Annotated in this window: 49 protein-coding genes and 2 pseudogenes; 30 read left to right on the top strand and 21 right to left on the bottom strand. The window is 58.6% G+C overall.

Features of this window, described 5'->3' with window-relative positions:
• Positions 1 to 308 precede the first annotated feature (308 nt).
• The 4 genes from nagA to AC2FEE_RS20340 are packed head-to-tail and all read right to left on the bottom strand — an operon-like array spanning position 309 to position 4,174.
• Entirely contained in the window at positions 309 to 1,448 is a 1,140-nt protein-coding gene (nagA, locus tag AC2FEE_RS20355; protein ID WP_496867147.1) for an N-acetylglucosamine-6-phosphate deacetylase, read from the bottom strand.
• Complete coding sequence (locus AC2FEE_RS20350; RefSeq protein ID WP_496867146.1) at positions 1,445 to 2,473, bottom strand: SIS domain-containing protein; 1,029 nt, start codon at positions 2,471 to 2,473, stop codon at positions 1,445 to 1,447. Before AC2FEE_RS20350 ends, nagA begins: the two co-directional genes overlap by 4 nt.
• A gap of 32 nt (positions 2,474 to 2,505) precedes the next feature.
• Complete coding sequence (locus tag AC2FEE_RS20345; protein ID WP_496867155.1) at positions 2,506 to 3,255, bottom strand: GntR family transcriptional regulator; 750 nt, start codon at positions 3,253 to 3,255, stop codon at positions 2,506 to 2,508.
• A 1-nt stretch (position 3,256) separates the two neighbouring features.
• Entirely contained in the window at positions 3,257 to 4,174 is a 918-nt protein-coding gene (locus AC2FEE_RS20340; RefSeq protein ID WP_496867145.1) for a glucosamine kinase nucleotide-binding domain-containing protein, read from the bottom strand.
• 236 nt (positions 4,175 to 4,410) lie between these two features.
• On the opposite strand from AC2FEE_RS20340, the gene AC2FEE_RS20335 reads away from it, so the two are divergent.
• The 7 genes and pseudogenes from AC2FEE_RS20335 to AC2FEE_RS20305 all read left to right on the top strand — a co-directional run bounded on the left by AC2FEE_RS20335 (position 4,411) and on the right by AC2FEE_RS20305 (position 11,426).
• Positions 4,411 to 5,310 carry an N-acetylmuramic acid 6-phosphate etherase gene (locus tag AC2FEE_RS20335; RefSeq protein WP_496867144.1) on the top strand — a complete coding sequence of 300 codons (900 nt, stop codon included), beginning with the start codon at positions 4,411 to 4,413 and terminating at the stop codon, positions 5,308 to 5,310.
• Between the two features lie 38 nt (positions 5,311 to 5,348).
• Positions 5,349 to 6,602, top strand: a complete 1,254-nt coding sequence (locus tag AC2FEE_RS20330) for an ABC transporter substrate-binding protein (RefSeq protein ID WP_496867143.1) — start codon at positions 5,349 to 5,351, stop codon at positions 6,600 to 6,602.
• Between the two features lie 217 nt (positions 6,603 to 6,819).
• Positions 6,820 to 7,761, top strand: a complete 942-nt coding sequence (locus AC2FEE_RS20325) for a carbohydrate ABC transporter permease (protein ID WP_496867142.1) — start codon at positions 6,820 to 6,822, stop codon at positions 7,759 to 7,761.
• 10 nt (positions 7,762 to 7,771) lie between these two features.
• Entirely contained in the window at positions 7,772 to 8,611 is an 840-nt protein-coding gene (locus tag AC2FEE_RS20320; protein WP_496867141.1) for a carbohydrate ABC transporter permease, read from the top strand.
• Positions 8,608 to 9,642 (top strand): Gfo/Idh/MocA family protein, encoded by a 1,035-nt coding sequence (locus AC2FEE_RS20315; protein ID WP_496867140.1) that lies wholly within the window; start codon positions 8,608 to 8,610, stop codon positions 9,640 to 9,642. The genes AC2FEE_RS20320 and AC2FEE_RS20315 overlap by 4 nt, the downstream gene beginning before the upstream one ends.
• Positions 9,639 to 10,634: an ABC transporter ATP-binding protein gene (locus AC2FEE_RS20310; protein ID WP_496867139.1), complete on the top strand. Its 996-nt coding sequence runs from the start codon at positions 9,639 to 9,641 to the stop codon at positions 10,632 to 10,634. The genes AC2FEE_RS20315 and AC2FEE_RS20310 overlap by 4 nt, the downstream gene beginning before the upstream one ends.
• 312 nt (positions 10,635 to 10,946) lie before the next feature.
• Positions 10,947 to 11,426: pseudogene (locus AC2FEE_RS20305) on the top strand (transposase).
• A gap of 450 nt (positions 11,427 to 11,876) precedes the next feature.
• Here AC2FEE_RS20305 and AC2FEE_RS20300 read toward each other — a convergent pair.
• The gene (locus AC2FEE_RS20300) at positions 11,877 to 12,065 is read right to left on the bottom strand and encodes a hypothetical protein (protein ID WP_496867138.1); all 189 of its coding nucleotides are present in this window, start codon (positions 12,063 to 12,065) and stop codon (positions 11,877 to 11,879) included.
• Positions 12,066 to 12,810: 745 nt separating this feature from the next.
• Between AC2FEE_RS20300 and AC2FEE_RS20295 the strand changes: the two genes are divergently transcribed.
• From AC2FEE_RS20295 to AC2FEE_RS20280, 4 genes are all read left to right on the top strand, one after another.
• The gene (locus tag AC2FEE_RS20295) at positions 12,811 to 13,761 is read left to right on the top strand and encodes an ABC transporter substrate-binding protein (RefSeq protein WP_496867137.1); all 951 of its coding nucleotides are present in this window, start codon (positions 12,811 to 12,813) and stop codon (positions 13,759 to 13,761) included.
• 77 nt (positions 13,762 to 13,838) lie between these two features.
• A complete protein-coding gene (locus AC2FEE_RS20290; protein WP_496867136.1) occupies positions 13,839 to 14,876 on the top strand; it encodes a quaternary amine ABC transporter ATP-binding protein in 1,038 nt (345 codons plus the stop codon).
• Positions 14,869 to 16,458, top strand: a complete 1,590-nt coding sequence (locus AC2FEE_RS20285) for an ABC transporter permease (protein ID WP_496867135.1) — start codon at positions 14,869 to 14,871, stop codon at positions 16,456 to 16,458. Before AC2FEE_RS20290 ends, AC2FEE_RS20285 begins: the two co-directional genes overlap by 8 nt.
• Before the next feature lie 54 nt (positions 16,459 to 16,512).
• Positions 16,513 to 17,493: an arginase family protein gene (locus tag AC2FEE_RS20280; RefSeq protein ID WP_496867134.1), complete on the top strand. Its 981-nt coding sequence runs from the start codon at positions 16,513 to 16,515 to the stop codon at positions 17,491 to 17,493.
• Here AC2FEE_RS20280 and AC2FEE_RS20275 read toward each other — a convergent pair.
• Together AC2FEE_RS20275 and AC2FEE_RS20270 are read right to left on the bottom strand one after the other, a co-directional pair.
• Positions 17,490 to 18,461: an agmatinase gene (locus AC2FEE_RS20275; protein ID WP_496867133.1), complete on the bottom strand. Its 972-nt coding sequence runs from the start codon at positions 18,459 to 18,461 to the stop codon at positions 17,490 to 17,492. The genes AC2FEE_RS20280 and AC2FEE_RS20275 overlap by 4 nt on opposite strands.
• 69 nt (positions 18,462 to 18,530) lie before the next feature.
• Positions 18,531 to 20,051 (bottom strand): trimethylamine methyltransferase family protein, encoded by a 1,521-nt coding sequence (locus AC2FEE_RS20270; RefSeq protein ID WP_496867132.1) that lies wholly within the window; start codon positions 20,049 to 20,051, stop codon positions 18,531 to 18,533.
• Positions 20,052 to 20,234: 183 nt separating this feature from the next.
• On the opposite strand from AC2FEE_RS20270, the gene AC2FEE_RS20265 reads away from it, so the two are divergent.
• On the top strand, positions 20,235 to 22,670 hold the full coding sequence (locus tag AC2FEE_RS20265; protein ID WP_496867131.1) for a GcvT family protein: 2,436 nt from the start codon (positions 20,235 to 20,237) through the stop codon (positions 22,668 to 22,670).
• 81 nt (positions 22,671 to 22,751) lie between these two features.
• Complete coding sequence (locus AC2FEE_RS20260) at positions 22,752 to 23,723, top strand: LysR family transcriptional regulator (RefSeq protein ID WP_496867130.1); 972 nt, start codon at positions 22,752 to 22,754, stop codon at positions 23,721 to 23,723.
• On the opposite strand, the gene AC2FEE_RS20255 is transcribed toward AC2FEE_RS20260, so the two are convergent.
• Complete coding sequence (locus tag AC2FEE_RS20255) at positions 23,720 to 24,745, bottom strand: LacI family DNA-binding transcriptional regulator (protein ID WP_496867129.1); 1,026 nt, start codon at positions 24,743 to 24,745, stop codon at positions 23,720 to 23,722. The genes AC2FEE_RS20260 and AC2FEE_RS20255 overlap by 4 nt on opposite strands.
• Positions 24,746 to 24,898: 153 nt before the next feature.
• Here AC2FEE_RS20255 and hisD point away from each other — a divergent pair, with 153 nt between their 5' ends.
• The 4 genes from hisD to comE all read left to right on the top strand — a co-directional run bounded on the left by hisD (position 24,899) and on the right by comE (position 27,905).
• Entirely contained in the window at positions 24,899 to 26,206 is a 1,308-nt protein-coding gene (hisD, locus tag AC2FEE_RS20250; RefSeq protein WP_496867128.1) for a histidinol dehydrogenase, read from the top strand.
• Positions 26,207 to 26,388: 182 nt separating this feature from the next.
• Entirely contained in the window at positions 26,389 to 26,799 is a 411-nt protein-coding gene (locus AC2FEE_RS20245; protein ID WP_496867127.1) for a universal stress protein, read from the top strand.
• 48 nt (positions 26,800 to 26,847) lie between these two features.
• A complete protein-coding gene (gene comD / locus AC2FEE_RS20240) occupies positions 26,848 to 27,354 on the top strand; it encodes a sulfopyruvate decarboxylase subunit alpha (protein WP_496867126.1) in 507 nt (168 codons plus the stop codon).
• Positions 27,351 to 27,905 (top strand): sulfopyruvate decarboxylase subunit beta, encoded by a 555-nt coding sequence (gene comE / locus AC2FEE_RS20235; protein ID WP_496867125.1) that lies wholly within the window; start codon positions 27,351 to 27,353, stop codon positions 27,903 to 27,905. Before comD ends, comE begins: the two co-directional genes overlap by 4 nt.
• A gap of 52 nt (positions 27,906 to 27,957) precedes the next feature.
• Here comE and AC2FEE_RS20230 read toward each other — a convergent pair whose 3' ends face one another.
• Genes AC2FEE_RS20230 through AC2FEE_RS20215 form a run of 4 tightly spaced genes read right to left on the bottom strand, consistent with a single transcriptional unit; the run spans position 27,958 to position 33,495 of the window.
• Positions 27,958 to 28,698 (bottom strand): maleate cis-trans isomerase family protein, encoded by a 741-nt coding sequence (locus tag AC2FEE_RS20230; RefSeq protein ID WP_496867124.1) that lies wholly within the window; start codon positions 28,696 to 28,698, stop codon positions 27,958 to 27,960.
• Complete coding sequence (locus tag AC2FEE_RS20225; RefSeq protein ID WP_496867123.1) at positions 28,695 to 29,777, bottom strand: pyridoxal phosphate-dependent aminotransferase; 1,083 nt, start codon at positions 29,775 to 29,777, stop codon at positions 28,695 to 28,697. The genes AC2FEE_RS20230 and AC2FEE_RS20225 overlap by 4 nt, the downstream gene beginning before the upstream one ends.
• Positions 29,774 to 31,423 carry a hydantoinase B/oxoprolinase family protein gene (locus AC2FEE_RS20220; protein WP_496867122.1) on the bottom strand — a complete coding sequence of 550 codons (1,650 nt, stop codon included), beginning with the start codon at positions 31,421 to 31,423 and terminating at the stop codon, positions 29,774 to 29,776. Before AC2FEE_RS20220 ends, AC2FEE_RS20225 begins: the two co-directional genes overlap by 4 nt.
• Positions 31,420 to 33,495: a hydantoinase/oxoprolinase family protein gene (locus AC2FEE_RS20215; RefSeq protein WP_496867121.1), complete on the bottom strand. Its 2,076-nt coding sequence runs from the start codon at positions 33,493 to 33,495 to the stop codon at positions 31,420 to 31,422. The genes AC2FEE_RS20220 and AC2FEE_RS20215 overlap by 4 nt, the downstream gene beginning before the upstream one ends.
• Before the next feature lie 399 nt (positions 33,496 to 33,894).
• Between AC2FEE_RS20215 and AC2FEE_RS20210 the strand changes: the two genes are divergently transcribed.
• From AC2FEE_RS20210 to AC2FEE_RS20185, 6 genes are all read left to right on the top strand, one after another.
• Positions 33,895 to 34,158, top strand: a complete 264-nt coding sequence (locus AC2FEE_RS20210; RefSeq protein ID WP_496867120.1) for a hypothetical protein — start codon at positions 33,895 to 33,897, stop codon at positions 34,156 to 34,158.
• Positions 34,159 to 34,391: 233 nt separating this feature from the next.
• Positions 34,392 to 35,522 (top strand): ABC transporter substrate-binding protein, encoded by a 1,131-nt coding sequence (locus AC2FEE_RS20205; protein WP_496867119.1) that lies wholly within the window; start codon positions 34,392 to 34,394, stop codon positions 35,520 to 35,522.
• A 51-nt stretch (positions 35,523 to 35,573) separates the two neighbouring features.
• The gene (locus AC2FEE_RS20200) at positions 35,574 to 36,494 is read left to right on the top strand and encodes a branched-chain amino acid ABC transporter permease (protein ID WP_496867118.1); all 921 of its coding nucleotides are present in this window, start codon (positions 35,574 to 35,576) and stop codon (positions 36,492 to 36,494) included.
• Entirely contained in the window at positions 36,491 to 37,477 is a 987-nt protein-coding gene (locus tag AC2FEE_RS20195; RefSeq protein ID WP_496867117.1) for a branched-chain amino acid ABC transporter permease, read from the top strand. Before AC2FEE_RS20200 ends, AC2FEE_RS20195 begins: the two co-directional genes overlap by 4 nt.
• On the top strand, positions 37,470 to 38,219 hold the full coding sequence (locus tag AC2FEE_RS20190; protein WP_496867116.1) for an ABC transporter ATP-binding protein: 750 nt from the start codon (positions 37,470 to 37,472) through the stop codon (positions 38,217 to 38,219). The genes AC2FEE_RS20195 and AC2FEE_RS20190 overlap by 8 nt, the downstream gene beginning before the upstream one ends.
• On the top strand, positions 38,216 to 38,902 hold the full coding sequence (locus tag AC2FEE_RS20185; RefSeq protein WP_496867115.1) for an ABC transporter ATP-binding protein: 687 nt from the start codon (positions 38,216 to 38,218) through the stop codon (positions 38,900 to 38,902). Before AC2FEE_RS20190 ends, AC2FEE_RS20185 begins: the two co-directional genes overlap by 4 nt.
• Before the next feature lie 20 nt (positions 38,903 to 38,922).
• On the opposite strand, the gene AC2FEE_RS20180 is transcribed toward AC2FEE_RS20185, so the two are convergent.
• The 7 genes from AC2FEE_RS20180 to AC2FEE_RS20150 all read right to left on the bottom strand — a co-directional run bounded on the left by AC2FEE_RS20180 (position 38,923) and on the right by AC2FEE_RS20150 (position 45,699).
• The gene (locus AC2FEE_RS20180; protein WP_496867114.1) at positions 38,923 to 39,672 is read right to left on the bottom strand and encodes a porin family protein; all 750 of its coding nucleotides are present in this window, start codon (positions 39,670 to 39,672) and stop codon (positions 38,923 to 38,925) included.
• Between the two features lie 48 nt (positions 39,673 to 39,720).
• On the bottom strand, positions 39,721 to 40,965 hold the full coding sequence (locus tag AC2FEE_RS20175; protein ID WP_496867113.1) for a DUF3179 domain-containing (seleno)protein: 1,245 nt from the start codon (positions 40,963 to 40,965) through the stop codon (positions 39,721 to 39,723).
• A gap of 32 nt (positions 40,966 to 40,997) precedes the next feature.
• On the bottom strand, positions 40,998 to 42,665 hold the full coding sequence (locus AC2FEE_RS20170) for a sulfatase-like hydrolase/transferase (RefSeq protein WP_496867112.1): 1,668 nt from the start codon (positions 42,663 to 42,665) through the stop codon (positions 40,998 to 41,000).
• Positions 42,666 to 42,862: 197 nt separating this feature from the next.
• Complete coding sequence (gene sstT / locus AC2FEE_RS20165) at positions 42,863 to 44,092, bottom strand: serine/threonine transporter SstT (RefSeq protein WP_496867111.1); 1,230 nt, start codon at positions 44,090 to 44,092, stop codon at positions 42,863 to 42,865.
• 149 nt (positions 44,093 to 44,241) lie between these two features.
• Positions 44,242 to 44,760 carry a hypothetical protein gene (locus tag AC2FEE_RS20160; protein ID WP_496867110.1) on the bottom strand — a complete coding sequence of 173 codons (519 nt, stop codon included), beginning with the start codon at positions 44,758 to 44,760 and terminating at the stop codon, positions 44,242 to 44,244.
• 38 nt (positions 44,761 to 44,798) lie between these two features.
• A complete protein-coding gene (locus AC2FEE_RS20155; RefSeq protein WP_496867109.1) occupies positions 44,799 to 45,266 on the bottom strand; it encodes an isochorismatase family protein in 468 nt (155 codons plus the stop codon).
• A gap of 19 nt (positions 45,267 to 45,285) precedes the next feature.
• On the bottom strand, positions 45,286 to 45,699 hold the full coding sequence (locus tag AC2FEE_RS20150) for a VOC family protein (RefSeq protein WP_496867108.1): 414 nt from the start codon (positions 45,697 to 45,699) through the stop codon (positions 45,286 to 45,288).
• A gap of 181 nt (positions 45,700 to 45,880) precedes the next feature.
• On the opposite strand from AC2FEE_RS20150, the gene AC2FEE_RS20145 reads away from it, so the two are divergent.
• The 7 genes and pseudogenes from AC2FEE_RS20145 to AC2FEE_RS20115 all read left to right on the top strand — a co-directional run bounded on the left by AC2FEE_RS20145 (position 45,881) and on the right by AC2FEE_RS20115 (position 54,581).
• Complete coding sequence (locus tag AC2FEE_RS20145; protein WP_496867107.1) at positions 45,881 to 46,978, top strand: efflux RND transporter periplasmic adaptor subunit; 1,098 nt, start codon at positions 45,881 to 45,883, stop codon at positions 46,976 to 46,978.
• A 7-nt stretch (positions 46,979 to 46,985) separates the two neighbouring features.
• On the top strand, positions 46,986 to 50,114 hold the full coding sequence (locus AC2FEE_RS20140; RefSeq protein ID WP_496867106.1) for an efflux RND transporter permease subunit: 3,129 nt from the start codon (positions 46,986 to 46,988) through the stop codon (positions 50,112 to 50,114).
• 69 nt (positions 50,115 to 50,183) lie between these two features.
• Positions 50,184 to 51,989, top strand: coding sequence for a BCCT family transporter (locus AC2FEE_RS20135; protein WP_496867154.1), 1,806 nt, complete (start codon positions 50,184 to 50,186; stop codon positions 51,987 to 51,989).
• Between the two features lie 218 nt (positions 51,990 to 52,207).
• Positions 52,208 to 53,388 (top strand): annotated as a pseudogene (locus tag AC2FEE_RS20130) (oxidoreductase).
• A 14-nt stretch (positions 53,389 to 53,402) separates the two neighbouring features.
• Complete coding sequence (locus tag AC2FEE_RS20125; protein WP_496867105.1) at positions 53,403 to 53,573, top strand: hypothetical protein; 171 nt, start codon at positions 53,403 to 53,405, stop codon at positions 53,571 to 53,573.
• A complete protein-coding gene (locus AC2FEE_RS20120; protein ID WP_496867153.1) occupies positions 53,570 to 54,085 on the top strand; it encodes a hypothetical protein in 516 nt (171 codons plus the stop codon). The genes AC2FEE_RS20125 and AC2FEE_RS20120 overlap by 4 nt, the downstream gene beginning before the upstream one ends.
• Before the next feature lies 1 nt (position 54,086).
• Complete coding sequence (locus AC2FEE_RS20115; RefSeq protein WP_496867104.1) at positions 54,087 to 54,581, top strand: trimethylamine methyltransferase family protein; 495 nt, start codon at positions 54,087 to 54,089, stop codon at positions 54,579 to 54,581.
• A gap of 254 nt (positions 54,582 to 54,835) precedes the next feature.
• Here AC2FEE_RS20115 and AC2FEE_RS20110 read toward each other — a convergent pair whose 3' ends face one another.
• A complete protein-coding gene (locus AC2FEE_RS20110; protein WP_496867103.1) occupies positions 54,836 to 56,437 on the bottom strand; it encodes a DUF4153 domain-containing protein in 1,602 nt (533 codons plus the stop codon).
• Positions 56,438 to 56,542: 105 nt separating this feature from the next.
• Positions 56,543 to 57,541 (bottom strand): helix-turn-helix domain-containing protein, encoded by a 999-nt coding sequence (locus AC2FEE_RS20105; protein ID WP_496867102.1) that lies wholly within the window; start codon positions 57,539 to 57,541, stop codon positions 56,543 to 56,545.
• Positions 57,542 to 57,671: the final 130 nt, after the last annotated feature.

The following is a 57,671-nucleotide window of genomic DNA, read 5'->3' as shown; positions in this document are numbered from 1 at the left end:
TCTACCAAATAAAAGCAATGTGTTGGCGGTTGATCCGTTGCTGCACCTCATTGGTTGTTTGCCCGGGACAGCAAAAAGCGTATTCGAGGTTTGCGTTGTGGTAGAGACTGTAAGTTTCGCGGTCAAATGAGTAACTTAAAGACCAGTTTCAAAAATCCGCTTTGTAACCCCTTTTGATGAATCTGAGAAGCGAATGCGGCTGCAACCATTCTGGGTTGAAGGCAGAGGAAAATCTCAGCTTAAGAATGCCGGAATCTGCGCCAGGCACGCAGCGCTTTTTCAACCGGCGTTTGGTTTACACCGTTTTCTTAAGCCAGGATGGAAGCCGCGCTCAGATCCCGTGACAATCGTATTAGGTCTGATTGCATACCGCGCCCCGGCTCGAGGGTCGACAGAGGGATTCCGGCCAGAGCCGCCGGAACGCTGGTTGCTGCCCGCAGCGAGGTCTCGATCGGCACGCCCACCTTTTCGACGAGCGTTCGAATGGCTTGCGTAAGATCGAGGTCGGCACCGGCCAATGTCCCATCCGACAAGGTCAGGAGGCCGCCATCACGCCGGATTTGCCGTCCCTCCAATGTGAACTCTGTACAATCCGTTCCTGCAACGGCCATGGCGTCACTCACGAGAAAGATTTGCCCGGGACCGGTCTTTGCGTGCCAAGCCGCGCGTATCGTTTCAGGATGAACATGCACCGCATCAGCGATCAGCCCAGACGACACATTCCCATCGGCAAGCGTTGCTCCAACAAGCCCGGGTTCACGGTTTCCAAGCTGGCTCATGGCGTTAAAGAGATGTGTGACGCAGCGCGCGCCAGCGGCAAAAAACTTAAGACAAGTGTCGTATCCGGCATCTGTGTGACCCAGGGACACAAGCACCCCAGCTGCAGAAAGCACTCTGACTTGATCCTCTGAAACGTTTTCCGGAGCGATTGTGATCTTCAGTACAGGCAAAATCTCAGCAGCTGCCAATAGTGTATCAAGGTCGCTCGGCTCCATGGGGCGAATGAGGGAAGGGTCGTGTGCTCCCTTGCGCGCAATCGAAAGATGCGGACCCTCTAGGTGCAGGCCTGCGATTCCAGGCACACCTGCGCGGATGGCATCTGTTGCGGCGGCAATTGCGGCCCGGGTCTTCTCTGCTGTGTCAGTAATCAACGTCGGCAGGAGAGCTCGGACACCCAGACGCCAATGCGCCGAAGATATCCTGCGGAGCGTTTCGACCGAAGGATCGTCATTGAACATGACGCCGTCACCGCCATTGACCTGCAAATCGACATATCCGGGGCTGAGGATATCTCCGCCCAAATCGATTACCTCTCCGTCCTTCGGTACGTCTGTGTCCGGTCCAAACGCTGCCAGGCGACCATCCTCAAACCGCATAGCAAAACCGTCCCGCAGGGTCGAGCCATCAAAGATTCGGCCATTTCGGAAAACTTGCGCGCTCTGTGTCATACGGTCTCCGTTACCTTTCTCAGATGGCGCGGCGTGTCCGGATTGATCTTACGCGCGGCGGCCACGGTTTCGACCATGCCATAGAAAGATACGATGGAAGCAATGGGGTCGGTGATCCAATGATCTGTGCGCACATGAGGCAACGGGTCTGCCTCACGCACCTTGCCGGAGGTGGCAAAAACATGTGCGCCTTTAGCTGCCAGCGCATCGGCCACTTCGGCCACGGTGTCTTCGGCGGCGTCGCCCGCCGCAAAGGCAATGACCGGAAAGCCCTGCTCCACAATGGAGACCGGCCCATGCAGCACCTCGGCGCTGGAATAGCTTTCCGCGTGGATCTGGCAGGTTTCCTTGAATTTCAGTGCCGCTTCATTGGAGATCGCCCAGGACGGGCCGCGCCCGAGGGTAAACAGAGACTGTCCGGTGATTGCTTCGGCTGCTTCCGTCCAGTCACAGCGCGTGGCTTTGTCGAGCGCGTCGGGCAGAGTGTGGATGGCGTGGATCAGCTCGACATCGCCGCGCAGTTCGGCCAGCAGCCAGATCCCTGCGACCAGTGAGGTGACGAAAGTTTTGGTGGCGGCAACGCTCAATTCCGGGCCTGCATGGATTGGCAGAGTGGCGGCGGTGGCCTTGGCCAGCGGAGAAGCTGCGTCATTGGTGATTGCCACGGTAAAGGCGCCCGAGGCAGCAAAAGCTTCGGTCAGACGCACAATGTCCGGGCTTTGTCCAGATTGTGACACCGACAGGCAAAGTGCGCCCTTGGCTCGGATTTCAGCGCCATAGATCGAGTTCACGGACGGGCCGACCGAGGCCATCGGTAAGCCCAATAGTAATTCGGTGGCGTATTTCAGATAGGTTGCCGCATGGTCCGACGATCCGCGCGCCACTGACAAGAGATAGGGCAGATCGCGGCCTGCCAGCGCGGATTTGGTCTGGGCGATGGCGGCGGCCCCTTCGGTCAGCAATCGGTCCACGGCTTGCGGGATTTCGTTGATCTCGGCGCGCATGCGGGTTATGGTTTGGGTCATTTCGGCAGCCTTTTCATAGGGATGGGTCAGGTCTACAAGCGCAGCTCGGCCACGAAGTCATAGGTGTCGCTGCGATAGATTGACCGTGTCAGCTCTGCCACGCGCCCGCTCTCAAGATAGGAAACACGCTGGATCTTCAGACCGGCCGCGCCTTCGGTAACGCCAAGCAGCTCGGCCTCGGGCGCGTCAAGGTTGATCGCCGAGATTTTCTGGATCGCGCGCACCGGGCGGTGGCCGCTTTGTTCGAGGATTTCGTAAAGTGAGGTTGTCACTGCAAGTGGGTTGGGCAGGATGTCGAGGGGTAAGGCCGCGCGTTCCAGCGCCATCGGATGCCCATCCGCTTCGCGCAACCGGTGAATGCGCGCCACGCTGTCGCCCGCTGACAATCCCAGGGTCAGCACCTCTTCCGGTGAGGGCATGAACACGCCCCGTTCCAACCATGTCGACGAGGTGGTCAGCCCGCGCCGCTCCATGTCTTCGGTGAATGAGGTGAGATGCGACAGCAACTGTTCCACGCGCCCCACTGGTTCGCGCACAAAAGACCCGGATCCCTGGCGCTGTTCAATGGCGCCGGTCTTGACCAGTTCCTGAATGGCCTTGCGCACGGTCACACGAGACAGGTCGGTGATCTCGGCAATCTCACGTTCTGGCGGCAGCGAGCTGCCTGGTGGAAGTAACCCGCTGTTGATGCCTTTTTCCAGACGGCGATGCAATTGCACATAGCGCGGACCGGGGGAGTGGCCCAGCCAGCCTTCGGGCTGCAGAAAATCGGCGACGGACATTTCAGCAACGGACATGGGTCTCTCTCCTCGTGGTGTCTTTGGTGGCGCAGTCGGCGGCAAAATCTTTTGCCAAGGCAATTGCCCCATCCAGAGGTTGTCCTTCCGGGGCGTGCAGGGCGGCTTTCATCGCTATGGGCAAATAGGGTGCATAGGATGGGCCGATCCCACCGGTCAGGCAGATGTGCATTCCATCCTGCCAACCAAGAGTGGTCAGGGTGGCCGCGATGTGGTTTGCGGCCTGTTGCAGGATTGCGCGCGACATCGGACAGCCTTCGGCGGCCAAGCGCGTGACCTCTGGGGCAAAGCGACCAAACCGGGCCGGTGTGGCGCTTGCAGCAAAGCGCACTACTCCTGCAGGGCTGTCCAGGGTGGTCAGAATGTGGTTTGACAAAGTCGAGGCTTCAATCAGCCCGTCCACAACGTCAAGACTGCGTGCCAGGGCCTGACGGCCAACCCATTGCGCCGAGGCTTCATCGCCCAGCACCGGACCCCAGCCGCCGACAAAGCGCATCTGGCTTTCGATCTGCGTAGCGACGAAAGACCCGGTACCGCAATGGACAACCATCCCGTCCCGCACGCCCAGCACCCCACGTAATGCAGCAGGGCGGTCATCTTCGATGCGGATTCGAGAAAACGGCAAGGCCGCAGCCAGTTGCATGGCAATGCCCTCTCCGGTGATGCCGGCCAAGCCCAGATAGGCGGGTAGCGCGGCGATCTCATCCACTGTCAGTCCGGAGATCTGTGCCAGTGTATCAACCCCGTGCCGAATCTCCTGCGTGGCCGAAGAGAAATCGCTGGTCACATTGGCCGAGCCGGTCTCTGTCACGTGCATCTGTCCGGAAGGGTCGCGCAGGGCCAGTCGACAGCGCGTTCCGCCGCCGTCAACGGCCAGAAAGGGAAGATCTGTGCGTGTCGTCATGAGAATACCTATATAATACCTGTATGGAGATTGGAAGGAAAAAATAGTCCAATATGTACCCAAAAACCATTAATTGGCACGACTTTCGGGGCGAAATTGAGGCGACAAAATAAATGGTAGACAAATGGTATCTAAAAGGTATGATCGCTGGATAACTGAAACCGGATTCGTCTTCAGACTTGCCCAGGCGGTTTGACAAGAGTTGAGGGGAGGCGCCCAGGGCGCGCATTGCAATCATGACTGACCTAACTGCAAACACCACCGAAAAGCTGCATGGCAAGGCTGCGGGCCTGGACTGCCTGCCGCTGGATGTGGTGGCAGGTATTCTAGCGGATGGTCAGCAAAAAGCCGCTGCGGTGGTTCGCCATAGCGCTGCCGAAATGGCCGCCGCTGCCCGTGTGATGGCGGAAACCATCCGAAACAATGGCACCCTTTATTATATCGCCGCCGGCTCTTCGGGGCTGATGGCTGCCGCTGATGCGATGGAGCTGGGCGGCACTTTTTCCATCCCGCCCGCGCAGATCCGAATTCTGATGGCCGGGGGTATTCCCACTACGCCGGAAATGCCCGGCGACAGCGAAGATCAATCTGACGCGCTGAACCACGCCTTGTTCGGGCTTGCGGCAAAGGACACGGTGATCACCGTCTCTGCCAGTGGCAGCACCCTCTACACCCTGGCCGCCGCACGTATTGCCAAAAGCAGGGGCGCGGCAGTGATTGGCATTGCCAACAATGCAGGAAGCGCTCTTTTGGACCTGGCCGATTACGCAATTTGCCTGCCCACCCCGCCTGAGGTCCTGTCGGGCTCCACCCGAATGGGAGCCGGCACCGCGCAGAAAATCGTCCTCAATACGTTGTCGACCCTGATGGCGGTGGATCTGGGCCATGTGCATGACGGGATGATGGTCAACCTGCATGCCGACAATGCAAAGCTGCGCGCCCGTGCAACCGGGATTGTCGCGCGGATTTCAGGCCACGAGGAGGCCACCGCCGAAGACGCGCTGCGGCGTGCCGGAGGTGATGTGAAGCAGGCGATCCTGATCGCCACCGGGGCAACCCCTGACCAGGCTACAGACCTGATCACCCGAACCAACGGTCATTTGCGACCGGCCTTGTCGGTCCTGACCAAGGAGTAATCACACGATAACACTGCGGAATAAACTGGGAGGAAACAATGAAACGCAAATTGATGACGCTGGCACTGGCCAGCACGGCCATGGTGGCCACCTCTGCTATGGCAGATGACGTGACCATCACGATTGAAAGTTGGCGCAACGATGATCTGGCGCTGTGGCAGGACAAGATTATCCCGGCCTTTGAAGCTGCCCATCCCGGCATCAAGGTGAAGTTCACCCCGTCGGCCCCGGCGGAATACAATGCCGTTTTGAATTCGAAACTGGATGCCGGGTCTGCTGGCGACATCATCACTTGTCGTCCGTTTGACGCCTCGCTGGCGCTGTTCGAAGCCGGTCATCTGACCGACCTTGGCGACATGGAAGCGATGAGCAACTTCTCGGACGTGGCGAAATCTGCCTGGCAGACCGATGATGGTTCGGCAAGCTTCTGTGTGCCGATGGCATCGGTGATCCACGGTTTTATCTACAACAAAGAAGCGTTTGAGGAAGTGGGAGTTGAGGTTCCGACCACCGAGGCGGAATTCTTTGCCGCCCTGGAAGCTTTCAAGGCGGATGGGAACTATATCCCGATGGCAATGGGCACCAATGACCAGTGGGAAGCGGCCACGATGGGTTACAACAACATTGGCCCGAACTACTGGAAAGGTGAAGAAGGTCGCCTGGCACTGATCGCGGGCGAGCAGAAGCTGACCGATGAGGCCTGGACCGCACCCTATGCAACCCTAGCCAAATGGACCGCTTATCTGGGGGACGGCTTTGAAGCACAGACCTATCCCGACAGCCAGAACCTGTTCACGCTGGGGCGCGCCGCGATCTATCCGGCCGGCAGCTGGGAAATCTCGGGCTTTAATGCGCAGGCCGATTTTGAAATGGGAGCCTTCAAACCGCCGGTGCAGAACGCAGGCGACACCTGCTATATCTCGGATCATACGGACATTGGCATTGGTATGAACGCCAAAACTGCAAACCCGGAAGCCGCCAAAACATTCTTGGCTTGGGTGGCATCGCCGGAATTTGCCTCGATCTTTGGCAATGCATTGCCCGGTTTCTTCCCGCTGTCCAAAGAACCGGTTGAGCTGACTGATCCGCTGGCCAAGGAAATTGTTGCTTGGCGCGGTGAGTGCGAAAGCACCATCCGTTCCACCTATCAGATTCTGTCGCGCGGCACCCCGAACCTCGAGAACGAGACCTGGGGCGCGTCTGTGGCCGCCATTAAAGGCACGTCTACCCCGGAAGAACTGGGCGCAAAGCTGCAGGACGGGCTTGCCTCCTGGTACGAGCCGCAAAAGTAACGGCTGAAACGGACGGCCGGATACCATTTTCCGGCCGTCCTACCACCCAAAAGGTGGACAACCTCGAGCAAAGACGAACTAGAACCAAAGATTGGGCGGGTGCTGTGCGCCTGATCCCGGAGAGGCTTTGCCATGACGTGTGTATACTCTGCAATCTTTGGGGCCGCTCCCTCGCCAGAGGGAATACATGACACTCAACAGAACGGGAGAGCTCAGCATGTCTGACCCACTGCCCAAAAGGGCGCAGAACCGCAGCCCGATCCGCTGGCATATCCTTGTATTCCTTGCCCCTGCCGTGCTGGTCTACACCGCGATTATGATCTTCCCGCTCTTCAACACCCTACGTCTCGCGCTATACAGCGAGGTGGAACATACTCGGATTTTTGTGGGGCTGGAGAACTTCCGCACCCTGTTTTTCGACCCAATCTGGTCCAAGCAATTCTGGAATGCGCTTGGCAACAACTTCTGGTTTTTCATCGTGCATATGTTGGTGCAGAACCCGATCGGGATTGCGCTTGCCGCGATCCTCAGTCACCCTCGGCTACGATTTGCAGCCCTTTATCGTTCGGCCATTTTCCTTCCCACCATCCTCAGCTTTGTGATTGTCGGCTTTGCATGGAAACTGATCCTGTCGCCGATCTGGGGGATTGCGCCGTCGATGCTGGACGCAGTGGGGTTGAAATCGCTGTTTGCGCCGTGGCTGGGCAAAGAAGAATACGCACTGACCACACTGGCGTTGATCTCGGTCTGGCAGTTTGTGGGCATTCCGATGATGCTGATCTATGCTGCCCTTCTGACTATTCCAGAAGAAATTTTGGAAGCGGGTGAGATTGACGGGATCACCGGTGCTGCTGCCTTTTGGAAGATCAAGCTACCGCTGATACTGCCGTCGATCGGGATTATCTCGATCCTGACTTTTGTGGGCAATTTCAACGCGTTTGACCTGATCTATGCCTCGCAGGGCGCATTGGCGGGTCCGGATTTCTCGACCGATATTCTGGGCACCTTCATGTATCGCACCTTCTTTGGGTTCCAGTTGCAACTGGGGGATCCTCATATGGGATCGGCCATTGCCGGCGCTATGTTCGCGATCATTCTTCTCGGAGTCTGCGGCTACCTGTTCGGCATCCAGACCCGGATGCGCCGCTATCAGCTGTAAGGAGGTCGAGATGAACCAAGCCCGTCGTAACCCGCTGAATGTTGCCGCCATGCATGGCGCGCTGATCCTTTACACGCTGATTGCGCTGTTTCCGGTCTTCGTGATCCTGATCAACAGCTTCAAGACCCGCAAAAAGATCTTTCGCGAGCCCCTGGCCCTGCCGGATAGCGAGAGCTTTTCCATGGTTGGCTATGAGACCGTAATGAAACAAGGGGATTTTTTCCTCTACTTCCAGAACTCGATGATAGTGACCGTTGCGTCGCTGTTCTTTGTCCTGCTGTTCGGGGCGATGGCGGCCTATGCGCTGAGCGAGTATCGCTTCAGGGGCAACACGATGATGGGGCTTTACCTCGCATTGGGTATCATGATCCCGATCCGCATCGGCACAGTGGCCATTCTGGAACTGATGGTCTCGACTGGGCTCGTCAACACACTTTGGGCGTTGATCCTGGTCTATACGGCGCAGGGCCTGCCATTGGCGGTGTTTATCCTGTCGGAATTCATGCGACAGGTCAGTGATGACCTGAAGGATGCGGGGCGGATTGACGGCCTTTCGGAATACACGATCTTCTTCAAACTGGTGCTGCCGCTTGTGCGCCCCGCCATGGCAACGGTGGCCGTCTTTAACATGATCCCGATCTGGAATGACCTCTGGTTCCCGCTGATCCTTGCCCCCGCCGAAGAAACCAAAACGCTCACCTTGGGCAGCCAGGTCTTCATCGGCCAGTTCGTGACCGACTGGAACGCGGTCCTGTCCGCGCTGTCGATGGCAATCCTGCCGGTGCTGATCCTCTACGTGATCTTCTCGCGCCAGTTGATCCGCGGCATCACATCCGGTGCGGTAAAATGATCCGGGTTCTGATTGCAGGGCTGGGCAACATGGGGGCAAGTCACGCGCTTGCCCACCATACTCACGACGGCGCCGAGATTGTTGCTCTTGTGAACCGCTCGGGAAGGGTCGATCAGCCGGAACTGGCCAATTATCCTGTTTTTAACGATTTCCACGCAGCGCTGGCAGAAACCAAACCGGATCTTGTGGTCATCGCCACCTATTCCGACAGCCACGCCAATTTTGCCGTGGCGGCGATGGAAGCTGGCGCCCATGTGTTCGTGGAAAAACCACTGGCCACTACGGTGGCGGATGCAGAGCGTGTGGTCGCCACCGCCACCCGGCTGGGTCGAAAACTGGTGGTCGGGTATATCCTGCGCCATCACCCGAGCTGGGTGCGGCTTATCAAAGAGGCACGCACACTTGGCGGACCTTACGTGTTCCGCATGAACCTGAACCAACAATCCAAAGGCGCAGAGTGGGACACTCACAAGGCGCTGATGCAAACGACCGCTCCAATCGTCGATTGCGGCGTGCACTATGTTGATGTTTGGTGCCAGATCACCGACGCCGCCCCTGTGCAGGTGAATGGTATCGGGCTGCGACTGTCTGATGAGATTTCCCCCGATATGTATAATTACGGCCAGTTTCAGGTCACATTCGACGATGGATCCGTGGGCTGGTACGAGGCAGGCTGGGGGCCGATGATGTCGGAAACCGCATTTTTCGTGAAAGACGTGATTTCCTCCGCCGGATCCGTGTCGATCACCGAGGCGGACAAATCGGACAGTTCCAATGTTGACAGTCACACCGCCGTTGGGGGGCTGCTGGTCCACCGCCCCGAAGGCGATCGGATGATCGCCTTGCCGGATGAACCCGGCCATCAAGCGCTGTGTGATGCCGAACAGGCCCATATGCTTGAGGCCATTTCTGAAAATCTCGACCTCACGCGTCACATGCAGGATGCGGTGCGGTCCCTTGCCATTTGCCTGGCTGCCGACACAAGCGTGCGCACCGGACAACCCGTCAGCCTAAAAGAGGAGACATCATGACCGCTCTTTCCCTACGCAAAGTGAACAAATCCTTCGGTCCGGTCCACGTTCTGAAAGACATCGACATTGAAGTGGAGGAAGGTGAATTTGTCGTGTTCGTCGGCCCCTCGGGCTGTGGCAAGTCGACCCTCTTGCGGGTGATCGCGGGGCTTGAGGACGCCACGTCCGGCGAAATCTGTATTGGTGATGATCTGGTCAATACGACCCCTCCATCGAAACGCGGCATCGCCATGGTGTTCCAAAGCTATGCTTTGTATCCGCACTTGAATGTGCGCGGTAACATGACCTTGGCGTTGAAACAGGAAAAGCAACCGAAAGAAGTCATCGACCAGCGGGTGGAAGAAGCCAGCCGGATGCTGGATCTCGCTCCTTATCTTGATCGCTTCCCGTCCGAATTGTCCGGAGGTCAGCGTCAGCGGGTGGCGATTGGTCGGGCCATTGTACGTCAGCCGAAACTGTTTCTGTTTGACGAACCTTTATCGAATCTTGATGCAGCTTTGCGCATGAACACGCGGCTGGAAATCGCCCAGCTGCATGCGCAGCTTGGGGCCTCGATGATCTACGTAACCCATGACCAGACCGAGGCCATGACGCTTGCCGACAAGATCGTCGTGCTGCGTGACGGGCGGGTGGAACAGATCGGTAGCCCGATGGAGCTTTATAACAATCCCGCCAATCAATTTGTTGCCGGATTCCTGGGGTCACCGGCAATGAATTTTCTGCCCGCCGGGCTGCTGTCCGAGGGCGACGACCGCACAATGGGCGTGCGTCCTGAGGATCTGTTCCTGGACAATGACGGTCTGATTGCAGCTCGGGTCAATCATGTTGAGAAACTCGGCGGCGATACCAACGTCATTGCCAAGGTGAACGATCTTCAGATCACTGCGCGTCTGTTCGGACAGTTTGCGGTGGAACAGGGTCAGGAACTGCGCCTCGGCTATGATCCGCAAAGAGTTTACTATTTCAATCGCGAAGGGGCACGCTTGGATTAAGCAAGGGATGCGCAGAAGGGTGGCTTTGGAGTTTGGATGGCCCACAAACCTGAAAGCAGTGCACCAGATCCGGCCATTCGAAGACAGTACGCATATGACCGGTTTGCCAGCGTCACGATGATCCGTTCCTACCGTAGCGAAAGGGTAGGATTAAAAGTTGCTATCTGAATAACCTTGATTGACCGCCTTCGTAGGTCCGTTGCGTCGCGGTATTTTTCGCGACGCAAGCGCGGAGATTGGGTGCTGGACCCTTTTATTTGGTTGCCGTCATCTCGACCGTCGCTTCAAGCCCCTGAGTTTCAGGGTTGCATCATGAGCAGTCTATTCTGGCTCACTGACGGGCAGATGGCGCGTCTTCAGCCCTATTTTCTGAGGAAACCTAGGAAGCCGAGGATTGAAGACCGGCGTGCGCCAAACGGGATAGATTTCATTAACCGCAATGGGGTGCGATGGTCTGATGCACCTCGTGAATATGGACCGCCCAAAACGCTCTAAAAGGCCTTGGTTAACAACCTACCATCGGCAGATTGGCTGCTGCGTGATGGCGGCTATGACGCGGGCTGGTTCCGCGAAGCCCTGATAGACAAGGGAATAAGCCCCTGCACGCCAGTCCGAAAAACATGTGAAAACCCTGCCCAGCACGACAAACGCCGCTACAAACGACGCGACAGGATCGAGATCATGTTTGGACACCTGAAGGACCGGCGCCGTGTCGCCACACGCTGTGACAGATGCCCTAAGGTCTTCCTCTCGGCCATCGCGCTCGCAGCTACCATCTTGTTCTGGCCGTAAGTTAACGAGTCTGGAGCCCAGGTGAAACTGGGTGTCACCGCTCCAAAGGTATTTTTATTCAGTAGCAACCTGACAACGCTATCCTCGGGTTGCTCGACACAAATCTCTTGGCCTTGCGGTACATATCCGCAGCTTGTGCTCAGCCAATACGGACCCTCGAATGCCATGGCCGGTGGCATTATCAATCCAATCCAAACGGCGGCTTCCACTGCGTTTTGTGTGACAAGTCTTTGACGTACTTCCATTGCGGCGAAGACACCTTGTTCCAGAAGAAAGTCGGACACCTCAGCGTCATCGTATTGGCAAACGTCAAAGACTTCGCAGTTGTACACGACCTGCGTTTCGGAAAACTCAATTTCTGCTTCGCCATGTTTGTATAGAGGTTTTCAAACAGGTCACGTTTGCACTCGTATTGCTGCGAGGTCATGACGGTCGCCACCTCGTCGGATGTCATAGTCCAGCAGATACCTTCAATGTCATCAGCCCGTCTCTTTTGTCGGGCTGGCTTTGAGATGTTCCGGCAGCTTTGGAGGTTGGATTCGTTCGGGCTTTTTGATCCGCAGCGTCGGCCAGCTTGCGAATGTCGGCAAAACTGTCTGCAAATTCTTGGCTAAAGCTGCATGGCAGTGTGTCGAGCATTCGGCAGTCTTCCGCGAACGACCCAGTCGAAGTGTGAGAACGCGCTTTCAACCCAAGGCGAGAGCCAACCTCCAAGTAGTCGAGGCAACTGATCCACCGCATTTGGAACCGTTTTTGCCCATCTGCTGCCGTTTGTAATCTTATCCCGGTATTACTTGATTCAATCGATGTGGTCCGGTTTTTTGCTGTTTTGGTGGGCGCGGCTCGTACAATTTGCACCGTTGTTTTCCTGGCGTTTTTTGACTGTCATTTTATTCGGCAGAGTTACGGAATAACGAGATTTCGGAACACATTTCCAAGCGCGGAAAGCGCTTGCCGTTGCAGTGGCCTGCTCGGTTGTTTGGCAAAAAGTATCGGAGACAGTTGTGCAAGACCTGCGGTAATGCCGGAGATCGGTATTGAGGTTGAAATCTGTCGCCGCCACTTACCGAATAACATCAGGTATTCCGGAGCAATGTTGGACGGGGCCGACATATTTCTCGCACGGGCGCGGCACCTTGAATGTGCGTCTATTTGCAAAAAAGCGAAACTAAATTACGATAATGTCGTATAGTGCAGTTTGCCGCATGTAATTCTTGAAGGGCGGCGGGGTGACATGGTTCAATTTTATGGCCAACCTGGCGCAGCGAGCCGTTGGCCAAGAAACCGGGGAAGTTCCGCCTTCCCGCAATTGTTCGAAAGGTGCGTCGGTGTCCAATAGGGACACAAGAACAAGTACCACGGATGACCAACATGGAGATATCAGATGAAAAAACTTGCAACGCTTTTAGGAGGCGCATCGATGGCGGTCGCCGGACCAGCAATGGCTGCGGATATTGTGATCGGTGTGCCGAACTGGCCGTCGGTGAATGCCACGGCGCATATTCTGAAGGTGGCGATCGAACAGAACCTGGGTCTTGATGTTGAGCTGCAGAACGGAACCAACCCGATCGTGTTTGAGGCAATGGATTCCGGGGCTATGCATGTTCATCCCGAGGTCTGGATGCCGAACCAACAGAACCTGCACGATACATACGTCACTGATAAAGGCACTGTTGCATTCAACCCCAATGGAGTTGAAGCGTTCCAAGGAATGTGCGTCGACAAAGCAACTGCGGACGCCCACGATATTCGTTCGATCGACGATCTGACCAACCCTGACGTTGCCGCGCTGTTTGATAGTAATGGCGACGGGCAAGGCGAAGTTTGGATCGGTGCGCCTGGATGGGCTTCGACCAATGTCGAGAAAATCAGGGCCAAATCCTATGGCTATGACCAGGTCATGGAACTGACCGAGATCGACGAAACCGTGGCCTATGCCAACCTCGACAACGCGATCAAGGCAGGCGATCCGTGGGTCGGGTTCTGTTATACGCCGCACTACGTGTTTGCCCTGCATGACATGCAGATTCTGGAAGAACCGGCCTATGACGCGTCCAAGTGGAACGTGCTGCAGCCAACCGACGATCCGGACTGGCTTGAGAAATCCGATGCTGGAGTGGCCTGGGATCTGGCCTATCTGCACCTGCATTATGCAAAATCCCTCGAGGACGAGTTCCCCGAAGTTGCCCAGTTGCTGGCCAACATGAAACTGGACACCGACGCGGTCTCTGCAATGACCTATGCGCTGGTGATCGAGGGCAAAGAGCCCGCAGCCTATGCCGAAGAATGGGTGGCTGCCAACGAAGATGCCGTTCTGGGCTGGATGTCTCAGTGATCGATACCAACCGGAATTGAAAACCGGACAGGCCGTTGGACACGTCCGGCGGCCTGTTTTGCATCAAAGGGACAAGTATGACCGAAACAGTCGTAAAACTGACGGATGTGTGGAAGATCTTCGGGGCACGCGCCGAAGAAGCCATGGAAGCCGTGCGGAACGAAGGCATTGGAAAGCCCGAAGTTCTGGAAAGATACAATTGCGTCGTGGGTGTACAGGGGGCCACCTTCGACGTGCCGCGAGGCGAGATTTTCTGCATCATGGGCCTGTCGGGTTCGGGTAAGTCGACGCTGGTGCGGCATGTGAACCGCCTGATTGAGCCGACCTCGGGCAAGATCGAAATTTTGGGCCATGACGTGTCACAGATTTCCGAGGCCGAACTGCGCCGCATCCGGGCGCAGCAGATCGGGATGGTGTTTCAGCATATGGCATTGATGCCGCACCGGTCGGTGCGCGATAACGTGGCTTATCCGTTGGAAATTCGCAAAGTGTCGAAGTCCAAACGCTGGGCGGTTTCGGATCACGCGCTGGGTCTGGTCGACCTGACCGGATACGAGGATCGCCTGCCCAAGGAGTTGTCCGGCGGTATGCAGCAACGGGTGGGGATCGCCCGGGCGTTGGCGTCGGACCCGGAAATCCTGCTGATGGACGAGCCGTTCTCGGCCCTTGACCCGCTGATCCGTCTGCAGCTGCAGGATCAGTTCAAGGCGCTGGTGGCTCAGCTTCAGAAAACCACTCTATTCATCACCCACGATCTGGACGAGGCCATTCGGATTGGCCACCGGATCGCCATCATGAAAGACGGGGTGATCGTGCAGATTGGCACGCCAGAAGACATCGTCATGAACCCGGCCGACGACTACGTGCGCGAGTTCGTGCAGGGCATCTCGAAGCTGAAACTGGTCAAGGCGCATTCGATTATGGAGCCGATGGGAAGCTATTCAGGGTCTTTGGACGGCGCACCGCGCGCGGACGAGGGCGCAGACCTCGACCAATTGATTGATCTGGCGGTGAATACCGATATGCCGGTCGTCATCACCGATTCCGGCAGTGACGTCGGCGTCGTGACCAAGCCGCGTCTGCTGCGCGGAATTCAGGGGGGCAAAAATGACTGATGCAACCGCGGAACTCAAGGTAACAGCCGCCTCTGACATCGAGGTTGATCGCGAGGCGCTGGACCAGTCCATTCACGAATTTGCCGGTCCGAATGGTGACTACTACGTCACGGCCTTCCACAAGATCCACGATGCCACCAGCGCGGTGCCCAACACGTTCAACGTCTGGGCGGCGGTGTTGGGACCATTCTGGTCGGCGTCACGCGCCATCTGGGGCATGTTCTGGACATTCCTGATCCTCGAAATCATTGCCTGGGTGCAGATCGGGCGCGGTGCCTGGGGCAACCCCGGGGCCGATCTGGCTGAACGGGCCGAACGGCAGCAGACGCGCGCCAACGAACTGTTGGAGCGTGCGGCAGCAGCAACAGAACAAGCGGATATCGATCGGTTCAACCGCCTGGCTGAAAACATTCAGAAAGCGGCAGACTCCAGTTTCGCGCAGGCGCAGGCGGCCCAGGCCGAAGCGTCGGGGATCCTGATCACCGGGCTTCTGATGCTGCTGGTGTTTAAAGTGGTTCAGGGGTGCTACGCGGATCGGATCTATGAAAAGCAGTACTCGAAATGGCGGACGGACCCCGCCAGTACGGAAAGTGGCCGATCCACACGTAACACGGTATTGGGTGCTGTTCTGGTCGCCGCGATTGCGCCATTGATCGTCTACAAGTTCACGGTGAACGCGTCGCTGCCCTTGCTGGACGCCTTTCCCGAGGAACAGGTCTCCGAGATCATTCTGGGTCCGGGCGAGGGAACGCTGTTCTCAAATCTGGCCAGTTGGATGGAGGCGCAGATTGATGCCGCCGCCGCTGCGGGGGGCGATGTCTTTGACGGGATCGTCAGCGGGGTTCGCACCGTTCTGGATGCGCTGACCATTGCGTTGATCGGGTCTCCGTGGCCGGTTGTGATGCTGGTCATCTGCGTGACCGCATGGCGTGCGGCAGGACCGCGCGTGGCGATCTTCACCGCGTCCTCGCTGGCCTATATTGCCTTGCTGGGCTATTGGGATGTGGCCATGGAGACGGTGGCGCTGGTCGGTGCGGCTGTGCTGCTATGCGTGGTGTTCGGCATCCCACTGGGCATCTGGTTCGGCAAGTCCAAGCGGGCCTATCGGGCGGCGGAGCCGGTGCTGGACCTGATGCAGACGCTTCCAGCCTTCGTCTATCTGATCCCGATCATCGCCTTCTTTGGCACCGGCAACCCACCGGGCATCCTGGCCACGATCATCTTTGGCATGCCGCCGGTGATCCGCCTGACTGCGCTGGGGATGCGCGGGGTGCCGGAGAGCATCAAAGAGGCAGCGGTCGCCTTTGGCGCGTCCAAATGGCAATTGCTGAAGGATGTGGAAATACCATTGGCATTGCCGTCCATCATGACCGGGGTGAACCAGACCATCCTGATGTGCTTGTCGATGGTGGTAATCATCTCGCTGATCGGTGGCGGCGGTCTGGGCAAGGAAATCCTTGAGGCGCTGCAATACGCCGCCAAGGGTCCGGGCCTGCTGGGCGGCTTTGCAATCCTGTTCCTGGCCATGGTCATGGACCGGATTGTTCAAGGGGCCTTCCGGCGAGAAGACGAGAAACTCTGAACATACCCGCCCCCGGTTATCGCCGGGGGCGTTTTTCTTTCACCGGGGAATACAATGACCGATCGCTATGAACAGTCCATGATGGACAATCTCTATTGGTGGGGCGTGCCCACTTTGTTTCGTTGCCCCAACGAAGGCCCCGAAGGGAAGGACATCGCGTTAGTGGGCGTGCCGCATTCCACCGGCAACGGCACGACCGAGCGCGATCAGCATCTGGGTCCACGTGCCTTGCGTCATGTCTCGGCCGTGCAGCGCCGGGTGCATTCGCTGTTCGGGATCGACCCCTGGAACAGTGCGCGGATTGCCGATGTGGGCGATGTGCCGTTTCCACGTGCGAACGACAATGAAGATTGCATCGAGCGTATCACGGCCTTTTTTAAGGATATCGACGCGGCAGGCGCGCGGCCTGTTTCAGTCGGTGGCGATCATTCCATAACGGGTGGGATCGTGCAGGCGCTGGGCAACGGCAAGCTTGCGGGTGGTGAGCCGGTCAGTTTCCTGCATCTGGATGCCCACACTGATGTGTTCACCAAAGTTGATCACTTTCTCGGCGCCAAGAAATCAGCGGCCCATTGGGGAGCATATCTGGCAGATCAGGGGCAGGTCGATCCGACGCGGTCGATGCAGATTGGGCTGCGGGGCCATCCGCGCAGCCTGGACTGGCTGCAGCCCTCCTATGACTATGGCTACAATATTGTCACCATGCGCGAATTCCGTCAGCGCGGGCTGGAGGATGTGGTGGCGCAGACACGCGAGGTTTTGGGCGACCGTCCGGTCTATATCACGTTCGATCTGGACTGCCTCGACCCCACGGTTGCGCCCGCCGTGTCCAATCTGGAGCCTGGCGAGAAAGGGTTCGATATCGACGAGGCGGTCGGCATTCTGCGTGCCGCGCGGGGCCTGAATATCGTGGGCGGGGATGTCGTTTGCATGATGCCCACCAAGGACAGCCCCAACAACATCACTGCCCTGACAGCGGCGGCGGTGATGTTCGAGATGATCTCGATGATCGCCGAAAACGTCAGCGGGGCCTAAGATCGCCGCGCGTCCGTTGCCTGCGCAAGAACGCAGAGCAGTTCGAACATCAGCGAAATACCGAGCCAAGCCGTGCCGCCCTCGGGGTCGAAGGGCGGTGCGACCTCGACCAGATCGGCGCCGACCAGATTGACGCCTGCCATCTTGCGAATGACCTGTTGCGCCTGAAAGCTGTTCGGCCCGCCAATCTCGGGCGTGCCGGTGCCGGGCGCATAGGTCGGGTCGACGAAGTCGATATCATAGGTGCAGTAGGTCGGTGCCGTTCCGACAATGCTGTGCACCTCGGCCATGACGTTGTCGATGCCCCGGTCGAACAGTTCCTCGATGCGGATGATGCGGATGCCCTGCGCCTCGCCCCATTCAATATCTTCCGTGTTGTACGCGGTGCCGCGAATGCCAACCTGAACAAAACGTTTGGGGTCAACCAGCCCTTCCTCGACCGCGCGGCGGAAGGGGGTGCCGTGGGTGAATTTGTGACCCCCGAAATAGGTGTCGAACAGATCGGTATGGCTGTCGAACTGGATCAGCCCCAGCGGGCCGGGCTTGGCCAACGCACGCAGAACGGGCAGGGTGGTCAGGTGGTCGCCGCCGGCAGTCAGGGGGGTGATGCCGCGCGCCGTCACATCTTCGTAGAAACTGGTCACCCGGTCCAGCGTATCCTGGATATCGACCGGGTTCGGCGCGACATCCCCAAGATCCGCGCAATTGACCAGCGAGAAGGGCGCAACCCCGGTCACTGGATTCATCGCGCGGATCATTGTCGAATAGTCCCGCAACTGACGCGGCCCATGCCGGGCACCGGGGCGATTGGTGGTGCCGCCGTCCCAAGGTATTCCGACCAGGCCCAAATCAACCTCGGTAATGCGTTCGTGGTCCAGCGTCACGCTCGGTAGGCGCATGAAGGTGGGGATACCGGCGAAGCGGGCAAGCTCCATTGCCGAGACCGGCTGAAAAAATGGATTGGTCATGTGGTCCCCCTTGTTGGTTCTGGCGCGAGCCTAGCGGCAGATTCGTGACTTGGGAATGGGCTGAGTTGCTCAGAACAGGATGCGAAAGCGTTTGCGGATTTCCGCGTCCTGAACGTCGGTCAGGTATTTCGGGTGATGCGTGGCCAGAACCTCTTTGGCCTTTGCGCGTGCGGCAGACCATGCGTCGGTTGCGCCTTCTTCCTCCCACGTGCGCGGCTCGTTCCGGTCTGCGAGGGAAGGGTAGAAATAGTCCCGCTCCATCGCGGCATAAGTGTGGGTGCTGCCAAGGAAATGACCATCGCCCAAGACCGACTGACAAATTGCGTCAAAGCCCAGGTTTTCTTCGGTTACCTCGATCCCGCGCAGGGCCCGATAGGTGTGAGAGTGCATTTCGTCGTCCAGAACAAACGCTTCGAAACTGGCCCCCAGCAGCGATGCCGTCATGCCCGAGCTTTCATAGATCAGGTTGCCCCCGGCGAGCGCGGCCGCCAAAGAAGTCATTCCTTTCTCGGCTCCATACTGCGCGTCGATTGCCTTGGCGTCGGTCATCGAGGCGGCCACACCCGAGGGCAATCCAAGCCAGTTGGTGATCTGCGCCGAGGCGGCGTTCAGGATGGTGGTCTCACCGCTGCCGCCGGCGAAAGACCCGGTTCGCAGGTCAACAATCAGGGGCCAGTTGGAAAACACCATCGGAAAACCGGGCTGGATCGCATTGACCATTACAAGGCTGGCCAGTGTTTCGGCCAGCGACTGCGCCAGAAACCCGGCCAGGGTCGCCGGAGCTGTGGCACCTGCCTGTGCTGCGGTGATGCAGGACATGGGAATGTTGTGTGTTACGCATTCGTAGACCACGTCCACCGCATCCTCTCCATAACGCAGCGGAGAGATCACCGGGCTGATATGCGCCTTCAGAAAGGGGCGCTTGGCGAATTCGCCCGGTCCACCAGCTACAATATCCAGCATCTCGACAATTGGGGCGACGTTTTCGGCCAGCGTAAACGAGGTGGCAACAGGCTTGGTCGTATTGCGCACCAGCGCATAGGCCGTGTTGATATCCAGATCGCGCACATCGGGCGCATCCGTCGCCACGCAACAGCGGGTAAACCAGCTGACATTGGCCAAAGTGTCCTGCAACCGGGTGAAATCGTGTAGGTCAACCAGCGTGGACGGACGATAGAGGCCGCTGTCGAGGTCCAACGTCTGCACCGCCGCGCCTCCGGTGCCGAAAAACACGCGATCACCGCCAACTTCGATCGAACGGGTCTCATCCCTACCGTGGAAAGTGAACATCTTGGCGGCCGATTTGACCAACCGTTCCACCATCGTACGCGGGAAAACCAGCCGATCCTGTTCCCCATGCTGCGCGCCCGCCGCCTGCAGGTCAGCGGCCAGCCTGTCGGGCACGTTGCCCATGCCCAACGTCTCCAGCAGGCGCAGGGCAGTGTCGTAGATTTGCTCAAGCTCAGTTGGGGTCAGGGGTTTGAATGCTCCCCCTTTCTGACCGGGCGGGCAGGGGTCGATCACAGGTTTGGCTGCGCGCTGGGCGTGCCTGGCCTGCCGGCCGCTTCTTTTGGCACTTTCCGAGGGCATATTGCTCCTTTCCCGCTATCCCTTTGGGAACACTAAGCGGCAAATCTGCCCCATCGCAAAGGGGAACTGCGAATTTGAAAATCTTCAATCGCAGTTTCGATTTTTCAATACAGTCACTACCGCTATTGTAGGCTCGGCCAGTTCTTCCGCAAAACTTGTCCCGGACCAGAGGGAGCAGAGCCAATGAAGTCGCGCACCAAAGTTGTTGTCATCGGGGGCGGGATCGCCGGATGTTCGGCGCTGTATCACCTGACGCAAGAGGGGTGGACGGACGTGGTTCTGGTCGAACGCAACGAGCTGACCTCGGGCACGACTTGGCATTCGGCTGCGCAGGTGACGAATTTTGGCATGAACCAGACGATGGTTGGCCTGAAATCGCATTCGATTCAGTTGTACAAGGAACTGGCCGAAGACCCGGATTATCCGATCAACTACCACCATGGCGACGGCGGCATCCGTCTGGCCAATACCGAGGCGCAGATGCAGGGGTATCGCCATTTTGCCTCGATGGCGCGCGGGATGGATGTGCAGTTCGAGGTGATCGACGCCGAAGAATGCGCCCGTCGCCATCCGCTGATCTCGACCGAGAACCTGATCGGCGGGCTGTGGGACCCGATGGACGGAGACATCGACCCGGCGCAGCTATGTCAGGCGCTGGCGCGCCGGGCACGCAAGGCCGGGGCCGAGGTTTATCGTAATACTCCGGTCGTCGGTTTGACCCAGCACGCTGACGACACATGGACCGTCCACACCGAACATGGCGATATCGATTGTGACATCGTGGTCAACGCCTGCGGCTATCGTGTGAACGAGGTCGGCGCGATGATGGGGGTGCATCATCCGGTCGCCTCCATGGAGCACCAGTACTTTCTGACCGAAGAGATCCCTGCCATCCGGGATGCGGGGCACAGGATGCCTTTGCTGCGGTGCCCTATCAGTGACTACTATTGCAGGCAGGAAAAGAACGGGTTGTTGCTGGGGTTCTACGAACAGGACTGCAAGACATGGGGTATGGACGGGATCGATCCGAACTTCGTCAATGCCTTGTGCCCGGATGATCTGGATCGGGTGACCGATGTGCTGGAGGGCGCGTTTTCCCGTATGCCTGCACTGCTGGAAGTCGGGGTCCATACGGTTGTCAACGGCCCGATCACCTACACGATCGACGGCGCGCCTCTGGTCGGGCCGATCCCGGGCAAGCGCAATGCGTTCTGCATCATCGGATTGCGCGCCGGATTGGGCGAGGGCGGTGGGCACGGCTGGCTGCTGGCCCAGCAGATCGTGCATGGCGAGGCATGTTATGACACGTGGTGCCTGGACCCCCGGCGGTTCACAGGGCATGCGAATGTGGAATTGACGGCGCTGAAGGCCATCGAAGACTATCAGAACGAGTTTCGCTTTCACTTTCCGCACGAACACCGCCCCGCCGGCCGGCCGGCCAAGACGACGCCTCTGACTCCGGTGTTGGCGGCAGAAGGGGCGGAATTCACCGTGGTCAATGGTTGGGAGAGGGTAGAGTACATCAAGCCTGCCCCCGATTTCTCGCCGTCTCTCAGTTTCGATTTTGACGAAACATTCGATCTGGTCGCAGCTGAGGTGGCCAATGTGCAGAACGGCGTCGGGCTGGCCGAGGTGAACGGGTTCAACCGGATCGAGATCTCCGGCGCGGACCGGCACACTTTTCTCGATAGGATGTTCTGCGGCACCGTCACCCGACGCGATGGTCGGGTCGGGCTGGGCTATCTGTTAAACCATCAAGGCATGGTCAAGGCCGAGGCAACCATTGCCAATCTGTCCGCCAGTGACCGGGGGCCGGGCCGCCTATGGTACGGGTCCGCCGCCGCAAGTGAGTTTCATGATATGGATTGGTTGGTTCAGCACCTGCGCGCCGATGAAGACGTGCAATTGCGCAGCCTGACCAACGATCAGACCATTCTGGTGCTGGCTGGCCCCAAGGCGCGCGATGTCCTGTCCGCCAGCGCGCGCGGTGACTGGTCAGCAGCGGCTTTTCCGTGGCTCAGCTTGCGGGAGTGTTTCGTTGGGATTGCCCCGGTGACGGTGATCAGCGTCAGTTTCTCGGGTGAACTGGCTTACGAAATCCACGTCCCCAACGCGTCGCTCTATGCGGCTTATTTGGCGTTGCGGCAGGCCGGAGAGGCTCATGGGCTGAAACTCTTCGGTGCGCGGGCAGTGGAATCCATGCGAATGGAGAAGAGCTTCCTGCATTGGAAGGCCGATCTGATCACGGAATTCGACCCATTCGAAACCGGCCTCGACCGTTTTGTGAAGCCGGACAAGAGTGACTTCATAGGGCGGGGCGCCTTGTTGAAACGGCGGGCCGAGGGGCCACGTAAAAAGCTGGTCGTCTTGCAGATTCACGCTACGCAACAACCTGCTCATCCCGGCGCATCTTTGATGCTGGGCGAGCAAGTTGTCGGCACGATCACCTCGGGTGATTGGGGGCATCGTATGGGGCTGAATATAGCGCATGGCTTCGTGCAGCCCGATCTGACCGATATCGGAACTGAGATGGAGTTAGACTCCTGCGGTCGGCGCGTGCGTGCGACAGTTATCCCTCCATCGCCTTATGATCCGGGATTTGAGCGCATGAGAGCGTGACCGCTCGACCAACTTCATCATTGCCGTTTGTTTAAATCTTTGCTTGGTTTGTTTCGAAGAAATCGAAACAACGGGTGCGCAGTGTCCAAATCTCTGAGCCTTCGCTGGCTGGAAGTTTTCCGTCTGGTTGCCAAATCGGGGTCGATCCAGCAGGTCGCTTCGGAAACGGGGCTGTCGATCAGTACCGTCTCGAACCACTTGCGCAGCCTCGAAGGCGCGCTGGGCGTTGATCTGGTCGATCATGGGCGGCGTCCGATGGGGTTGACCCCGGCGGGCGAGGTGTTTGCGCGTTATGTCCGTGACGGGCTAACGGTGCTGAAACGGGGAGAGGCCGAAATCCGCTCAGGCAACTGGAAGCACGCAACGGATCTGCGGCTGGCCCTGATCGACGATTTCGACAACCAGATCGCCCCGGACCTGTTCCGCTTTTTGGCGCAGGCCTTGCCGCGTTGCAGCTTTCGCCACTACACGCGCCCCAGTCACGAGATCATCAACAATCTGCAAGAGCACAAGCTGGATGCCGGGGTCGCCACTCGGCCCTCGGAGCGGACCGAGGGGTTAGTCGAATACCCGCTGATGCGCGACCCATTTATCGTGATCCTGCCCAACACGTTCAACGGAGAACCCGAAGACCTGCTGAAACCGGATGCGGAATTACCCCTGCTGCGCTATTCGCGGGACTACATGATCGGCAAGCAGATCGAAATTCAGTTGACTCGCAGCAAATACAATCTACCCAACCGGTTTGAAATGGAGTGCAACCACTCGATCATCGGCCTGGTCGCCGAGGGCAGCGGCTGGGCGATAACGACGGCCGCCTGTTTCCACCGTGCACAAAGGTTCCATGACAGCGTCCGGGCGTTTCCGTTTCCAGGGCGCAACTTCGTGCGTACGGTGTCCCTGTTCACGACCGAGGTGTATCCCGAGACGACCTCGAAGCTGATCCAGAAGGTGATGGTAAAGCTGATCCGGCAGCATTTCACCGACCCGATGTGCGAAGCTCATTCCTGGTTAAAGGACGATTTCCGTACCATGGAGGCCGAGGCCGCCTAGGCACTGGCCGGTGGTCCAAGGGATTGACGCTCGACGATATGGGTTGCCAGCCGCGTGCCAGTGCCCGGGGCTTGGTTTTCCAGCATATCAACCAGAGCCAATGCGGCCCGTTGACCCATTTCGCGGTGTGGTACATGCACGGTCGTCAGTGCAGGGGTGACGACCCGGGCCAGTTCGATATCATCAAAGCCGGTGACAGAAACATCCTCGGGCACCTTTAATCCCATTTCACGCGCCCGGTGCAGTGCGCCGACGGCCAGAACGTCGTTGCCGCACAGGATTGCCGTGGGCGGGGCGTTCTGTGACATCAGTTCGGTAAAAGCGTCGGCGCCGTTTTCGATCTGGTAAGGGGTTTCAACGATCGCCAAACCTGACGGGGAAATCCCGTTCTGCCGGACCGCGTCCTTTATACCTTCAATGCGAAGACGCGCCCGATCATTGCCTGCGGTGATACCGGAAATCACTCCGATCCGTTGGTGGCCCAGCCCGATCACGCGGTTTGTCAGCTCGGCCATGGCAGCGCGATTGTCGAAACCGACCGCGCCAATCTGCGCATCCGCCAGAAAGGACCACGCGATCATTACCGGGATGTCGCGGTGCGCGAGATCCTTGTAAACCTGCGGATTGCGGTCATGCCCGATCAACAGCAACCCATCCGCACCACGCGCGACCAGCGTCCGGATTTGCTCTTCTTCAAGGTCGGGATCGTAGGCCGAACTTGATACCAGCAGCGTGTATCCGCGTGTGTGCAGTTCTTCCTGAAACGCCTGTAGGCCGCGCGCGAAAATAGCGTTCTCCATGGTGGGAATGATCGCACCGATCGTCCAGGTTCGCTTAGCTGCCATCACCCGTGCGGCAAAGTTCGGCGTGTATCCCAGCTTGTCCACCGCTGACAGAACGCGCTGACGCGTTGCCTCTACCACCCGGTCGGGATCATTCATGCAGCGCGACACGGTCGCTGTTGAAACGCCTGCCAGTTTGGCGACATCGTCTAATGTGGGCGCGGATCGAAGTTTCGACATTTTCAAACCTGAGATTTGCTTTTGCCAATAAGCTTAAACTCAAGCACCGCCTAAGAAAAGTAGATGTGCAAGCGCTTGCATTTTCGATGTAAGGGCTTACAAATCCGGTAAGCCGAATCCGGAAGATGGACCAGTGAATAGGACCTGCTGAGCATGCCTCGTGACTATTTGAAAAAAGCCACCTTGACGGCGCAATCCCATGCCTCCGAGGTGAATGATACGGTCAGGACCATCCTTGCTGATATTGAGGCTGGCGGTGATGCCAAGGCACTGGAATACGCAGCCAGATTCGACAAGTTCGACGGCAACGTCTTGATGACGCAGGCCGAGATTGACGCTGCCATCGCACGGGTTCCGGAAAAACTGAAGGCCGATATCCGCTTTGCCCACGACAATGTGCGCCGCTTTGCTGAAACGCAGAAGGCAACCGTGGCCGATGTGCAGACAGAGATCGTTCCGGGGTTCGTCGCCGGTCAAAAAGCGATCCCGGTGGATGCGGCGGGCTGCTATGTGCCCGGGGGGCGCTATAGCCATACCGCCAGCGCGATCATGACCGTTACCACGGCCAAGGTCGCCGGATGTCGCCATATCACCGCCTGTTCTCCGCCGCGCCCAGGCGAGGGCGTTGCGCCAGCGATCGTCTATGCCGCGCATATCTGTGGTGCAGACAGTATTCTGGCCATGGGCGGTGTGCAGGGCGTGGCGGCCATGACCTATGGCCTGTTCGGCCTACCGCGGGCCAATATCCTTGTGGGCCCGGGCAACCAGTTTGTGGCCGAGGCCAAGCGGATTCTCTATGGCAAGGTCGGCATCGACATGATCGCGGGTCCTACGGACAGCTTGATCCTTGCTGACAGCAGCGCCGACGCCCATGTGGTGGCCACCGATTTGGTCAGCCAGGCCGAGCATGGGTACAACTCGCCCGTCTGGCTGGTAACCGATGACCGGGATCTGGCGCAGGAGGTGATGGCTCTGGTGCCGACGCTTATCGACGATCTGCCGGCCCTGAACCGCGAAAACGCGGCCGCCGCGTGGCGCGACTATGCCGAGGTCATCGTCTGTTCGGATCGTGAGGAAATGGCCGCCTGTTCGGACGAATACGCCCCCGAACATCTGACCGTTCAGGCCGAGGAGCTGGATTGGTGGCTGGACCGGCTGACCTGTTATGGTTCGTTGTTTCTGGGTGAAGAGACCACTGTGTCTTATGGCGACAAGGCCACCGGCACCAACCACGTTTTGCCGACCTCGGGTGCGGCCAGCTATACTGGGGGTTTGAGCGTCCACAAGTACATGAAGATTGTCACCTGGCAACGTGCTACGCGGGAAGGATCGAAACCTGTCGCTGTCGCCACTGCCCGAATTTCCAGGCTTGAGGGGATGGAAGGTCATGCCCGTGCTGCGGATGTGCGTCTGGCCAAGTATTTCCCTGACGAACAATTTGATCTGCACGCGGATGAGTGAACACCGGATGCCCTTCAATCTGACTGCGCGGGTGCTTCAGGGTCGGATTCTTGCTGCAATACCTTGCAGAAAATTGCCTTTTTCGGCACCGTATACAAATACGGCCGAGGTTCTCCGGCAGACCGCGTGGGTCTTGTTGACGGCCGTCTGTGGGATCTGGCCCGACAGAAACGGAGGGTTTCATGTATAAGAAAATTCTTGTTCCAATGGCGCTGGATCACGGCATTTCGCAGCACACGCTGGAAGTGGCTCGGGCGCTTTCGGCAGAGCACAGCGAAATTGTTGCGTTGCATGTTTACGAGATGCCGCAGGGCTCGGTCAGTGCCTATCTGGACAAGGACGCAGTTGCCGATGGGTTCCGCGCGGCGGCCAGTTTGTTGCGCGAAAAGACTGAGGAACTGGAAGGTATCCGGCCCGAGATCGTCAAGGGCCATACTGCCCGGACCATCATCGACTATGCCAATAGCAATGACTTTGACTGCATCGTTATCGGCTCGCACAAGCCCGGGCTCAGCGACTATTTCCTGGGCTCGACCGCATCGCGCGTGGTTCGACATGCCGGATGCGCCGTGCATGTGCATCGCAGAATATGAACCCAAAATCGCGCCCCAGGTGCCCCAAGCAGGACGAACATACCGGAGATGAACATAGACAAAAAGATTACGGATGATCTGGTCGCAAACGATATCTCGTTTGTCACCACCGTCCCGTGTAAGCAGCTTGCTGGCGTGATCGAGGAGATCGACGCGCGGGACGAGATTTTTCACATCCCCTCGAACAAAGAAGACGAAGGGATGGGCCTGTGCGCGGGCGCATGGATGGGCGGCAAGCGTCCTGCCATAATCATGCAGAACACGGCGATTGGCGTGACGATCAACACGTTGGCGACGCTGATCCAGTTCTATCGCATGCCGCTGCCCATGCTGATCTCATATCGTGGAGAATTGCGTGAACCCGTCGCCTGTCAGGTCGAAATGGCGGTGCATACCAAGGCCCTGCTGGCGCAGCTCAACATCCCGACTTATCACTTCCATCATCAGTCGGATGTCGAGGAGCTGGACGCGATCCTGAAATACACCTTCATGTGCAACAAGCCGGTCGCCATCCTGACCGACGCCAATTTCTGGGGAGGCTATGGCGACCAATGATCCGTTCTGAAATTCTGAAGGAAATCGCCCCGACCCTGCGCGATCAACTGGTTGTCTGCAACATTGGCATCCCCAGCCAGGAGCTGCACGCCATCGATGACCAGCCCACAAATTTTTATATGCTGGGTACAATGGGTCTGGCTTCGTCCATTGGTCTTGGGTTGGCGCTGTCGCAGACGAAACCGGTGATCGTAATCGACGGGGACGGTTCGATCCTGACCAACCTTGGCACGCTGCCGACCATCGCGAACAATGTGGCCGACAACTACATCCTGTTGATCATCGACAATGGATCCTATGGTTCAACCGGGGATCAGCCGACCTATGCCGGGAAGAAAACCTCGTTGACGAAAATGGCCGAGGCTGCCGGGTGCGAGCGTGTGATCGAATGTCAGGCGGAAGAGACCGGTCGCGTGCTGCAAGAGGCGCTGGACGCCGAGCAGATGACCATCATCGTCAGTAAGTGCGAAAGCGGAAATGCCAAGATGCCACCGATCACGATGGACCCGGTGGTGATCCGCGACCGCTTCATGAAGGCGGTTCAGGCGTGATGAAGCCAAGGCGCGGGTATGGACCACGCAATCCGCGCCTTGTACGGAGGTCTTACCTCTCCCTCTCCATAAGCTGGCCGAACCCGATGACGGGTTCTTTGATGTCCAAAAGTTGCAGCGCCTGAAACAGCATCGCCTGATTTGAGCTGATTACCGGCTTACCGACTGCGTCCTCCAAGCGGTCCAGCGTTTCGACGCTGCGCATGTCGGTACAGGACAAAACCAGTGCGTCGGCCTGAGAGTGGTCCGCCGCGCGGCCCAGTTCAAAAACGGCCTCCGGGTCCAGCGCGCCCTGGCCTTCGTTGTCCAGCGCCTCGGTCACCTCGGAACGCTGGACGGTCTCAAACCCCAGCTTGGCAAGAAAGCCAATCGCCATATCATTGATCGCCGGAACGTAAGGCGAGGCAAACCCGATACGGTGGGCGCCGAGCGCGGTCAGAGCATGAACCAATGCCCCGGCCGCAGTAATCGTTTCGGCACCGCTACCGGCACTTATCCGGCTAGCCAGTTCGCGGTCAAACTCCGGTCCGTGGGTCAGGGTGGCCGAGGTGCACCCATAGAAGACTACATCCGGCTTTACCCCCATCAGCAGACGCAGCGGCTCGTCCAAGTCGGTGGCCCCCAGATCGTGCATTTGGGCTTCGTCGGGGATTTCATCCTCGTCGTACCCTCCCATCCGAGCTACGTGTAGTGAAATCCCCGTCGGCGCCATCAAGGCCAGATCGGGTTCGAGATTGGTGTTGGTGAAAGGGACAAGAACCCCGAACCGTGCGCGGCCTCTGGACGTGCTCATACCTGTCCCTCCTGTTTCCATTTCGTCAGGATGTCTATTGCTGTGTTCATTGCGTCCTGCGGGCCGACGGTCATGCGCAGCGTGTGCGGCAACCCAGCGCCACCTTGCGGACGCAGGAAGACGCCTTCGGATCGCAGCTTTTTGTCTGCGCATGCAGCGGCTTCGGAATTGCCCATGTCCACCAGCAGGAAATTGGTGAAACTGGGGTAGGGCGCGAAACCGGCGCCCTTCAGCGTGGTCGCCGCCTGATCGCGCAATACGGCCGTCATCGCGCAGGTCTCACGCATATAGGCGTCGTCCTGTGCCGCCGCTGCGGCGGCGATCTGAGCGCTGGCCGGGATGTTGTTCGGGTTCATCACCTTGCGCAATTCTTGAGCAGTGTCCGGTGGGAACAACCCCCAACCGACGCGAAACCCGGCCATACCGTACGCCTTCGAAAACGTGCGTAGAATGATCGTGTTGCCTGTGGTAACCATGTCGAAACACCGCTCGCCCAGATGGTCGGAAAACTCACCATAGGCTTCGTCGATCACCAACAATATGTCGGGCCGCAACCCTTGCCGCAGTCGGGTTAGTTCGGATTTTGGGATGCGCGTGCTGGTCGGGTTGCCCGGGTTGGCGACAAAGACGATCCCGGTATCCGGCTGGACCGCTGCCAGCAAGCTATCGACACTGACAGTGGCATCTATTTCCCGAGCGGCGTCGAACCGGGCATCGGCCATGCGTGCCGCCGTCTGAAAGAATGGATAGGCATGGGCCGGAGCCAGCACCGCACGCTCCGGCCCCGAGAACACTCGGGCAAGGCTACCGATCAGATCAAGTGATCCGTTGCCGCACAGAATCCCATCCGCATCAATCCCGTGGAGGTCCGACAAGGCGTTTCGCAGATCCGTCCAGTCCGGATCGGGATAGAGCATCGACGTCCCCATAGCATGCACTGCCGCTTCGATAGCCTTAGGGCTAGGCGGGCGCAGGCTTTCGTTCTGGGACAGCGGGATAAGAGGTTTGCCCTCAGGCGCTGTGAGGTCGGCCAGTGCATAAGGCGACATACGCGCAATGTGCGGGTGCGGTAGAGTCATGTCTGCCTCCGGTATTGGGTCCGGGCCATATTCTGGCTGATCAGGCCTGCGCGGAGGTCGTTCTGCACGGCTCCATCCAAGCGCTCTTCTGGCAGGCCAAACCCACCCCCGCCCGGCGTTTCGAACAGCAGCGTTTCACCGGCTTTGATCCGAACTTCTCCTTTGCCGGGCAGTTGGCGGTTGCCGGGCTGTACCGTTATCCGTCCCGGCGCGCCGTCCAACCCTCCGTCACGGCCTTTGGCGGGGTTCTTGATCCGCTCGACAGAAAGGAACAGCATCAGGTCCTGATCCCTGGATGCGCTGAGTTCAATTTGCTGCCCTAGACCGCCCCGCAAACGCCCCGCTCCTCCGGAATCCGTCCGCAGTTCGCGGCGATGAAACAGAACCGGCGCGACGGCCTCTGTGGTTTCGACCTGGCTGCCCCAGACACCGCTGGGAAAGGCGGTGGCCGACAGGCCATCCAGCCGGGGACGGGCGCCGGTGCCGCCGTTGAACACAAGCTCCAGCGCAAAGAGGTCATCGCCCCGGTCGACCGCCTCGGGCGCGTGGCGCAGTGGCAGGTCGTACATGCACGAGGAACCCTCGGCCGGGACCTTTTTGGGCAAGGCTTGGGACAGGCATCCGTAGACCAGATCAGGTGTCATCTGTCCCAGTGTGTGTCGCATCGCGACGGGGGCCGGGGGTTGCGCGTTCAGGATACAGCCCGCAGGCGCGGTCACGCGGAACGGATCGAGCGAGCCTGCATTGTTCGGGATATCCGCCCCGATAATGCAGCGCAGGGCAAAGACGGAATAGGCCGTTGCATAGTTCAGCGGCACGTTTATCCCTTTGCCGACACAGGGCGCGGTGCCGTCGAAATCCAGCAACATATGGTCGTCTGCAATGGTGAGGGCGGCGTGCAGATCGATCTCATCCTCATAGCCATCGACCCTCAGCACATGGTGCCAAGTGCCTTTAGGCAGGTCGGCGATGGCCTCGAGGGTGCCGCGCCGAGAGGTGTCGATTATGTAATCTGACAGCGCCTGCAGATCGGATATGCCGAATTCTTGCATCATCTGTACCAGCCGCGTGGACCCGGCCTCACAACAGGCAATCAGGGCATAGATGTCGCCTTCGTTGGCGATAGGTTCACGCGAGTTGGCTTTGACGATTTCCAGCAGCAGCGCGTTGACTTCGCCTTGACTGACCAGTTTGCAGGGCGGGATCAGCAGCCCTTCGTCATATATATCCGAGCCCTCGGGTCCCATGCCCAGCCCCCCCAGATCGACCAGATGAGAGGTACAGGCCGTGTAACCGATCACCGTGTCCTGAAAAAAAACCGGCATCATCAGCAGAAAGTCGTTCAGGTGCCCCGAGGCGATCCACGGGTCGTTGGTCAGGTAGATATCACCGGGCTTCATTTCGCTTTGTACAAAGCGCGCACGCAGGGTTTTGACCGCCTCGGCCATGGTGTTGATATGCCCGGGTGTACCGGTGACGGCTTGTGCCAGCATCCTGCCTTGAGCATCGAAGATCCCGGCCGAGATATCGCCGCATTCGCGCACGATCGGGCTGAAAGCGGCGCGGATCAGCGCCTGTCCCTGTTCCTCAACCACGGCCAAAAGCCTGTTCCACATCACCTGCAGGCGTGTATCTGACTGGATCATGGCTGGACCTCCTCATGCCGTGTCAGCCAGATATTGCCCTGGCTGTCGACGCTGGCGCTGAAATCGGCGCTGACGAATGTGGTTGTTTGGGCCTCGACGATCAGCGCCGGGCCGCTGAGGGACGCACCGGGCATCAGCTCAGAGCGGTTGTACACGCCCGCCGGGCGCCAGGCGCCGGTGACGTCGCACAGAATTTCGCGGTGTTCGGTTGCCTTGGCGGTGTGTTCCGCCGGATCGTCAGGATGAGGCACACGCGCAGGGGCAGAGGATGAGACGGACAGCCCCCAGTTAAGGATTTCGATAGCCATGCCAGGAACGATCCGGCTGAACTGTCGGCTGTATTCCGTTTCAAAGGCCTCTCGCAAAGCGATTAGGTCCGAGGCGGCCAAAGCACGGTCGGGCAGGCGGATTTCGATCTCGTGACCTTGCCCGTGATACCGCATATAGGCGACCCGGCGTTGCAGCAGCGCACCTTCGGGTGCTCCGGCACGGACGACCTGTTCCGCCTCGGTCCACATGGCGTCGAAGAACCGGTTCAGGCCCTCGATATCCAGATTGTCCAGCCGGGCATAGCGTGATCGGATGACCTCGTACGACACGGGCGCGAACAGGAAGCCGACTGCCGAGCCCACACCCGGATCACGCGGGATCAGTACGCGCCGCATTTGGGTGCGCCGGGCTACGCGGGTGGCGTGTAGCGGGCCGTTGCCACCGAACGCGATCATCAAACGGTTGCCAAGGTCCTTGCCGGATTCGACCGCGTGCATCCGGCCTGCGCTGGCCATGCTCTCGTCGACGATCTCACTGACTGCAAACGCGGCATTGTCCGGGTCAAGGTTGAGCGGATCGCCCACGTCCTGGGTCATTACTCGCGCGGCCGCGACCGGGTCGATTTCCAGCCGCCCTTCGGCAAATCGTCCGGGTTCGATCAGACCCAGCGTCAGATCGGCATCGGTGACCGTGGGTTTGTCGCCACCCTTGCCAAAGGCCGCCGGGCCGGGATCTGATCCCGCGCTGTGCGGACCGACCTGAATGCGACCCAAGCGATCCACGCTGGCAATTGAGCCGCCACCCGCCCCGATCTCGATCATCTCGATCACCGGGATGCGCACCGGCATCCCCGACCCCTTGACGAAACGCTCGGCCCGCGAGATCTCGAACTTGCGCGCCATCTGGGGGCGATAGTCATCAATCAGGCACAGCTTGGCTGTGGTGCCGCCCATGTCAAAGGACAGCACCTCGGCCTCACCCGCCGCCTTGGCGAGGCGGGCGGCCAGAATGGCACCCCCGGCCGGGCCGGATTCCACCAGACGGATCGGCAACCGGCCAGCGGTGTCCAGCGTGGTCATGCCGCCGCCCGCCGTCATCATCAGGATCGGGCAGGCCAGCCCCATTTGCCGGAATCGGATTTCAAAATCCTGCAGGTACCCAGCCATCAAGGGTTGCACATAGGCATTGGCAATTGTGGTGCAGAGCCTGTCAAACTCACGGGCTTCGGGGCTGACCTCATGGCTGAGCGAGATGACCAGTTCGGGTATTTGCTGCGCCAGTTGGTCGCGCAGTGCCAGCTCATGCGCCGGGTTGGCATAGGCGTGTAGCAGGCAGACAGCGATGGCCTCGACGTCAAGCGCTTTCAATTCGGCGACCAAAGGCGCGATTCCCGCCCCATCCAGCGGCTCCAGTTCTTGCCCGTTAGCATCCATGCGCCCGCCGATGGTTAGCGAATGGGTGCGTGGCACGATCAGGTCGGGTTTGACCAGATCGATGGCATACTGGCTGTAGCGCCGCTCATAGGCGATTTCGAGGATGTCGCGGAAGCCGCGCGTGGTGATCGTGGCCGTGGCGGCCCCGCGACGTTCGATCAGGGCATTGGTGGCCAGCGTTGTGCCGTGTATGAACCCGGTGACCTGACGCCAGTCGGCGCCAGCGGTCTCGAGCACACGCGTGGCGCCAGCAACTGCGCCAAAGGCGGGGCGGTGCGGCGTGGTGGGTGTTTTGGTGGTCGCCACCACCTGAGATGCGCTGTCCAGAAGGACGGTATCGGTGAATGTACCGCCAATGTCGATTGCCATGCGCAATCCAACTGTTTGGTTCATAAGGTTATCAGCTTGAAAGGGTGGAACAGACCCGAAAGCGGGTCAGGTGGAAACGTACTGTTCCCTGCGGGTCAGGCGACCAGATCGCACCCGGTTTCGCGACGCATCATTGGTTGTCGAAGGTTGGCTGTCACAGCTTCAGTTCCCCGTCGTCTGACTGCACCGACATTGAGTGAGGAATGGCCCCTGCGTCAACACCTCATTCGAGGGGTGCACAGGTTTGGTGCAAATCCCGCATTACGCCAAGACGTTGGTTGCGGCGCATCCAACCCTGATATGTTTCGAAATACCATCAATAGGGGCGTGAGTTTAGATGCTCAGTTTTTTTATTCAAAGCATTCTGATCGACACGGACCTGATACTGGCGGTGCGCCGGTGATATCCGGTATTGCCTGTCTGAACACGCAGGGGCAGATGGTCGGCGAAGACATCATGTGGACCAGCTCAAACGGGCAGGAATACATCTTCGTATCCTTCCTGGTCGCAACCGGTGGGGATGACGGCGGCTCGATTGGCTTGTTCGATGTGCAGACCAACGAGGTCGTCAAAGTTACGAAGTGCGCAATAGTCCGGTCAGTGAAGGCGCGCTGTATATCGTGTGTCCACACAGCGTCTCAGCCTTTGATGACCTTATTTTAGTGACGTCGACGGTGCTTCCGGACCTGACCACCGGGGTCGGTAGTGTGCTGGCCAAGATCGTTTCTTCAGAATTTAGCGGTCCAGCTTGAAAACGCCCTCGACGGAGCGGGCGTGATCGGTGATTGTTTGGATGATTGGCAGAGTGAAAAAAGACCACCCTGTCAGAGGTATAGACGGAAGGCTGTGAAGGCTGACATAAGTTGCGTCGAAAAGACCAGCGAAGGGAGATGAAGATGAAAAAGTTTCTAGCGGCCGCTGCGGTTTCCGCTTTGTGCGCAACCGGCGCGCTGGCCGAGGTTAAGGTCGGAATGATCACCACGCTGTCCGGCGGCGGAGCCGGATTGGGCATTGACGTACGCGACGGATTCATGCTGGCCATCGCGCAATCAGGGCGTGACGACGTTGAGGTCGTGATCGAGGACGATCAGCGCAAACCGGACATCGCCGTGCAATTGTCCGACAAGATGATCCAGTCCGAACGGGTTGACGTCATGACAGGCATCATCTGGTCCAACCTCGCCATGGCGGTTGTGCCTGCGGCAGTGAACCAAAACGTGTTCTATCTGTCCCCCAATGCGGGGCCGTCGCCGCTTGCCGGAAAAGGCTGCCACCAGAACTATTTCAACGTCGCCTGGCAGAACGATAACCTGCACGAGGCCGCCGGGGCCTATGCCAACGGCGCCGGTTACAAGAACAGCTTTGTTCTGGCACCGAATTACCCGGCGGGTGTAGATGCGCTGACCGGCTACAAACGGTTTTTTGAAGGTGATCTGGCCGGTGAGATCTATACAGAACTGGGACAGACCGACTACGCCGCCGAAATTGCTCAGATTCGGGCCAGCGATGCGGATAGCGTTTTCTTCTTCCTGCCCGGTGGCATGGGGATTTCTTTCCTGAAGCAATATGCCGACAGCGGCATTGACAAGCCCGTGGTCGGCCCGGCCTTCAGCTTTGATCAGGGTATTCTGCAAGCGGTCGGCGATGCGGCGATGGGCGTGGTGAATACCTCGCAGTGGAACAAGGATATCGACAACCCGACCAACGCGGCCTTCGTTGAAAGCTTCCAGGCCGAATATGGACGTCTGCCCTCGCTTTATGCAAGCCAGGGATTCGATACCGCCAACCTACTGCTCTCGGCGCTGGAAAAAGCTGATCCTTCCGACGAAGACGCTTTCCGCGAGGCCCTGCGCGCGGCTGAGTTCGACAGCACCCGCGGCGATTTCAGCTTTGGCCCGAACCACCATCCGGTTCAGACAATCTATGCTCGCGAAGTGATCAAGGAAGGCGACGTCTTTACCAACAAGATCCTTGGTGTTGCGCTGGAAAACCACTCTGATGCCTACGCGGCCGAGTGCAAAATGTAACTGACCTTCTGCCTGCCCTGATCGCGGGGCGGGCAGAACACCGGAGTTTCCATGTCCTCGATCCTGATTATCGAGCAGATCCTCAATGGACTGCAGTTCGGTGTCATGCTGTTTCTGATGGCGGCTGGCCTGACGCTGATTTTTGGTGTGATGGGGCTGATCAATCTGGCGCACGGTTCGCTCTACATGGTCGGAGCGTTTGCCGCTGCCGCGGTGGCCGGTGCGACCGGGTCTTTCCTATTGGCCTTGGTTGCTGCATTGGCCGCTGCTGCGTTGGCTGGCGCGATTGTCGAGATGGTCGTGATCCGGCGCTTGTACAACGCGCCGCATCTGGATCAGGTTCTTGCCACCTTTGCGCTGATCCTGATCTTTTCTGAGGGCACGCGCTGGGTCTTTGGGTCTTTCCCGCTGTTTCTGGATATTCCCGATGGGTTGTCAGGGCCTGTAACACTGCCCGGCGGGATCGAATACCCGCTCTATCGTCTGACCTTGATCGGGATCGGGCTGGCGGTTGCCTTGGGTCTTTGGGCGCTGATCGAACGCACCCGTCTGGGTATCCAGATCCGTGCGGGTGAGAATGACCGCGAGATGATTGCGGCGCTGGGCGTCGATATCTCGAAACTCTACACGCTGGTCTTTGCGTTGGGTGCGGCGCTGGCCGGATTGGCGGGCGCTCTGGTTGGCGCGATCCAGTCGGTTCAGGTGGGGATGGGAGAGCCGGTGCTGATCCTCGCCTTCGTGGTTATCGTCATCGGCGGTATCGGATCGGTGCGCGGCGCCTTTATCGGCGCGCTGCTGGTCGGGCTGACGGATACGTTGGGCGGGGTGTTCCTACCCGAGATGTTAAAGCTGTTCATGGACAACGGCGCGGCGCAAAAAACCGGCTCGGCGCTGGCCTCGATGAGCATCTACGTGCTGATGGGGCTGGTGCTAATTTGGCGACCCTCGGGTCTGTTCGGGGCGCGCGCATGAGATTGAACGAAAGGTATCTGAATGCGCTGGTGATCGCGGGTCTGGTGGCGCTACCGCTTTGGGCGGTCGTAGCGGATCAGCCGTTTACGATCACGCTGGTGACGCGGGCGGTGATCCTTGCGCTGGCAGCGGTGGGCCTGAACATCATCCTCGGGATCGGAGGCATGGTCAGCTTTGGTCATGCAGTGTTTTTCGGCATCGGAGGCTACGCGATGGGCATCCTTGCCTATCACGCGCAGACCTATACCGCCCTTGATCTGGGGCTATTCACCACCGACGGCACCACGTCCATGCCGGTGATCTGGTTGGTGGCCATGATCCTGTCGGCGTTGGTGGCGTTCTTTATCGGATTGCTTTCATTGCGGACGTCCGGCGTGTATTTCATCATGATCACGCTCGCCTTTGGTCAAATGTTCTTCTATTTCGCCATTTCCTGGGCGCAGTACGGCGGTGAAGACGGGCTGTCGATCTATGTCCGCAATGGTTTTCCCGGCCTGAATACGCTGGTGCCGATCCAGTTCTACGCTGTCTGTTTCACGCTGCTCTGCGTAGTGCTGTTTTTGTTTGCGCGGTTGCAGGCCTCGCCCTTCGGACTGGCGCTGAATGCTGCGCGTCAGGCTTCGGTACGGGTTGAAACCGTGGGGTTGAACCCGATGCGGCTGAAGCTGGTGGCTTTCGTAATCTCGGGCGCGATCACCGGGTTGGCGGGGGCCCTGTTTGCGGATCTGAACCGCTTTGTCTCACCCTCGATGTTCAGTTGGCAACTGTCCGGAGAATTGATCGTACTGATCATCATTGGCGGGGTCGGGCGGCTGATGGGGCCCGTCATCGGGGCCTGTGTCTTTGTCGCGTTGGAGCATTTCCTCGGCGAACTCACCGACTTCTGGCACGTCTACCTGGGCGTGGCCCTGTTGTGCATCGTACTGTTCGCCCGTGGCGGCCTGATCGGTCTGTTGACCGGGAAGGAGGGCGCGCATGTCTGATCCCGTTCTCGCCACGCTTAACCTGAACAAGAACTTTGGGGCCCTCAAGGCGACTGACGACGTGTCCATTGATCTCAAGCCCGGAGAAATCCACGCCATCATCGGCCCGAACGGTGCAGGTAAGTCGACGTTGATTCAGCAGATATGCGGTGGGTTGCAGCCGGATTCAGGGCGGGTTCTGCTGAACGGTCAGGATGTCTCGGGCTATTCTACACAGGCGCGTGCGCGGGCCGGGCTCGGACGAACGTTTCAGATTTCGCAACTGTGTATGGAAGATACCGTGCTGGAGAACGTGGTTCTGGGTGCGATGGGCGCGGAACGCATGGCGTGGCGGTTCTGGCGGCCCGCGCTAAAGCGACCAGAACTGCGCAACCGGGCGGAAGCTGCGCTGGAACGTGTCGGGCTGAGCGATGAACGCGACACACGCTGCGCCAATCTCAGCCACGGCCAACGGCGGCAGTTGGAGGTCGCGGTGGCCCTGACACTGTCGCCAAAAGTCTTCGTCATGGATGAGCCAATGGCGGGGCTTGGCGCCGAAGGTTCGAAACGCCTGACCGGGTTTCTGGATGGATTGAAGCAGGAAGCGCCCATTCTGCTGGTGGAACACGATATGGACGCGGTTTTCGCGCTAGCCGACCGGATCAGCGTTTTGGTTTACGGCAAGGTTATCGCCACAGGTACGGCTGATGAAATCCGCACCAGCCCCGAGGTGCGCGACGCCTATCTTGGGGATGAAGCATGACCCTGTTGCGGCTTGAAAACCTAACCGCCAGTTACGGCGACAGTCAGGCGCTGTTCGGTGTTGATCTGCAGATGGCGCAGGGCGAAGTGACTGCTTTGATGGGGCGCAACGGGATGGGCAAAACAACGACGGTGAAAGCCATTTGCCGGATGATCCGCTCGGAGGGGGCGTTGAAGCTGGACGGTCAGGATCTGCACGCGCTGCCCAGCCATAAGGTCGCTCGCAAAGGGGTAGGGTTGGTGCCGGAAGGCCGCCGCTGTTTTGCCGAACTGACCGTGCGCGAAAACCTGATCGCGGCGGCGCGACCCGGCGACTGGACCTTGCGCCGCGTCACCGAACTGTTCCCCCGACTGGAAGAGCGGATGGGTCAGCGCGCCGCCTCGCTGTCGGGCGGCGAACAGCAGATGCTGGCGATTGGCCGGGCGCTGATGACCAACCCGCGCCTATTGATATTGGACGAGGCCACCGAGGGCCTTGCCCCGATCGTCCGGCAGGAGATCTGGGCAGCCCTGCATCGCCTGCGGCAAGAGACGTATGCGGCGATCCTGCTGATCGACAAATCTCTGAAGGAACTGGCGGCGGTGTCTGACCGTGCGGTCATTCTTGAACGGGGCCGTACGGTCTGGTCCGGAGCAATGAGGGAACTGACCCCAGAAATCTCCGAGAAATACGTGGGTGTCTGAAGGCGTTGGCCGGGGCGGGTCTAGAACCTGTAGGTGGCGCCCAGCAAAGGCCCGGATTGATCGAATGTGTAGTCGTTTCCGTTAATGTCGTGATCAAATGAGATATAGCGATATCCACCGCGCAGCAGCCACCTGTCGTTGATGGCGTAATCTGCTGTCAGTAGAACCGACCAGGTCTGGCTGCCGCTGCGAAACCCTCCGTAATCCACATAGGCCGTGCCGGTCCATGCGTCGGACAGGGTAAACCGGGCGCGAACACCTACCACCGGGTCGAACCAGCTGGCGTCAGCAGAGTTGGATTGCGAGGGCGCTGCGCCCGGGGTCAGGGTGAATTCCGTATCGGTGCTGTACCACCTGAAACCACCCGCCAGATCAACCTTTACGGAAGGATCGTTGCGTACCCGGTACCCCAGCAACGCGGTCAGAAACTGCGTTTTGACCGAGGTTTCCAATTCAGAACCCGCCGGGCCGGGCGCGGTATTGCCGAAGGACAGGTTGGTATAGTTGTAATCGGCCAACACACTCCATTGACCGTTTGTTGCCGCCAGCGCGCCCATGAAGGCAAAGTCCAGATTCTCCAGCGCGTCGGAAAAGCTGAGTGTTCCGTCAAGAGTACCCGACGGGGTTTCAATGCTGGTCTCGGTCTCTGGCATGAACAGATAGATCGTGGCTTCGTAGGACCACTCGGATTGTTGCGCCGAAGCCATTGTTGCCGCCGAGGCGAGTACAGCCGCCGCCACGCAGCTGTTCAATCTTTGATTTAGTGCCATTCCGTCCCTCCTTATTGGGTATCGCCCGTGTTGCCGGGTCGTGCGGGGTTACGCCGCCACGGTATCAGATGTTTCCGCGCGCGTGCCCACGCGATTGATGTCGGTTTCCGGAAAAAACTCGGACCAGACGTGCCAGAAGACACCAGCGCGTAGGGTCTCGACCCTTTGCAGCTTGCCCTGATCGGACATGCCCCAGAAATCGCAGCGGGTGACGGGTTTGCCACTGTCATTGTACCAGACCCCGAGGCTTTCGTATTTCGGGTCCAGGCTGATAACGACATCGCGCCCGCCGACATTGGCGTTGACGATCCAGTTGTTTTCCACGACGAAATCGTCCGTCCAGCAGGCGGCATCCTTGCCGATGGTGATCCCCCAAACATGGGTCTTGTTTGGCAAGCGGTCGTCCGAGCGGTCCATATTGTCCATCACCGGCGCGTCTTCCTGATGCTGGCGGCCGATGCCCCAGCCAAAGGTGATCTCGGTCATCATATCCAGCAGCCGCAATAGCGGGTTGGCCGAGGGTTTGTTCAGAAACACCTCGCCGTCGGGAAACGCCTTCTGAAACCCGCGGAACGTCATCCGATAGGTCGGCCAGGGTTTCATCTGGGCCTCGGGACGTACGGGGCAGGCGGGGCCATCGGCATTCGGGTCGCGGTCGGCCTCGCGGAAGCCATAAATGTGCTGAATTGGCTCCTTGGATTCATTGTCTCTCAGGATCAGGTTGTTGCCATGCTGGGCCAGGACCTCAAGATCCAACCGCTTGCCTTCGATTCGGGGGGCGTAGCCCTGCCCTAGATTGGCCATCGCACAATAAGTCATGACCACGTCTTCGCCGCCAAGCCCGTTCACATCGCCAGCCAGATGAGGCCGCATGATCTGCGCATCCGGGTGTGCGCGGGCATGGCCGTTGTTCTCGATCACGATGACCGGTGCGGTGGGGCCGACATATTTTCTGGCTTCACTGATGGAAAAGAAGGCCGCATCATTCAACTGGTTCCGCAAGCCCAGATGCACCCAGACATAGGGAAACCCGTAAAGAACCAGAACCAGCAGCGCTGAGATGATCCAAAGCCAGCCCGGTCCGCCACCCAGTACGAAATGCGCCAGCGTCGCCACGGCAAAAGAACCCAAGCCGATAGCGATCAGGCGGTATTCGTGCCGGATGAAACGCACCATGTTCTGGCGTTTCACCTTCAGCAGCATTTGCGAGATGTCTCCCAGATCGCGGAAATAGACAAAGCCGATCCCAAGTGAGACGATTACGCCAAGAGCGAAAAGGATGTTTCCGGCCATGTGCACCTCCTGATCCGGGTTTGGTTTTGGCGTTACTGCTGTGGCGAAGCACGCTTGATCATAAAGGCCTCAACAGCTTGCTGCGATTCCGGGCGGATGTTCTCAATCCCTTCGTAAGGCACGCCATAGGCCGGTGGTGTGTCGGGGTACTTTTCCTTCCGCGCCATGTGCCGCCCTAAAATTCGCACGAATTCCTGCCCACCCCATGCGCCTACTTCGGTTGAGACAGAGAATTCTTCGCGGGTATCACGATAGAGATCGAAGAACTTGGCCGCGATCGGATTTTTACCCGGCGGAGGCAAGATGAGTTTGAGCTGATCTTTGACAATGGCCTCGGGTTTCTTGTCTGAATATATAATCACGTGATCGCGGCGTGATTTGGTTTCATCGTCGAACAGCAGTGCGGCGGACTGATCAACCCCGTCGATTAGGCGATCGCGTGGAATGAACTGATCGGCACCGGCAAATCGGGACAGCGTTGTATAAAGGTCAGAGACATGGATGATACTGTTCAGCAACCCGTCTTCCTCAATCATACCCGGCCACCGTATAAAGGCGTCCACTCGTACGCCGCCTTCGGTCGTGTCGGCCTTTCCACCGCGGAAGATCATTGGGGTGAACCCTGATTGCGGCGAGTACTTAGTGAAATGGCCATTGTCGCCCATTACGACAATGATGGTATTCTCGGTTAACCCAAGCTCGTCTACTTTGGCGAAAAGGTCACCAAGCCATTGATCCAGCAACTGCATTTTGTCGACATATAGACCACCGTTGGCGCTTTTGGGGCCGGTTCGGCCTGTCCGTGTGTTGTCCAGCGGAATCATTGGCCAGTATTGCAGGAAAAACTGTTCTTCCCCAGTAGCCAAACGCTCCAATTCTTCCATCGTTTTATCCTGGAAGGCTTGGTTCATCTCGTCATACTTGGCCGCGTTCCAGCGCTCGTTGGTCTCCATCCTGATTTCGCGGATCGGGCCGCCAGTCTCGCCCTCGATCACGGTCATCATATGCGAGGCGTCGGGGCGGAACCAACCGTCGATTGTGTACTTGTCGTCGTAATCCCGGATGGCGACTGAGACTTGTTCTTTAATCGCATCGTCGTGGAATATGGTTAGCTGACCCTGCTGATGAATAGCATGCTGAGCATAGTCAAACCCCTGGTTCATCGCCCAGCTTTCCGGTATATCACCCATGTGCCATTTGCCGACATGGCTGGTTGCGTATCCGGCCTGTTTCAGCACCTCTGCAAGAGTCACTTCTTGCCCCGGAAGGCCTTCTCCGGCGATGTCGACTTGCGTATTGCCCATGCCCATCCGAACCGGCAAACGCCCAGTCATCTGTGCCACCCGAGTCGGCGTGCAGGACGGTTCGGTGTACATACGCACCATTCGCATGGCCTGATCAGAGAATTCGTTGATATTTGGCGTCTCATAGCCCCGCACTGCGTTCAGTTCCGGAATTCCCATATCGCCAAAGCCCAAGTCATCGATCAACACGCTGACGATGTTCGGAGGCTGTCCCCCGTTGCTGTCGCGAAATGCGGCCAGAGCCTCATCCACGGCAGCGTCATCCTGCGCCCATTGCTCGCTATGTTGGGCCTGAAGGATGTAAAACTCCGCATCGTGCTGAATAGGATTTTCCTGTGCCAGGGCCGGCGCAGCCGCGAGACTCGTCGAAAGCGCAATGAGCCAACTCAAATTCATTTCATGTTCCCTCCCCTTGTCAGACGCGCCCTGCTGTCACCGCAGCAGGGCGTTCTCACATTGAAACATTATGATGTTTGCGCAGAGAATTCTACGGGCCTGAATCTTTGCCGGTTTCCAAGCATGTTGCGGGTCAGCGCAAGGCCCACAACCGCGCAGTTTATGCAAGCGGTTGTGGGCAGGGTGAGAGCGGTCGCCTAGGCGGTGACCTTTTCCATCGGCAGTTTGCGTGGGTACGGATCTCCGCGCTCATACGATCCGGCCGCCGTGAACAGAACGTCGGTCGACGAGTTCAGCCCGGTTTCCGCGGAATCCTGCAGGACGCCGATGATGAAGCCGATGCTGACCACCTGCATGGCGGTTGCATTGTCGATGCCGAAAAGGCTGGCCGCCATCGGGATCAGCAACAGCGACCCGCCGGCCACGCCTGAGGCTCCGGTGGCGGCAATCGATGCGATGACGCTCAGGAACAGGGCTGACAGGAAATCGACCTGAATGCCCATGGTGTGCACGGTCGCCAGTGTCATCACCGTGATGGTTATCGCGGCACCGGCCATGTTGATCGTGGCGCCGATGGGAATGGTGACCGAATAGGTTTCCTCGTTCAGGTTCATGCGGCGGCACAGTTCCATGTTGACCGGTATGTTGGCGGCCGAGCTACGCATGAAGAACGCGGTGATGCCGGATTCCCTGAGGCAGGTGAAGACCAGCGGATAGGGGTTCTTGCGGATGCGCAGGAACACGATCAGCGGGTTCACGACCAGCGCCATGAAGGCCATACAACCAATCAGAACCAACAGAAGGTGACCATAGCTTGCAAGCGTTTCAAAGCCGGTCTCGGCAATGGTTGAAGCTACGATGCCGAAGATACCGATGGGTGCGACCCGGATGATGGCGGCCACAATCTTGGTGATCGCGCTGTCCAGATCGGACATTAATGTTTTGGTCGAGTCACTTGCGTGGCGGAAAACCAGCCCAAGGCCGACGGCCCAGGCGAGAATGCCGATGTAGTTGGCCTGAGCCAGTGCATTCACCGGATTATCCACGATCTTCAGAAGGATGTTCTTCACCACCTCGGCCAGGCCGTCCGGGGCTTCCATTAACTCAGGTGTTCCGGTCAGATGCAGGGTGACCGGGAACATGTAACTGGCCACCACTGCAACCAGTGCAGCGGCGAAAGTGCCAAGGATATACAGCAGAACCACAGGACCCATGCGGGCCTGACTGTCTTTTTTGTGGTTGGTGATTGCGGCGCAGACTAGGATCAGAACCAGCACAGGCGCGACGGCTTTCAGCGCGTCGACAAAGAAGTCGCCGAGCAGACCAACAGCCGAACCAGCGGCAGGCCAGAGGGTTGCGAGAAGGGCACCGGCTACAAGGCCGATGATGATTTGAGTAACCAGGCTACCGCGTAGAATAAAACTCATCGGGACCATCCTGTTTGACTGGGGGCCTGCCGGGGAATGGGTACTCCCGATCAGGCGCGGTTAAGTTACAAGATTGGGCGCTATATGGGCGCTTTGGATCCAATTTAAACATCTGGACTTAACAAATAAGTCCAGATGGGGTTTTTAGCCTAGCGCTCTGCTGTCTCGCATGGTCTGATTTTGGGGGTATCCGTGGACACCCGTTTCAGGCTCCACGTGCAGGTTTGAACGGTCAGGCCGGGAAGGTTTGGCACCTGATCCGAGGCCCAAACGCTGGTGACCGAAAAACTGAAAGGTGTACCCGTGGCAGCGGGGAACAGCCGGGCGAGTTCTTTCGAGGGAAACGTACCGCCGCAAGACTCGAAAAATCCGCTGACCAAACTGTCATCAGGCGCCAGAGCAACCGAACCGGTATAGAGTGAGTACTCCGCCCCAAGCTCTTGTTTGTCAGTATAAAGCAGGTCGATCGAGATACGATCCCCGTCTTGAACAATTCCGGCGCGCATCGGGTCGGACCAGCTTGACGGCACTCCGCCCGTGGTGCTGTCGCAGGCGTAGAAGCCTTCATACTGGCCGGTCAGTGAAAAGCTTTCTGCATGTGCTGGTGCAAAACTTCCGGCCACAAGAAGGGTGATGGCCGTTTTTCCAAGAATGTGTTTCGAGGTCATTATGGGCTTCCTCTCCAATGCGGACAGGGATTGCGCTGTCACAAAATATCCGAGTGCTTCTCAATCACCTGACCAAAATGATGCCGCCAGAGGTCCACGCCCAGCGTGCCGCTGCGATCCAGCGAAGACCCGACGACCGTATCCGCAATTATGGTCGGTTGCAGGCCTGCGTCAAACAGGGTGAATCCTGCGGCCAAAACACAGGTATCGGCCTGAATACCGCAGACCAAAACTCTGTCGATCTTCCAGCTGTGAAACTGGTCGATCACCTCGGGCGGCGGGCCGTAGCCGTATTTCAGAATGGTACGATCCGCCCGAACTAGGCTGTCATCGACCGAGCGGGGTTTCCATCCAAGCTGTCTGAAAAAGGGCACTTTCGCCTCGTCATTGCGTTCGACCGTGGCGATGGACGGTAAATGCGACGCCAACAACTGGCTACGCTCGACAAGCCAATCCGGCGGGTCAAAGCTGGGTTGGACATCGACGACCAGTACTGCCTGTTTCAATGCGTGCCTCCGACGTTACTTACACCGCCTGATGGACCTCGATGATATTGCCTTCGGGGTCGTGGAAGAAGAGCTGATGCCATTCTTTCGCGAAGGCGGTGCCATAATCCGAATAGGGAATTTCGTTGTCGTCCAGCAGTTTCTTGAACGCCTCGATATCGTCGGTGCGAAAGGCGATATGGCCGCGTTCGACCGGGTTGATCGTTTCGCCATGTTTGAAGGCGACGTCGAGGTTTCTTTCGGCCAGGTGCATTTGCATCCCGCCATCGGTCGCAAACCGGATCTTGCCGCTGTAACCCTTGTCTTCGGTCTCATCGGGGCGGGGGAAATTCTCGATCGGGATATCAGCCAGCCCGAGAATCTGCGTGTAGAACCGGTGCAACCGGTCGACATCCTCAGAGACAAAGTTGATGTGGTGGAATTCGAGTTTCATGCGGGCCGGGCCTTTTGGTTGGTGCGCGGTGCCAGAAAATCCCAAGAACCGGGGGCTGGCAAGCCCTGCGTCAAAGGGATTGATATGGTTGAGAAATGCGCAGGTGAAAGGGCCAAGAAAACCGTTGCGCTAGTGCGGGGATGCGGGGATAGTTAAAGAATTACAAGCTCCCGAGGGTCTCATGAAACCTTCTGCTCTGTTTGTTTGCGCATTGATCCCCCTGTTTCTGTCGCACCCGGCAGCGGCCCAGTCGGACGCGCCGCCCAGTGTGATGGTCGCGCCGGTGACGATGGAAAACCTGCAGAAACAGGATCGGTTCGTTGGTCGGGTCGTAGCGGATCAAAGCGTGGATCTGCAGGCCCGGGTTGAGGGGTTTCTGGAAGAGATCAACTTTACCGAGGGTGGGACGGTTGCCCAAGGTGACGTGCTGTTCCGGATCGAAAAGAAGAAATACGCCGCAAGCGTGGATAGCGCTCAAGCGGCGTTAAAAAGCGCGCAGGCCAGCGCACAGACGGAAAAGGCGGCGCTGGACAGGCAGCAGGAGTTGTTCGACAAGGGCGATATTCCGCAGGCGGTTCTGGATACGGCACTGGCAACATATGCCACAGGTCAGGCCGCAGTGGATGAGGCGCAGGCTGATCTGAAAATCGCGCAGATTGATCTGGACTATACAGAAATCCTTAGCCCCATTGATGGCCGCATTGGTTTGTCTGCAATGGATGCCGGTAATCTGGTCAGTTCGGACACCGGCGTTTTGGCAACCGTCACCAGCGTTGACCCGATATTGGTCAGCTTTTATATCAGCGAGCCGGTTCTGCTGCGCGAACGGCGTAAAGGGCGGATTAGGCCGGGTGACATCAAGCTGACTTCTGACATCAAACTGGCCGATGGAGAGACCTATCCCACCCCCGGCAAGGTGATCTTTGTCGGTGACAGCGTCAGTCAGGACACCGACACGATCGAACTGCGCGCCAGCTTCGCCAACCCTGACGGGCTGTTGATCCCCGGCCAGTTCGTGACCGTCAGCCTGACGGGGTCCGAAGACCCTAAGGTGCTGACCGTACCGCGCAACGCGGTGCAGTTCGACAAACAGGGGTATTTTGTCTTCACAGTCGACGGCGACAACAAGGTCCATCGGCAGAATATCGAGATCGGCACCCAGGCCGCGACGCGAACGCAAGTCACATCCGGGCTGTCCGAGGGCGACCGCGTGGTGGTGCAGGGGCTTCAGAAAATACATGACGGGCTGGTCGTGAAAGCGATCGACAGTCAGGGGTAGGGCCGGTTTGATCGCGCACTACTTCATCAACAGACCGCATTTCGCGGCCGTCATCGCAATCCTGATGGTTCTGTTCGGTGCGGTCTGCGTGCGCCTGATCCCGATCACCGAATACCCCCACATCACTCCGCCTCAGATCTACGTTGATACTTCGTATCCGGGGGCGGACGCGCAGGTCATTCTGGAATCCGTCGCCACCCCGATCGAAGAGCGTGTGAACGGCATTCCGGGAATGCTATCCCTGTCCTCCAAAAGCTCGAATGACGGCACCTATATGCTGAACGTGTCCTTTGAGTTGGGCACCGATCCTGACGTAGCCGCCGTTGAGGTGCAGAACCGGATCGCGCTGGCCAGTTCCGAGTTACCCTCGGCCGTGTTGCAGCAGGGGGTCGAGGTGACCAAACGATCGGGCAACATGATCATGGTGATCAACCTGACCTCGCCCGACGGATCGCGGGATGAGTTGTTCCTCAGCAATTTTGCCGCCGATTTCCTGCATGACCCGTTACAAAGATTGCCGGGGGTCGGAACGGTCTCGCAATTTGGTCAGTTGGAATACAGTATGCGGGTCTGGATCAACCCGGTTCGCATGGCGGCGCTGAACATCACCGCGGCTGAGGTGGCGGACGCGATCAAGGATCAGAACGTTATCGCCGCTGCGGGGCAGGTCGGGGCACCCCCGTTCGCGGAAGGCCGCACCGATTTCCAGTTTAAGCTTCGGGCTGAAGGGCTATTGCGGGATGCCGCCGAATTCGGACGGATCATTGTCGCCTCGGACCCCAACGGGTCGGTCACTCGGTTGGAAGATATTGCCCGAATTGAACTTGGCGCGGCTACCTATTCCGGCTCGACCAAGCTGAACGGCAAGGACTCGGCCACTGTAGCGGTCTATCAGGAAAGCACCGCAAACGCGCTTGAGATTTCTGACAATCTGCGCGTGCTGATGAAGGAGCTGTCGGCAAAGTTCCCTGAAGGTGTCTCATATGAGATCACATATGATGTCACTGACGCGGTGCGTGTTTCGATCCGCGATATCATGACCACACTGGCCCTGACAGCGGGGCTGGTGATTACGGTGACCTTCCTTTTTCTGGCAAGCCTGCGTGCCACCATCGTACCGGCTATCGCTATTCCAGTATCGCTGCTGGGTGCGGTGGCGCTGATCTATGCCATCGGGTTCAGCGCCAACATGATCACCCTGTTTGCTTTGGTGCTGGCCATTACGTTGGTGGTGGATGATGCGATCATCATTATCGAGAACGCCGAACGTATATTGCGGGACGAAGGGTTGGACCCGCGCAAGGCGACGCTAAAGGCAATGTCGCAGGTCAACCGCCCAATCATCGCCACGACCTTTGTTCTGGCCGCCGTATTTGTGCCGGTGTGCTTCTTTCCCGGTGTCACCGGAACGATCTATTTCCAATTCGCGCTGACGATCATCTTTGCCTTTGTTCTGTCTGCCGTGAACGCTTTGACCCTTGCCCCGGTGCTCTGCGCCTTGATGCTGAGAACGGAAAGCAAACCCATAGGTGCGCTGGCCGTTGTTCCGGCGGTGATTGTCTGGCTGCGGCGCCAGTACCTGCGGCTTGTGTCGATGCTGCTGCGGTACATGGTGGTGTCACTGCTGGTCTTTGCCGGGGCTGTCGGGCTGACAGTGTACCTGTTCAAAACAGTCCCGACCGGCCTGATCCCGCAGGAGGATAACGGTGTTCTGATGGCGTCGATGAAACTACCGGACGGGGCCTCGCTGCAACGCACACAGGCATTTATGGATAAGGCTGGCGCGTTGATCGAACAGACACAGGGGGTGCAGGCCGTCACTATCGTATCCGGCCACTCGATGCTGGCCGGAGGACGTCCGAATGCGGGTATGGCCATTGTCACCCTGACCCCATGGGATCAACGCACCAGTCCCGATCTGCAATGGCACGCGATTATGCACCAACTTGAGCGCAAGCTGGCAGCTCTTCCCGAGGGGGTCTCATACGTCTTTCCGTTCCCGACCATTCACGGGCTGGGCTCGACAGGAGGGATTTCGGTGGAGCTGCTAGACCTTGGAAAAGGGGACAGCGCGCAGTTGGATGCGGTGATGAACGGCTTTGTCACCGCACTGAACGCGGCGCCCGAGTTTTCCCGTGCACATGGAAGTTTCTCGGCCCAGAGCCCGCAATACAAATTGTCCATCGACCGAGACAGGGCCGAGACTCTGGGCGTTAGCGTGGCCGATATCTTCACCGCACTGCAGGCCAATCTCAGCTCGTATTTCGTGGATAACTTCATTCTGAGTGAGCGTGTCTATTGGGTGGTGATCTCCGCTGATGCTGAATTCCGCCAGACGCTGGACGATGTGGACAACATCTATGTCAAAAACAGCGCCGGGGAATCTCTGCCCGTGCGCAACTTCGTCAGCAATGAACCGGTCCTCGCGCCGGATACTGTGCCACGCTACAACCTGTTCACGGCGGCTTCGGTCAGCGCGCAACTGGAGGATGGGGTCAGTTCCGGCGATGGCATCATCGCGATGCAGACGATTGCCGAAAAGACCTTGCCCGACGGATTCCGGATCGACTGGTCGGGCGTCACCCAGCAAGAGGTGAAGGCAAAAGGTCTTGTGCCCTACATCATGCTGTCAGCGCTGGTGCTGGCCTATCTGTTCCTTGTGGTTCTGTACGAAAGCTGGGTGCTGCCGCTGTCGATCATCACCTCGGTGGTCTTCGCGCTGTTGGGGGCACTGATCCCGCTGGCGCTGTTGCCTTTCCTGACCAGTAATATCTTTGCTCAGGTCGGGATGGTACTGCTGATTGGCTTGGCGGCAAAAAAGGCGATCATGGTGGTCGAGTTTGCCAACCAGCAACGCGAAAGCGGTGCCAGCATCCGCGACGCAGCTCTGAAGGCAGCGGAAATCCGGTTCCGACCGGTCACCATGACGGGTCTGTGTTTCATCGTCGGCGTTCTGCCCCTTGTCCTGTCCAGCGGGGCAGGAGCGGCGGCGCGTGTTTCGGTAGGTTATCCGGTTCTGTTCGGCATGATCCTCGACAGTACGCTGGGGCTATTGATGATCCCGGTGCTCTACGCGGCGTTCCAGAGCTTGCGGGAATGGTTAATCAGCTTGGGACGTGTCCACCGCAAGGCCTGAAAATTGTTGCAGTATTGTAGGGTTTCCCGGATGCTGAACGGCACCGGAACCGAGGCGGACCCAAGCAACATGTCGCTGCAAGATCCCTTTACGGACCTGAAAATCGAACGGCAGAACAGCGGGTTCTACAAGGGCTACAACCTGCCGATTGCACTGGTCAGCAAGCTCGCCGTTTCGCTGTTGGTACTTTGGGCGCTGGTCTGGCCACTGAGCGCCAACAATACGCTGCGGTCGTGGAAATCGGGCCTGTTGAGCGAGTTCAACATCTTCTACGATCTCTCAGTCGCGCTGTTTGCCTTCTTTCTGATCGTCATAGCGATCATCCCGGCAACCGGACGGATGCGGTTGGGTGCTGAGCGGGAACGGCCGGAGTTTTCCAACTTCTCATGGTTTTCGATGATGTTCGGGGCGGGACTGGGTGTCGGTCTGATGGTCTATGCTACCGCCGAACCGCTGGGTCTGTGGGAGACCAATCCTCTGACCGTCGCGGGCGAGGTCGAGGCCAAAAGCCAAGAGGCGATCAAGGGGGCCTATCGATACACCTTCCTGCATACCGGGTTTCACGCCTGGGCTATCTATGTGGTGACTGGGCTGAGCCTTGCCTATTACGCCTATACCCGAGATATGCCGCTGACGATCCGGACCGCACTGACACCGCTGCTGGGGGAATATTCCAACGGTGTCGCGGGGCATGTGATCGACATTCTGGGTGTCGTAGCAACAATCCTCGGGGTGGCAGTGACCATCGGATACGGGGTGTCGCAATTGGTGGACGGAGCGTTTCTGATCACCAGCGCGGAATGGCTGATGGACGGGGTGATGAAGCCCTCGACCGCTGGTCTGATCGTGGCGCTGACGACCGTGATGCTGATGTCGACCCTGTCGGCGGTCTCGGGCGTCGGGCGCGGGGTGAAGTACCTGTCGAACCTCAATCTGGTCCTGTCGCTGATCCTGCTGGCGGTATTTGTCATCTTTGGCTCATTTGCCTTTGCCATGACGACCTATGGGCAGGCGCTGATGGACTACATCATCAACTTCATCCCGCTCAGTCTGCAGGCTTATGGCCCGATGTCCGAGACCGAGTTCGCCTCGGCCCTGCCTCCAGACGCCGCCCCCTTTGTGGGTGAGCTGTTTCTTAGCGCGACCGATGCTTGGGGCACCCGCGACAGTTTTCTGGCTGGGCTGAGTGGTGAAGCAGCCGCTCTGCCAGATACCACGAAATATGCCGCTTATGATGCTGGAACGCCGGGACGTTTATTCGGATGGCAATCGGGCTGGACGACGTTCTACTGGGCGTGGTGGATCGCCTTTTCCCCGTTTGTCGGCCTGTTTCTGGCCCGCATCTCACGCGGGCGCACGGTGCGTGAGTTCATTTTGGGCGCGGTGATCGCGCCGTCGCTGGTCTGTTTCGCCTGGATGACCATTCTGGGTGGTTCGGCCATTGATCTGGAACTGAACGGAGACGCCAATGGTGCGATCCTGTCGGCTTCGACCACGGCCACTTTGTTTGTGACCCTTAGCCAGATGATCTCGGGTCATATGCTGGTGATCGTGAGCTGCATGTGCGTGGTGCTGACGATGACCTTTCTGGTCACCTCGGCGGATTCCGGAATATTGGTGATGAACACGATCATGTCCGGTGGAGCCGAGGAAACCGGCGTCATGCATCGCATCCTTTGGGGCTGCCTGCTGACGCTGGTGATCGGGACGCTGCTGATTGCTGGCGGTGGCGGGCTTGAGGCGCTGACTAATTCGATGATCATCGGCGCGCTGCCGTTCAGCGTTGTTCTGCTGCTGATGTGTGTCGCGTTGGGCAAGGCCATGATCAACGATCTGCGGCGCGCGCGTTACGAAGAAAATCCCTCCGAACGTTAAGCCGTCTGAGCTTATTTCAGTCTTTCCGCCGGCGCGCGCTTCATGAAGATCGCGTAACTTTAAACGGATTGCCCCGTGAGGGACGACAGGATTGGGGGTTTCGGGCATTCCCGGTGAAACTTAGGAAAGGGGCGGGTCATGGCTGACGTTCAAGGTTAAGCACTACTTTTTTGAGCCATTCGTCCGGGGCCCGTTACTGCAAAAACTGATTCTACTAGGTGTCCCATTGTAGCGGTCCGGGACATCTGCGCCCTCGAGCCGAGGTTGGCTACGGTGTTGTTTCCGCGCAAGAAGCCGAGATTCACCCGACCTCAGACCTGGCACCCTTTGCCGAGCGGCGCCTTTGGGACGCCCGCGACATTCCTGCGCTGCGCCTGATTACAGACGCGGTGCATGAATATGGTGCTTTGGCGGCTGTGCAACTGGTCCACAATTGTGATCACGCGACCAACCTGCTGCCCCGCGCACCGGTGCTTGCGCCGTCGGACGTGCGAAACAGGGACAGGCGCTGGACAAGGCTGATATCCGTGCGCTGCGGCGCTGGCATCGCAAGGCCGCCCTGCGCGCCAAAGAGGCCGGGTTCGATATCACCTATGTCTATGCTGGTCACGGGATGACGCTGACCCAGCATTTCATGCTACCCCGTCTGAACACGCGCAATGACGAATACGGCGGATCGCTGGATAATCGCGTGCGCCTGACTCGCGAGTTTCTGGAGGACATGCGCGAGCCTGTAAGAGACACTTGTGCTGTGGCCTTCCGGTTCGGAGTAGAGGAGATGCTGGGTTCCGACGGAATGCAGGTGGCTGAGGGCGGCCGGGCCGTGGTGATGCTGATGGCTGATCTGCCGGATATCTGGGACGTGAACGTCTCGGACCGGGGCAACGAATCCGCGACCAACAGATTCCAGACGCAGGACGGGTATCAGAACGACAATCTGTCTTACGTCAAACAGGTGACAGACAAGCCGGTTGTGGGGGTCGGGCGGCCAACCTCTCCGAACATGATGCTGTCGATGCAGCGCAAGGCGATTGTCGACCTGATCGGTGCGGCCCGCCCGTCGATCGCCGACCCGTTCATCCCGCGTAAAACCCAGGAAGGCTGCATCGAAGAAATCCGAGAATGCATCGGGTGCAACGTCTGTGCCGCTTCGGACGGGTCAGGCATTCCGATCCGCTGTACCCTGAACCCGACCTATGGCGAAGAATGGTGGTGCAGATGGCACCCTGAAAGCATCGCCCCGCGGCATAATGCGGCGCAGATGCTGGCGGTCGGCAACGGTCCCACCGGGCTGGAATGTGCCATGCAACCGGCGCGGCGTGAGAACGCGGTCACGCTGGCCGATTGGGCGATTGACTTTGCGGGCGGGTTCTGCGCGAAAGCCAATTTCCGGGGCTGACCGCATGGGGCCGTGTGACCGGTTACCAACTGAACGACCTGCGCCAGCGGGCCCAGGCGCGGATGTTCGCAGAAAGCACGCTGGATGCGGATCAGGTTATCGAACTGGGCAAAGAGCATGTGTTTCAGACCGCCGGAGCCGCTCGGCGCGTCGGCGGTAGGGGCGCAATACGTACCACGCACTGACGGTAATCGACCCATCGCCGTTTGTTTACACCCAGAATGACGTCATGGCCGGGGACGAGCCCGCGGGCCGGGTGGTGATCAATGAAGATGACCACGTCTATCTGGCCGGCGTGATCGCCGAGAAACTTGTGCAACTGGGATGCAAGGTTGTCTTGGTGACGCTTGAAAGCACAGTGTCGTGTTTTTCGGCTTATACATTGGAGCAACATCGCATTCAGGCGCGGTTGATCGAACTGGGTGTGGGTGTTCGCTGCAACCAAACGCTGAGTCATATAGCGTCTGACTGCGTGACCACGGCATGCCTATGTTCCGGGCGGGTTTTACAGATTGAAAGTGCGGCGACCGTGCTGGTGACCGAACGGCGGCGCAACACCACCCTTTATGATCAGTTGCAGGGCAGGGGGTGGAAGACCCTTGAACTGATCGGTGATGCCGCCGCGCGGCCGCAAGCCGGGGCCACCGCAACTGCGACGCTGGCCGGAACCTTGGTGCATGGGTGGCGGAAACACTAGCGTGCGTCGTCATCGCCGACCTGATCACACCCGGTTGCCCGTCAGTTTCGCGACCTGGCCTGTCATCACCGACCTGCGCAGCGGGTCCTTCACTGGCGGTAGCGGAGAGCAGGTTTTGATGAAGACCGCCGCCGTCCAGATGGGTAATTTCTACGGCCTGCCGACCTTGGTTGGGGCAGGAACCACCGATGCCAAGTTGCCCGATGCGCAATATGGCTCGGAAAAGGCGCTGACGTTCTCGTTGACGGCCCATGCCGGGGCCAATCGAGTATGTAAGTTCGGCGGTATGCTGGGTAGCCTGACGGGGTGCAGTTTCGAAAGCATGGTCATCGACAACGAATCCGGCGGTATGATCCTGCGGTCCCTACACCGCATAGAGGAGACCGACGAAATCATGGCTGCTGACGTGATCCACAAATGCGCCATCTACCCGGGGTATTTTCTGGGCAATCCGGATATGCTGAGTATCATGAACTCGCAATTCGTATACCCTTAATTCATGGACTGAGAACGCACTGATACATGGGAAAACGCGGGCAAGGTCGATCTGCTGCAGCGTGCGCAGAACAAGGTCCAGGCCATTCTGGGCGTGCCGTTCCCTACCTACTCCGTAACCGAAGACGTTCGGGTGCGCGAAAAGTTACCCATCGTTTTGAAAGCTGAAGACATGTGTGGCACCCGGAGTTAAGGCGCGGACGCGGCGGAGAACCCCGAACCTGTCCATCTCGGTCAGGCGCCAAACTTAACAGCTTATGCAGGTGGGAGTGCCAACAACCAACAGGATTTACATTGCACTTTGTTTGGCGTGTTTACTGCGAGATAGCCATTCACGCGCGCGGTGCGAAAGTCCCATTCGCGCCAGTTTGGGTCGGTTGGATCAGGATGTATACAGCTTTGCGCCGAGTCCGGGATGCGTGGGATCGAGCGCAGCGTCACCTGCTCTGAAATCGCTTTGGCCGCAGTATGTCCAAGGCTGCACAAATAGTGCCAGTCCGTCGGGGTTACGTTGTCCGACTCTGCCGCGCGAGACAGTGTATCAGTTGCGATCATGGCTGCGAAATTGATGAACGCGCAGACATAGAGCGTCCCTATGCCCAAAGCGGCGACCCGCAGCACCAGCCATGTCGAGGACAGGCCCCGATGTACCTGCCATGCCACCATTGCCAGACCGATCGTGACCAGACCCATCCAGATCACCGCATAGATGCGCAAATAGGTCAGGCCGTAGACTTCGATATACAGGTTCAGCCGAAATGCGGCGGACAAGGTCAGCAGCACGTTTTGAACCAGCCACAACAGCAGCAATGATTTCAAAACCGGATTTTGTTCCGAAAACGGACGCGCCGCCAGCGCAAAAGCCCCGGCAAGCAAGGCGGTGGCCAACAGTGGATAGGCTCCGCGATGGGCATAGGTGGCATAGCTCATCCCGTCGGGCAGAGATGCGCCGCCGAACAGGATTGAAAAATCCAGTACGCTCTGCAGTGCCAACATGAGGTTGAACAGAACCAGCGCCCGAAAGACCGAGTCTGCGTTCAGAATACGCGGAACACTCCAGTTTGGTACAGTCAGTGCAACGGCCCCGTCAGGCGTGGGGGCTGTCAGGACCGGCCAAATCAACAACGCCAGCCCGGCCCAGAACATCGCACGTCGGACCAACACGAACAGATCGAAATCAACCCGAAGCATTCGCACCAGCATATGTTCGAGCACGGGGTTTGCGGTGATCAGCAGGATGCTCAGGACCATTACACCGCCCAGCGGTAACGACCAGTTGCGCAGGAACGTGTGGGCAGATGTGCAGCTGGCAGGGCCGTGCGAGACGATCCGGATGCGCCATTCCCGGATGTGGGCCGCACAGGCCAAGGCACCGGCGGTCGGAAGCCTTTTGATCAGGCGGAAGACTGCGCTTGCCAGCCATGGCAGGCATTCGCGCGTCTCGATCTCGGGCGGTACGCGCAAAAGGGCGACGGCACCAAGCAGCCCGATGGTGAGGAAGGTCAGCGACAGAAGCTGGACATGTTCCATAATGGGCAGAGTGGCCAGAAGCATTAGCCCGGAAGAAGCCCACTGTCTGCCGCGGACCGGGCTGCCGAGGTTGACCGCCGCAAAGATACCCCATGCAAAAAGGGCCAGCGAAAGCGCGGGATTGTACCCCCAGAACAGAAAATCCCCCAGCAGTACAAGAAGGATCAGCGAGGTAAATCTGGGAAATCTACATATAAGATACAGAATGTTGCCCGGTGGTGTGGCGGGGGGTGTCTGGTCAACAGATGCGTCACCTTCACTGGCCAACCACCGGCCATCATGGACAAGGGACCTGGGCAACCCACGGATGATGAGTTCTTTGGGCATGGCGTTCTCCTGCTCGAGTTTCCCCAAGAGTGAACGCGCGGCCTGCAGATAATCCGCACCAGTTGTGCAGATTTCGTGCAGGCATGCAGAAAGTCGACCTTTGTCTTAGTTCTGGCGGCGGCGATCCGAGAAACCTCCGGAAAAACGGCGGTTTCGGACGTCTCCGGTGGTCATGTTGTAGTGCGCGCGAAACGCCCGTCCCAACGCGGCAGCGGAGGAGAATCCTGTTGCCGTGGCAATCTCGGGCTGCGGCATGTTGGTGTGTCGCAGTAGGCTGTCGGCTCGTTCCAACCTAAGCTCTCGATAAGTTGTCAGAAGCTTGACGCCTGTCTTGCCCAGAAACCGCCGCTGCAGCTGACGGGTAGAAGCGCCTACAGCCTGAGACAGATCGGAGATTTTCAGCGGATCTTCCACGTTGTTCAACATTGCCCCGATCACCTGCCGTACCATCGGGTCGGCCCCGGACCGTTGAATCAGGCGGGTGGCAAGCTGGCTGGAGTAACTGCGTTCCGGCTCGGTCAGGCCAATATAGCCGCGCAGGGTTTCGGCCAGATGCTCACCGTGATCCAGGGCCACGCAGTCCGACAACAGCCGGAGTGCGCTCAGCTTGGTTGCGGCGCTGTGCACGCGGTTGTCAGGTGACCTGTGTGTGTTCCCGTGGCAGTCAGAAAGTCCGATTTCCCGTGCCGCGGCGGCAAAGTTCGGGTGGATGGCAGCGGTTGCATCACCGGCCCGCCCAGTTTGTGCCAACAGCAGCACCGCTCCGCCGACCAGAATGGATCGCGAGGCCAGGCTCAATACCTGCGAAATCCGGCTTTTGTCTGCGGCTTCGCAAGGCCATGCTTTGTGAATGTCGCCCCAGAAGATCGCCGTGCGACCTGCCCAATAAAGTGGGTCGCCCGCAGAGCTGGTTGCGGCACATCGGAAACTTACGACATAGATGTGATCTTCGACCAGATCGTTCAAAGCCTTAAAGAACTCGGCAACCATTTCGGCCGACGCTTTTACATTGGGATCATTCAGGAAAACGTCGATGTACTGTGTTCTTTGAGCCCCTCGATTGGCCGGCCGTGTGTGGTCGTTTCCGAGGACATAGTGTTTCATCGTTCCTCCACCTGCCATGCGTGGGTTTACCCCCCCCGCCTTTCGGGGGGGGGACTGATTTTTTATTCTGCGGCGTCTTGGTATGCGTCCATTGGGGGGCATGTGCAGACGAGGTTTCGGTCTCCGTATG

This window comes from Ruegeria sp. YTSC199 (genome assembly GCF_059609725.1).
Note: the sequence above shows the minus strand (reverse complement) of the source record. Positions and strands in the feature narration are given on the sequence as shown.

Bases quoted from the DNA above. Each gene is read 5' to 3' on its own strand.
- AC2FEE_RS20275 (WP_496867133.1), bottom strand. From the start codon at position 18,461: ATGACCAATCCATTTTTTCAGCCGGTCTCGGCAATGGAGCTTGCCCGC.
- AC2FEE_RS20325 (WP_496867142.1), top strand. From the start codon at position 6,820: ATGTCTGACCCACTGCCCAAAAGGGCGCAGAACCGCAGCCCGATCCGC.
- AC2FEE_RS20220 (WP_496867122.1), bottom strand. From the start codon at position 31,423: ATGATCCAGTCAGATACACGCCTGCAGGTGATGTGGAACAGGCTTTTG.
- AC2FEE_RS20105 (WP_496867102.1), bottom strand. From the start codon at position 57,541: ATGAAACACTATGTCCTCGGAAACGACCACACACGGCCGGCCAATCGA.
- AC2FEE_RS20300 (WP_496867138.1), bottom strand. From the start codon at position 12,065: ATGCTCGACACACTGCCATGCAGCTTTAGCCAAGAATTTGCAGACAGT.
- AC2FEE_RS20195 (WP_496867117.1), top strand. From the start codon at position 36,491: ATGAGATTGAACGAAAGGTATCTGAATGCGCTGGTGATCGCGGGTCTG.
- comE (WP_496867125.1), top strand. From the start codon at position 27,351: ATGATCCGTTCTGAAATTCTGAAGGAAATCGCCCCGACCCTGCGCGAT.
- AC2FEE_RS20345 (WP_496867155.1), bottom strand. From the start codon at position 3,255: ATGTCCGTCGCCGATTTTCTGCAGCCCGAAGGCTGGCTGGGCCACTCC.
- AC2FEE_RS20340 (WP_496867145.1), bottom strand. From the start codon at position 4,174: ATGACGACACGCACAGATCTTCCCTTTCTGGCCGTTGACGGCGGCGGA.
- AC2FEE_RS20200 (WP_496867118.1), top strand. From the start codon at position 35,574: ATGTCCTCGATCCTGATTATCGAGCAGATCCTCAATGGACTGCAGTTC.
- nagA (WP_496867147.1), bottom strand. From the start codon at position 1,448: ATGACACAGAGCGCGCAAGTTTTCCGAAATGGCCGAATCTTTGATGGC.
- comD (WP_496867126.1), top strand. From the start codon at position 26,848: ATGAACATAGACAAAAAGATTACGGATGATCTGGTCGCAAACGATATC.
- AC2FEE_RS20175 (WP_496867113.1), bottom strand. From the start codon at position 40,965: ATGGCCGGAAACATCCTTTTCGCTCTTGGCGTAATCGTCTCACTTGGG.
- AC2FEE_RS20185 (WP_496867115.1), top strand. From the start codon at position 38,216: ATGACCCTGTTGCGGCTTGAAAACCTAACCGCCAGTTACGGCGACAGT.
- hisD (WP_496867128.1), top strand. From the start codon at position 24,899: ATGCCTCGTGACTATTTGAAAAAAGCCACCTTGACGGCGCAATCCCAT.
- AC2FEE_RS20215 (WP_496867121.1), bottom strand. From the start codon at position 33,495: ATGGCAATCGACATTGGCGGTACATTCACCGATACCGTCCTTCTGGAC.
- AC2FEE_RS20295 (WP_496867137.1), top strand. From the start codon at position 12,811: ATGAAAAAACTTGCAACGCTTTTAGGAGGCGCATCGATGGCGGTCGCC.
- AC2FEE_RS20205 (WP_496867119.1), top strand. From the start codon at position 34,392: ATGAAAAAGTTTCTAGCGGCCGCTGCGGTTTCCGCTTTGTGCGCAACC.
- AC2FEE_RS20330 (WP_496867143.1), top strand. From the start codon at position 5,349: ATGAAACGCAAATTGATGACGCTGGCACTGGCCAGCACGGCCATGGTG.
- AC2FEE_RS20245 (WP_496867127.1), top strand. From the start codon at position 26,389: ATGTATAAGAAAATTCTTGTTCCAATGGCGCTGGATCACGGCATTTCG.
- AC2FEE_RS20180 (WP_496867114.1), bottom strand. From the start codon at position 39,672: ATGGCACTAAATCAAAGATTGAACAGCTGCGTGGCGGCGGCTGTACTC.
- AC2FEE_RS20335 (WP_496867144.1), top strand. From the start codon at position 4,411: ATGACTGACCTAACTGCAAACACCACCGAAAAGCTGCATGGCAAGGCT.
- AC2FEE_RS20315 (WP_496867140.1), top strand. From the start codon at position 8,608: ATGATCCGGGTTCTGATTGCAGGGCTGGGCAACATGGGGGCAAGTCAC.
- AC2FEE_RS20150 (WP_496867108.1), bottom strand. From the start codon at position 45,699: ATGAAACTCGAATTCCACCACATCAACTTTGTCTCTGAGGATGTCGAC.
- AC2FEE_RS20110 (WP_496867103.1), bottom strand. From the start codon at position 56,437: ATGCCCAAAGAACTCATCATCCGTGGGTTGCCCAGGTCCCTTGTCCAT.
- AC2FEE_RS20145 (WP_496867107.1), top strand. From the start codon at position 45,881: ATGAAACCTTCTGCTCTGTTTGTTTGCGCATTGATCCCCCTGTTTCTG.
- AC2FEE_RS20285 (WP_496867135.1), top strand. From the start codon at position 14,869: ATGACTGATGCAACCGCGGAACTCAAGGTAACAGCCGCCTCTGACATC.
- sstT (WP_496867111.1), bottom strand. From the start codon at position 44,092: ATGAGTTTTATTCTACGCGGTAGCCTGGTTACTCAAATCATCATCGGC.
- AC2FEE_RS20255 (WP_496867129.1), bottom strand. From the start codon at position 24,745: ATGTCGAAACTTCGATCCGCGCCCACATTAGACGATGTCGCCAAACTG.
- AC2FEE_RS20265 (WP_496867131.1), top strand. From the start codon at position 20,235: ATGAAGTCGCGCACCAAAGTTGTTGTCATCGGGGGCGGGATCGCCGGA.
- AC2FEE_RS20350 (WP_496867146.1), bottom strand. From the start codon at position 2,473: ATGACCCAAACCATAACCCGCATGCGCGCCGAGATCAACGAAATCCCG.
- AC2FEE_RS20225 (WP_496867123.1), bottom strand. From the start codon at position 29,777: ATGACTCTACCGCACCCGCACATTGCGCGTATGTCGCCTTATGCACTG.
- AC2FEE_RS20190 (WP_496867116.1), top strand. From the start codon at position 37,470: ATGTCTGATCCCGTTCTCGCCACGCTTAACCTGAACAAGAACTTTGGG.
- AC2FEE_RS20135 (WP_496867154.1), top strand. From the start codon at position 50,184: ATGTCGCTGCAAGATCCCTTTACGGACCTGAAAATCGAACGGCAGAAC.
- AC2FEE_RS20290 (WP_496867136.1), top strand. From the start codon at position 13,839: ATGACCGAAACAGTCGTAAAACTGACGGATGTGTGGAAGATCTTCGGG.
- AC2FEE_RS20310 (WP_496867139.1), top strand. From the start codon at position 9,639: ATGACCGCTCTTTCCCTACGCAAAGTGAACAAATCCTTCGGTCCGGTC.
- AC2FEE_RS20320 (WP_496867141.1), top strand. From the start codon at position 7,772: ATGAACCAAGCCCGTCGTAACCCGCTGAATGTTGCCGCCATGCATGGC.
- AC2FEE_RS20280 (WP_496867134.1), top strand. From the start codon at position 16,513: ATGACCGATCGCTATGAACAGTCCATGATGGACAATCTCTATTGGTGG.
- AC2FEE_RS20230 (WP_496867124.1), bottom strand. From the start codon at position 28,698: ATGAGCACGTCCAGAGGCCGCGCACGGTTCGGGGTTCTTGTCCCTTTC.
- AC2FEE_RS20270 (WP_496867132.1), bottom strand. From the start codon at position 20,051: ATGCCCTCGGAAAGTGCCAAAAGAAGCGGCCGGCAGGCCAGGCACGCC.
- AC2FEE_RS20160 (WP_496867110.1), bottom strand. From the start codon at position 44,760: ATGACCTCGAAACACATTCTTGGAAAAACGGCCATCACCCTTCTTGTG.
- AC2FEE_RS20170 (WP_496867112.1), bottom strand. From the start codon at position 42,665: ATGAATTTGAGTTGGCTCATTGCGCTTTCGACGAGTCTCGCGGCTGCG.